Source organism: Bordetella sp. (genome assembly GCF_057362025.1).
Window position 1 is genome coordinate 55,882 of record NZ_JBMQQZ010000103.1, and the last position, 54,065, is coordinate 109,946.

Genomic DNA, 54,065 nt, shown 5'->3' on the forward strand with positions numbered 1-54,065 from the left:
CGCCATCGTCGATCGCAATGGGTATCAGCTGGATGGCAGGGTGGATGCCGTCATCGGCATCGAATCGCTGAAGGACAAATGGTCGGCCTTCGGATGGCAGGTGCACGAAGTCGATGGACACGACCTCGGCGCGCTGACCGCGCTGCTGCGCCGGCTGAAGGCCGACACGGCGCGGTCCGGCCCCGCCTGCGTGATCGCCCATACCGTGAAGGGCAAGGGCGTCGGCTTCATGGAAACCGAACCGGGATGGCACCTGGGTTATCTGGCGCCCGCCGATGCCAGGGCCGCCGTGGACGAAATCCTGGCGCGGGAGATCTGAACATGACCGATGCACTCCCGCAGTCGCCGCGAGCCGGGCATCCGTTGTCGCCCGAGTCCTGGCAGTATCGCGCCCTGAACGCCGTGACGCCCGGCCTGGCCTGGCTGGCCGATGCCCTGATCGAGCTGACCCGCGACGGCCATCCCGTCGTTGCCGGGTCGGCGGACCTGCAGCACTCCAATGGCTTGGCGCGCTATGCCGAGGCCTATCCGGATCGCTATATTCAGTTCGGCATTTCGGAGCAGAACATGGTGTCCGTCGCGGCGGGGCTGGCCGCCACGGGCCATATGCCTTTCGTCGCGACCTTCGCATCCTTCCTGGGACTGCTGTGCTGCGAACAGATCCGCATGGACGTGGCCTACACGCGCCTGCCGGTGCGGCTGATCGGCCATCACACGGGCATCAGCCTGGGGTTCTATGGAACCTCGCATCACGCCACGGAGGATATCTCCACCATGCGGGCCATCGCCGGGCTGACGGTGGTATCGCCGGCCGACGGCCCCCAGCTGGCGGCCGCCATCAAGGCGTCGGTCGACTGGCCCGAACCCATCTATTTTCGCATCGGCCGCGGTCGCGACCCGCAGGTCTACGACGCGCATGCGCCTTTCGTCTTCGGCAAGGCCATCGTGCACGACGTCGGCAGCGACGCGACGCTGGTGGCTTGCGGTATCACCGTCAGGGCGGCAATCGACGCCGCGGCGTCCTTGCGGCGGGAAGGGTATTCCGTGGGCGTGATCGATATGCCGACGATCAAGCCGCTGGATCGCGAGGCCGTCCTGGCCGCGTGCGCGCAGGCTCCGTTGATGATGACTGTCGAAGAACACAACGTGCTCGGGGGATTGGGCTCGGCCGTGGCGGAGGTATTGGCAGAAGCCGGCGGCGGTACGCGGCTGGTGCGCCATGGGATCTATGATGAGTACAGCCTGATCGCGCCGCCGGCGACGCTTTATGCGCATTACAAGCTGGACGCCGACGGTATCCGTGAGACGGTCCTGAGCCACATACAAAAGAACGGAGACAAACGATGACGCCCATCAGCGGCAAGACTCGGGTATACGGCATCCTGGCCGATCCCATCCATCACGTGCAGGCGCCCCAGCGCTTGAACGAGTATTTCGCCTCTATCGGCTTCGATGGCGTGATGATCCCGATCCACGTGCGTCCGGATAATCTTCCCGCGGTGGTGGCCGGCCTGCGCGGCATGGAAAACCTGGGTGGCCTGGTGGTGACGGTACCGCACAAGACGGCCATTCTCGCGTTGTGCGACGAGGCCTCGGAGGTGACGCGCAAGATTGGCGCGGCCAATGTGGTGCGCCGCGATGCCGGCGGTCGCCTGGTCGCCACCATGCTCGATGGAGAAGGGTTCGTGGGCGGCCTGCGTGCCGAGGGCAAGGCGGTGGAAGGCAGGACGGCCTACCTGGCCGGTGCCGGCGGCGCCGCCAACGCCATCGCGTTCGCGCTGGTCGGGGCCGGGGTGACGCGGCTGACCGTCGCCAATCGCACGCGCGCGAAGGCAGAGGACCTGCGCCAGCGCATCCTGGCGCTCCATCCCGCGGCGGACGTGCGCGTCGGGTCGGAGGACCCCGGCGACCACGACCTGGTGGTCAATGCCACGTCGCTGGGCATGCGCCAGGGCGACGCGCTGCCCCTGGATGTATCGAGGCTGACGCCGCGGCAACTGGTATGCGAGGTGATCATGCAGCCGCGCGAAACCGCGCTGCTGCTGGCCGCGCGCGAACGCGGCTGCGCGATCCAGTATGGCGCGCCCATGCTGGCGGCGCAGGTCGCGCTGATGGCGGACTTCATGGGCGCGCGGGCGGCCTAGCGACGCGCGATGGAAACCTACGATTTCATTATCGCGGGCGGCGGTACGGCCGGCTGCATTCTTGCCAACCGGCTGACGGCCGATGGCCGCTATCGGGTACTGATGCTGGAGGCCGGCCGCGATGGCGGGAATATGTGGGTGTCCATACCGGCGGGCTTCAGCAAGCTGTTGGTCGACCCCGTCTACAACTGGCGTTTCCAGACCGAGCCGGAAGAAAACGTCTGCAACCGCGTCATCTCCGTGCCGCGCGGCCGCGGTGTGGGCGGCTCCACATTGATCAACGGCGGCATCTATGTGCGCGGGCAGCCCGGCGACTACGACGGCTGGGAGCGCGCCGGCGCGGCGGGATGGTCATATCGCGATGTCGAGCCGTATTTCCGCAAGCTCGAAGACTTCCCCCGGGGCGGAGCGTCGCGGGGGAAGGGCGGCCCGATGCATGTGTCGCAGGTGCGCGAACGCTTTCCCGTGGCCGATGCCTTCCTGGCCGCCGCGCGGCAGGACGGCCAGCGCATCAATCCCGACTACAACGCCGACGACCAGGAAGGCTTCGGCTACTACCAGGTCCTGCAGCACCGCGGGCGCCGCTGGACGGTGGTGGACGGCTATCTGCAGCCGGCGAGCCGGCGCCCGAACCTGCATATCGTCGCGGGCGCCCATGTGACGCGGCTTTTGTTCGAAGGCGGACGCTGCGTCGGCGTGCGGTATCGCAAGGGCGTTGGCGAAGTCGTGGCGCGGGCGGGCATCGAGACGCTGCTCTGCATGGGCGCGGTGCAATCGCCGCAGATGCTGGAGCTCTCGGGTATCGGCGATCCGCAACGCCTGCGGGCGCTGGGGATACCCATGGTGCACGCGCTGCCCCAGGTGGGGGAGAACTACCGCGAGCACTATGCGACGCGCATGAATTGGCGCGTCAAGGGAACCGTCACTTTGAACGAAATGTCACGTGGCTGGCGGCTGGTGCAGCAACTGGGAAAATACTACGCTGCGCGGCGCGGCATTCTGACCCTGGGCACGGGGCTGGTGCACGGGTTCATCAAGACCCTGCCCGACATGCCGTCGCCGGATGCGCAGTTCTTCTTCGTGCACGCCAGCTATGCCAATGCGGCGGAACGCATCCTGGACCGCCATCCGGGCATGACTTTGGGGGTGGCGCAACTGCGCCCCTGCTCGGTCGGAAGTATCCATATCAGGGCGGCCAGTCCCTACGAGCCGCCCGCCATACGGCCGAACTTCCTGAGCTCGGACGTGGACCGGACCTGCCTGATCGAGGCCATGCGGATTGGCCGGCGCATCGTTGGACAGGCCGCGCTGCGCGAGTATGTGGCCGAGGAAACCAGCCCGGGCGCGGCGGTGGAGAGCGATGACGAGTGGCTGGAGTTCGCGCGCCGGAATGGCCAGACCATCTATCACCCGGTCGGTACCTGCCGCATGGGTTCGGACAAGGACGCCGTGACCGATCCGCGCCTGCGCGTCCGCGGGTTGGCGGGTTTGCGCGTGGTGGATGCTTCGGTGATGCCGGCCATGGTATCGGGTAATACCCAGGCGGCGGTGATGATGGTGGCGGAGAAGGGTGCCGATATGATCCTGGAGGACGCCCGCCGCGCGCAGTGAGCGGTCCCGCGACGCGCGCGAGTGACGGGCGCCGCGCGCTGGATTGCCGCGGTCGCGCCTTATGCCGAGGCGCTCATCGCCCACGCTTGCAGGTAGCGTTCGTAGTTGGCGACGTCGTCGTCCGGGTCTTGCGCGCCATTGCCGTCGGTCGGGCATGCCTGGCGGCCGGAGGCGGCGGCGCCTTTGGCCGGCTCGTCATTTGCCAGGCTCACGACCAAGCCGCCGAGGAATTCCGCGAAGGCATTCAGCACACGGTGCCATACGCCGATGGTTGGGCAGAGGCCGGTGCCGGTGTTTTCGGCGGCGCTGTGCGTTGGGGATTGCGCGGGAGCTTGCGTGGAGGATTGCGGAATCTGGCGTCGCGAGCGCGGCGCGGCGATAGTGTCCTGCAGGGGGCCGGCGGCGGGTAGCCTGCGGTCGGCGGCGGTATGGCCCTGATGGCAGGGCGCCAGCAGTATGGTGCCGGCTTTTATTTTCATCCCGTCCACCGCGTCTTGTGCCGCGCGGCTTTGCAGAGGATCTGCCGGTGGCGGGTTGCCGTGTTGGCTGAGAATCTCCACCAGCCGTTCATAACCGCGCGTGTTCCGCAGATTGTCGCCCGTGACATGGCCCGAGGCATCGATTTTCGATTCGTCCGTGGGCGTCAGGGGGTAATAGCAGGTAGGGGTGCCAGATATGTTCACGTGTTTCTCCTTGCGATGAGGATCGCGTCGGCTGAGTGCGGCGCCCTATGTGAAAGTTCCTGGCATGCGCCCCCGGTTACGATAGGAGCGCGGCGTGCCATCGCCCGGCCCTCCGATGCCGAACGGCCGTGCCGCCGCAAGGCGTGCTGTCCAGGAGTCTCGCTTGCTTATCGTCGAAGACCTGCATAAGTCGTTTGGCACCGCGCAGGGCAGCCTGCCCGTGTTGCGCGGCGTGAATCTGCGCCTGCGTGCCGGCGAAAGCCTCGCATTGATGGGTGAATCGGGGAGCGGCAAGAGCACGTTGTTGCATGTGATCGCCGGCCTGGAGCGCCCCGACGGCGGACGCGTCGTGGTGGACGGGATGGCCTTGCACGCGCACGGCGAAGCCGGCCTGTCGCGCTGGCGCAGGACCGGCATCGGCCTGGTCTTCCAGCAGTACAACCTTCTGGGCAGCCTGGACGTCGCGGCCAACCTGGGCTTCCAGGCAAGGCTGGCGGGGCGCCACGATGCCGCCTGGCTGGCGCACCTGACCGATCGGCTCGGCCTGTCGGCGCTGCTGTCGCGCTACCCCGAACAATTGTCCGGCGGCCAGCAGCAGCGCGTGGCCATCGGCCGCGCCCTGGCCCATCGTCCCGCCTTCGTGCTGGCCGACGAGCCCACGGGCAGCCTGGACGAAGCCAGCAGCGATGCCGTGCTGGATCTTTTGCTGGAACTGGTGCGCGACGCGGGCAGCGCGCTTCTGATGGTGACGCACAGCGCGCGCCTGGCGGCACGTTTGTCGCGCCGGCTGACGCTGCATCTGGGCCGGGTATGCGCGGACGATGGCGATAGGGTCGAATCGGACGGCGATGGTGTCGATGCGTACGGCGATGGTGTGGATATGGGCGGCGGTCGCACCGGCAGGACACGATGACCGGCGATAAACGATGAACGTCTTCTTGTCCTGTCTGGGCGCCTTGGCCGGCCACTGGCGGCGCCACCCGCTTCAATGCGCCAGCATCCTCTGCGGCCTGTGGCTAGCCACGGCCTTGTGGAGCGGCGTCCAGGCCCTTAATGCCCAGGCCCGGGAAGACTACGCCCGTGCCAGCGCCGTGCTGGCCGCGCCTGCCCAGGCGCAATGGCTGCCCCGCCGGGGCGGGCTGCTGGACCAGGATGTATACGTGCGGCTGCGCCTGGCCGGTCACGCGGTTTCGCCGGTGCTGCAGGGGCGGCTGCGCTTTCCCGGCGATCCGCCGTTGACGCTGCGGGTCCTGGGCATCGAACCCTTGAGCCTGCCGGCCGGAGCCGCGATAGCCGGCCGCGCGGTGTCGTCCTTCGACCTTGCCGCGTTCATCGGCGCGCCCGGGCAGGCCTGGGTGGGACCGGATACCTTGCAACGCTTGCGCATGCGCGATGGCGATATACCGGTCACGATCGATGGCGAGCGCTTGCCGCCGCTGCGACTGCAGGCGAGCCTGGCGCCCGGCGTCATCGTGATGGATATCGGCCATGCCCAAGCGTTGCTGCACGAGAACGGCAGGATTTCGCGCCTGCTCGTGGCGGACGATGCGGCGCGCGACCCGCCCGCGCCGTGGTCGGATGTGCTGGTCGCGGCGCGTCCGGAGGACCGCCAGGACCTGGATCGACTGACCGCCAGTTTTCACCTGAACCTGACGGCCCTCGGCATGCTGGCCTTCATCGTCGGCCTGTTCATCGTGCACGCCTCCATCGGGCTGGCGCTGGAGCAGCGGCGCGGCTTGCTGCGCACCTTGCGGGCCCTGGGAGTCGGTCTGCCGGCGCTGGTGTCCGCGCTGGCGCTGGAGCTCGGTCTGTTCGCGCTGGCCGGCGGCCTGGCCGGCGTGGCCAGCGGCTATGTGCTGGCGGGACTGTTGCTGGGCGATATGGCCGCCAGTCTGCGCGGGCTGTATGGCGCGGAAGTGGCCGGGCATTTGAGCCTGCCGGCGTGGTGGTGGCTGGCGGGTATCGGCATGACCTTGCTGGGTGTCCTTGCCGCGGGCACCGACAGCCTGGTGCGCGCCGCGCGCCTGCCCTTGCTGGCGGTGGCGCGCCCGCAAGCCTGGCGCGGGGCGCAGGCCATCTCGCAGCGGCGCCAGGCCATCGCCGCCGGTGTGCTGGCCCTGGTCGCGGCGGGATGCGCGGCCTGGGGCGATAACCTGGCAAGCGCTTTCGCGATGCAGGCAGCCATCCTGCTGGCCGCGGCCTTGTTGCTGCCGTCGTTGCTGGATGGGGTGCTGGCCTGGGGCGCGCGCTACGTGCGCGGTCCGCTGGGGACCTGGTTCATTGCCGACAGCCGGCAGCAATTGCCGGCCCTGAGCCTGGCGCTGATGGCATTGCTGCTCGCGCTGGGCGCCAGCGTCGGCGTGGGCAGCATGACGGATGGCTTTCGCAGGACCTTCGTGACGTGGCTGGACCAGCGCCTGTCGGCGGATATCTACCTGAATCCCCGCGATAGCGCGCAGGGACTGGATACCGTGGACTGGCTGCCGTCGCAGCCGGGCGTGCGCGCGGTGCTGCCGCAGTGGCGCGCGATGACGGCGGTGCGTGGCTGGCCGGTCGAATTGCAGGGTGTCATCGATCATCCGGAAACGCGGCGGCAATGGCCTTTGCTGCAGCGGATGCCGGACGCATGGCAACTGATGGCGGCCGGACGCGGCGTGATGGTCAGCGAGCAGTTGGCGCGCCGGCTGCATCTGCGTTTGGCGGATACGCTTGCGCTGTTCGACACCGCGCCCGATGCGCCGCCGGCCTTTACCGTAACGGCTATCTACGCGGACTACGGCAATCCGCGCGGCCATGTGCTGATGGATGCCGGTGTGCTGCGCCGATACGATCCGCAGGCAACGCTGCGCAGCCTGAACGTGTATGCGGATACCGGCCGGCTCGCTGCGCTGCGTGCGGCGCTGGAAGCGCGCTATGGGGGCGCTGACATGCAGGTGGTGGACCAGGCGTCCATCAAACTGTGGTCGACGCAGGTATTCGAGCGGACCTTCGCCGCGACCGGTGCGTTGAATGCCTTGACGCTGGCCGTCGCGGGCATCGCCTTGTTCATCAGCCTGCTGACCTTAAGCCAGGGGCGGCTGGCACAGCTGGCGCCGTTGTGGGCCCTGGGCGTGCCGCGCGCGCGGCTGGCATGGCTGGCGCTCGGCCAGGTGCTGACCTTGTCGCTGATGACGGTGCTGTTTGCCATTCCGCTGGGCGTGCTGCTGGCCTGGACGCTGGTGGCGGTGGTGAATGTGCAGGCATTCGGCTGGCGGCTGCCGTTGTATGTGTTTCCCGGCCAGCTGCTGGTGCTTGCGGGTTTGGGACTGGCGACCAGCGCGCTCGCCGCTGCGTGGCCGGTGTGGCAGCTGCGCCGGCGGCAGCCGGCGGAATTGCTCAGGCGGTTTGCCGATGAAACGTAGATCGCTCCTTGCCGATGAAACGTAGATCCCTCGTGCTCGCTCCCCTGGCGCTCTTGCTGCTGGCCTCGTGCGACGACCGCAAGGCGCGCAAGCCGCGCGCGGGCTATGCCGGGCTGGGGCAGGATGCTTCTTCGTATGCACAAGTGGAGCGGGGGCGTCCACTGCGTTTTCCGGCGGACCATGGTCCGCATGACGGCTATCGCATCGAATGGTGGTACGTGACGGCCGATCTGACGGACGAAGACGGACATGACTGGGGCGTGCAATGGACGCTGTTCCGCTCGGCGTTGCGGCCGGGCCCCGACCGGCCGGGTTGGGAAAGCGCCAATGTCTGGATGGCCCACGCGGCGTTGACCGATGCGCGGCAGCACCAGTTCGCCGAGAAACTGGCGCGTGGCGGCATCGGCCAGGCAGGCGTGCAAGCGCAACCCTTTCACGCCTGGATAGACGATTGGTCGTTGGAAGGCGCGGACATCGGCCATGTGACGATGCGGGCCAACGGCAAGGATTTCTCGTATGACCTGGCGCTGGACAGCCAGGGCCCGCTGGTGCTGCATGGGGACGCCGGATACAGCGAGAAGTCAGGGCAGGGCCAGGCATCCTATTACTACAGTCAGCCGTTCTATCTGGTCAGCGGTGAAATCGAACGGGCCGGCAAGCGCCATCGTGTGCGGGGCCTGGCCTGGCTGGACCGCGAGTGGAGCAGCCAGCCCTTGTCGGCCGATCAACAGGGATGGGACTGGTTTTCCCTGCACCTGGCGTCGGGCGCGAAGCTGATGCTGTTCCAGGTGCGGCAGACGGATAAGCCGCCGTATCGGGCGGGAACCTGGATTGCCGCCGACGGCCGCGCCGTCGCGCTGCGGCCGGGGCAGATCCAGCTGGATCCGCTGGACTGGACCCGGCAGGACGATGGCCGACAGGTGCCGACGCGCTGGCGCGTAAGGGTGGCAGGGGTGCCGGGGGCCGATGTGGACGTGACGGTGGACGCCCTGCAGCCACGAGCGTGGATGGGGACGTCGTTTCCGTATTGGGAGGGACCGGTGCGTCTCGCCCCCGCGGGGAGCGGCTACCTGGAGATGACCGGATATTGATGCGGGAGCGGCCCGCGCACGTGCTCAGCGCCGCTATTCCGGCTTGATCCCCGCCTCCTGCACGACGCGCTTCCACCGCGCCGCTTCTTCCGCGACCAGCTTCGCGTAGCCCGCGCTATCGCGGTAAGCGATCTCCGCGCCCTGGCCCTTCAGTCGCTTCGCCAGGGCCGGGTCCCGCAATGCCTTGCGGGCTGCCGCTTCCAGCGTCCGGATCGCCTGAGGCGGCGTGCCGGCCGGCGTATGCAGGCCCACCCAGCCGAACACCGTCGCCTTGGGATAGCCGAGCTCGCTGACCGTGGGCACATCGGGCAGCAGCGCGATGCGCTGCGGGCTGGTGACGGCCAGTGCGCGCAGCTTGCCGGCCTGGACCTGGGGCAGCGCCGACGGCAGCGATGGGGTCGCTACCTGCGCCTCGCCGCTGACCGTGGCCAGCAGGGCCGGCCCCGCGCCTTTGTACGGGATATGCGTCCACTTCAGGCCTGTTTCCAGCCGCAGCGCTTCGCCTGCCAGATGCAGCGGAGAGCCGATGCCGCCGGAACTGAAGTTGATCTTGCCCGGTTCTTTCTCGGTCAGCGCGATCAGCTGTTTCAGCGTATGCGCCTTCAGTGCCGGATTCACGACCAGCAGGTGCGGAACCGTGACGAACAGCGTGACGGCCTTCAGGTCCTTGGCCGGGTCGAACGGCAGGCTGGCGTACAGGCTGGGGGCGGTGGCCACGCTGGCATCGCTGACCAGCAGCGTGTAGCCGTCCGGCGTGGCACGCGCCACATAAGCCATGGCGGTCTGCCCGCCCGCGCCGGCCTTGTTTTCCACCACGATGGATTGGCCCAGGATCGGCCCCATGGCCTGCGCGAGGTTTCGCGCGATCACGTCGGTCGTGCCGCCTGGCGGATACGGCACGACCCACGTAATGGCGCGATCGGGATAACCGGCGGCGTGGGCCGCCTGCATGCCGGCCAGCAGGGCCAGCGCGGCGAACCAGCGTGCGGGGAGGGAAGTGGCAGCGTGCATCATGCATGTCTCCTTATTGTTGTGTACCGGGAATGATGCCGTATCAACGGCCGGGTTCCGATACTTCGTAAAGCAGGGCATAAACCCCGTAGGCTTCTTCCGACCATCCGCCTCGCGCCAGCGCGTGGGTGGCGAACAGATCGTCGCGCAAGGCGCGCAGGTCTTCGGGGCGCGTGGCCTCGATCAGCACCAGGTGATCCACCTTGGCGTCGCTGACGCCGGTCACTCGCACGGCATCCATGCGCTCGCGCACTTCGGGCGCGGCTTGCAGGCTGTGCGCGCCGACCACGGCATGCCGCGTCATGGCGCCGCGCAGGCGCTCCTCCAGCCAGGCATGCGCGGCAGCCGGGTCCTTGCCGTCGTCCGGCCGCAGACGCAGGCTGGCTGCCACCGCTCCCAGACCACGCCCGTGCGTGGCGCGGACTTGGAAAGTGTTGCGCGCAACATTGGAAAAGCCGGCGCGTATGCGCCTGGATTGCTCGCTGATCCTGCCCACCAGCCGCAGATATCCCTCGCTGGCCAAGGCGTCGGGCGTATCTGCCTCGAACAGCGTCAGGTAGCGCGGCGTTCCCTCCAGTGCCTGGTAGCGGCGGGCGCGCCGATAGCCGCCGATGTCGATACGCTCGGGCATGTGTTCCTCGATGTACCAGGCATCGGTTTCCCGGTCCAGGGCCGGATCGACGTCTATCCAGAGCGCCAGTGCGCCGGTTCCCATCATTGCTGCCATTGCGATTCCTTTTAACGTGACTCGGTCGATTGCGCAGGGACGTCGACGCGATGTCGCCTGTCCGCGGGTCGACTCAATCCACCTTGATGCCGGCTTTCCTGATCAGCGCGGACCAGCGTGCGTAATCGTCGCGGACGATGCCGGCAAAAGCCTGGGGCGACGTGTAGTCGGGCTCGGCGCCGACGGCGGCCAGTTTTTGCTGGATGCCGGGGTCTTCCACGGCCTGCTTCAAGGCCTGGGCCAGCTTGTCGATCACGGCGGGGGGCGTGCCGGCCGGCGCGAGCACGCCATTCCAGGTGGTGACGAATACGCCGGGCAGGCCCGATTCCTTCATCGTCGGGACATCGGGCAGGGCCGCCGAACGCTTGTCGCCGGTAACGGCCAGGGCGTGCAGTTTGCCCGCCTTGATCAGCGTGACCGCCGAGGGCAGTGTGGCGAACATCGCATCGACATGGCCGCCCGTGAGGTCGACCAGCGCCGGACCGCCCCCCTTGTACGGAATATGCGTGACCTGGACACCGGCCTCGTTCTGGTAGAGCTCCGCCGTCAGGTGATTGGTGCTGCCCTGGCCCGACGAGGCGAAGGTCAGTCCCTTGGGTTTCGCCTTGGCCAGCGCCGTCAGGTCCGCCAGCGTGGCGGCCTTGACGCTGGGGCCGACGACGAGCACGTTGGGAAATTGCGCCACGATGGATACCGGCGCGAAATCCTTGGCGGGGTCGTAGGGCAGGGTGCCGTACAACGTAGGGCTCATGGCGATCTCGTTCGTCGTACCGAACAGCAAGGTATAGCCGTCCGGCGCCGAATGGGCGACGTAGGATGCGCCTATCGTGCCGGTGGCGCCGCCGCGGTTTTCCACGATGACGGGCTGGCCCAGCGACGTCGATAGTTTCTCGGCGATGGGTCGGGCGATGATGTCGGCCACGCCGCCTGGCGGGAAGGGCACGATAAGGTGTATGGGCTTGTCCGGGAAGGTCTGCGCCGCCGCCGCCAGCGGGAAGATCAGCGCTGCGGCCAGCCATGCGGCCCGTTTGAGGGTAAGTCTTGTCATGTCTGTCTCCTGGTCGGCGATGCCGCCGTGTTTGTATCGTTATCGTTGTCGGAATCAATCGCGCGCCAGTAGCGGCGTGAAGTCGCGTATGTCGTGGTAGTCGTCCAGCCGCAGCACCGCATCGCGCAGCGCGTATGCGCGCTTGTGCCCCAGCACCGGCTCGGCATAGGCCAGAAACTTGCGGGTAAGTTCTTCGTCGCTCAAGGCCAGCCGGGGATGTCCGGGCGGATAAGGGCACACGCGCTGCAGCGCTGTGCCGTCGCGCAGGTGCAGCTCGATGCCGCCGCCGGCTGCCTGCGGCCAGCGCGTATCCAGTTCCGGATCGGCTTGCAGGACGACTTTGCCCAACAGCTCGCGCAGCGCGGGATCCGTCAGCACCTGCGCCTGGAACTGCGCCTCGCCGCAGGCGCCGTCACGCAGCGCGATCGCGGTGCAGAAATAGAAACTGTGCTGGGCGCTTTCGATGCCGGTTGGATAGCGGCGATCCGGATGGGCCGAGGGCGTGCGCAGCGCGAAGCCGGGCAGGCGCACAACGATGCGCTCGATGGCATCGGGCGCGGGCAATCCCTGGCGATGGAGGTCGATGGCGGCACGCACCGGTGCCGAGGCGGTGGCTACCACCGGATAGGGTTTGATGCTGGTTTCGAGCAGCCGATAGCGCCCATCGAAGGGGGCGGTCAAGGCTGCCGCATCGAATCCCCCGGCGGTCTGGCCCGCGACGGTTTCCACCCAGCCGTTGGGGCCTTCCAGCAGCGCCAGCGGCCCCGTCATGCCATGGCCCGCCAGCAGCGCGGCTTCGACGCCGGCCTTGGCGACCCAGGCTTCCGCCGTGGCCTTGATCATGGAAATGGCGCCGCTCTGCAATTGCGCCAGCGTGTTCTGGTGGCTGCCTGCGATCGCCATGGCGTGCGCCGTCCGGTCCGGGTCCAGGCCGGCCAGCCGCGCGGCCAGGGCCGCGCTGGAAAACTGCGCATTGGTGCCGTGATGCCAGCCGCGCCGCCATAACGAGGGCTCGCCGGCATGATCGGCCAGCCGCAGGTGCACCTCATAGGCGCCCACCAGCGCCGCGATCAGCGTTTTGCCGTCACGGCCCTGGCGTTCGGCCATGGCCAGCGCAGGCGCGAGGTTGCCGCTGGGATGCGCGGGGTCGCGCCCGAAGTAGTAGTCGTTGCTGTCCAGGTAGCGCAGCAGGCCGCCGTTGACCAGCGTGGCGAGCGCGGCCGAGGTCTTCAGTCCGCTGCCGATCAACGTGGCCTGGGGCGCGCCGCCGATGTCATCGGCGAAACGGCGCAGCGCTGCCGCGACATCGCTTTCCATGGCCCCGAAGGCGCAGCCCAGCGTGTCCAGGATCAGGCGCTTGGCGTAGTGGACGACCTCTGGCGGCAGGGCCTCGTAGTGCACGTCGTGGACGAATGCCGCCAGGCCTTGCAGCACAGTGCGAGCCGGACGGTCGGGGGGCTCGTTGGCGGCGGGCGTCTGCGGCCGCGGGGAAATGGCGGCCCCGGTCGGGGCGGACGGCGTGGCCATGGCGTTCAGAACGCGAAGCGGCTGGAACCGCCATCTACGGGGATTACGGTGCCGGTGACATAGCTGGCCAGCGGCGAGGCCAGGAAGAGGGCGACGGCCGCGATTTCCTCCGGCTCGCCGAAGCGGCCGACGGGAATTTCCGCCTGGGCGTATTCGCGCTCGCTTTCGGCGGTGGGGTAGCGCTTGGCGATCTGCTCGCTGTGGATACGGCCGGGCTGCAGGCAGTTCATCGTGATGCCGAAGGGCGCGACTTCCCGGGACAGCCCCTTGGACCACACATGCACGGCGGCCTTGGCGGTGAAGGCGGCGTTCAGCATGCGGGGTTCCGACGTGCCCGTGAAGGTGACGATACGGCCCCAGCCATGCTGCTTCATGCCCGGCACGACGGCGTGCGTGAGTTCGCGGATACGGAAGAAGTTCAGCAGCATGCCTTCGTGCCATTGGTCCCGGGTGGCTTCGAAGGGCACCGGGCGGCTGGCGCCGGCCGCGTTCATCAGAATGTCGACGCGGCCGAGCAGGCGCTGCGCTTCGGCGGCCACGCGCTCGGGCGCATCTTCGTCGTAGAAGTCGGCCTGCAGCGGCATGATCTTGCCGCCCTTGCCCTGGCTGGCCACCTGCTGGGCGATGTCAGCGGCGCTTTTTTCCACGAGTTCGACGCGGCGCGCCACGGCCACCACGTTCGCGCCGGCCAGCGCGAGCAGGCGCGCGGTGGTGCGGCCTATGCCTTGGCTGGCGCCCGTGACCAGGGCGGTGCGTCCTTCGAAGTTCAATTCCATTGTGTCTCTCTACTGGGAAGTTGGCCGGCCCGAGGGCCGGCGATGCCGGGTGTTGCGTGGGCCGCCGCCCGCTGTTATTCTGGTTGTGTCTCACTGAATGAGACATTCGTCCGATTAATGATAATTCTGCGGCTGGCATGGCACGCTTGTCAACGTCGGGTTTTCGCCAGCGCGGCTTTTACAATCCGCCCGGACCGATACAGGCAGACTTGGAACGCGATGAAACAGACCAGGAACGAGGGCACCGCCGTGCGGCCGGCACAAGGCGGCCGGGACGGAGAACAGAAAAGCGCCGTGCGCCGGCCGCGGGCAAAGGCCGCGGATGCGCCGGGAGCGGAGCGCGACGGGGAGCCGGCCGGCGAGGGCAAGGAAACCAGTACGGTCAAGCGCATCCTGCTGTTGCTGCAATGCCTGGTCGACCATCCGGGCGAATCCGCGCAGGCGCTGGCGCAGCGCCTGAACCTGCCACGCAGTACCGTCCATCGCCTGTTGGCCACGCTGCGCGACAACGACTACGCCGGGCATGAACCCGGCGGCACATTCGGTCCCGGCCTGGAGATCTACCGCATGGCGGCCAAGCTGGGCGGCCACATGCCTTACCGGCGCCTGGCCGAGCCCTATCTGCAGGCCCTGTCCGATCGCTTCCACGAGACTTCGCTGCTGACGCTGCTGGAGCGCCGGCAACTGAAGATGTTCCACGCGGCAAGCGGATCGCCGGACGATCCCATGCGCTACAACATCGGGCTGAATGTGCTGGAGCCGCTGGTCTGGGGCGCCACCGCGCGGGTGATACTGGCCCATCTCAGCCCGGCGGAAATCGACGCCGCGATCGCGGCGGGCGGCCCGTCGCCGGTGCAGGGACTGACGCCCGATGAAGCGGAAATCAAGGCGGCGCTGGCTCGCATCCGGCAGGACGGGCACGCGGTCACGAATTCGCACCGCACGCCGAACACGGTTGGGGTGGGTGCCCCGTTCTTCGATGCCGAAGGCCGGGTGGTGGGCAGCCTGGGCTTCCTGATCCCGACCTTTCGCTGGGAGCAGGCGGACGCGCAGCACATTGTCGGCGCCTTGCGACATGCCGCGGATGCCCTGTCGGCGCAACTGGGATACCGGGCGGCACGGGCGCGCTGACCGCGGCGCGCCAGGACCGTATGCCGCCGGCCCGCCCACTCGGCCCGCCCACTCGGCCCGCCCACCCGGCACGCGGGCCGCGGATGCCGGCCGGGGATTATCCTGGATACAGTGCAGCTGTTGTCGCGCCACGGCGGTTTTTCCATCTGCGCCCACCCGACATAATCGCCGCCATCCATCCCGATGCAGAGGTAATCATGAAAGCCATCGTCTACGACCAGGCCGGCCTGGAGCCGGAAGACCCCCGCGCGCTTTACGACACCGACATCGCGGTGCCCAAGCCGGGTCCGCGCGACCTGCTCGTACGTATCCATGCCATCGCCGTGAATCCGGTCGACACCAAGGTCCGGCGCGGGGTCGCTCCGGACGGGCCGCGCGTCCTGGGCTGGGACGCGGCGGGCGTGGTGACGGAAGTCGGCGAAGACGTGTCGCTGTTCAAGCCCGGCGACGAGGTCTTCTACGCGGGTTCCTTGCTGCGGCCCGGATGCAACGCCGAATACGGCCTCGTCGACGAACGCATCGCCGGCCACAAGCCCGCCACGCTGGATTTCGCCAACGCGGCCGCGCTGCCGCTGACTTCGCTGACCGCCTGGGAATTGCTATTCGACCGGCTGGGGGTACCGGAAGGCGGCGGGGATGGCCAGACCCTGCTGATCATGGGCGGTGCCGGCGGCGTCGGATCCATCCTGACGCAGCTTGCCAGCAAACTGACGCGGATGACCGTCATCGCCACCGCGTCGCGTCCCGAAACCCAGGATTGGGTGCGGCGCCTGGGCGCGCACCACGTTATCGATCATCATCGCGGTCTTAGCGATGAGCTGAAGCGGGTGGGCGTGCCGTCGGTCTCGCATGTCGCAAGCCTGACGCACACCGATTCCCACTATCCGCAGCTGATAGAGGCCCTGGCCCCGCAGGGACGGCTGGCGGTGATCGACGACCCGGCGACGCTGGACGTCATGCCGTTGAAGTGGAAGTGCATATCGCTGCATTGGGAGCTGATGTTCACCCGGTCGTACTACCAGACGCCCGATATGATTCGCCAGCATGAGTACCTGGAGCGCGTGGCGCGCCTGGTGGACCAGGGCGTGCTGCAATCGACCCTGGGCGAACGCTACGGCCGCATCGACGCCGCCAATCTGCGGCGTGCCCATGCGTTGCAGGAAAGCGGCAAGGCGCGCGGCAAGATCGTGCTGGAGGGCTTTGCGGCCTGACGGCCGAACAGGCCTAGAATGTCACTCATGGGCGGCCCGGCCGCCGCTGCCGAACCGGAGCAGCCTATGAGTTTTTCCAGCGACATCGAATACGTGCCCGTGGACGGCGAGGTGCGCCAATTGTTCATCCTGCTGCACGGCGTGGGCGGTACGCCCGCCGATATGCGGGACCTCGCCGCGGGCGTGCGGCACGCCTTTCCGCAATCGGCCATCGTGGTGCCCGCGGGCTTCGAACCTTTCGACGGGGCGGGCGACGGCCGCCAATGGTTTTCCGCGCGCGGCATCGGCGAGGACAACCTTTCCGCGCGGGTGGCCGGCGCCCTGCCTGCCCTGGTGGCGTATGTGCGCGCCGCGCAGCTGCGCTTTCATCTTCTGCAAAGCGACACGGCATTGGCCGGGTTTTCGCAGGGCGCCATCATGGCGCTGGAAGCCACCGCCGCGCACGACGGATTGGCGGGGCGCGTGCTGGCCTTTTCCGGCCGCTATGCGTCCATGCCCAACAGCCCGCCGCAATACACCACCATCCATTTGCTGCATGGGGCCGACGATAGCGTCATCCCGGCCGACCATGCGCGCCAGGCGCAGGCGCGCCTGGATGCCTTGCATGGCGATTCCACGATAGACATCGCCACGCGCGTGGGCCATGAGCTGCATCCCGCCTTGATCGAGCGCGCCGTCGTGCGTCTGCAGACCTGCGTCCCGCTGCGCAGCTGGGAGGCCGCGCTGGGCCTGAACCAGTCCGCGCCGCCGGGGACGATGCTGCACTAAGCGGCTTCGATGGGCGATTTCCGCGCGCGCCTTCGGTGCGGGATTTGGATGCGGGACTTTGATGCCGGGGGGGGCGCGTCGGGCCGATCAGCGCGACGCGGCCTGGCCGCTGGCGTCCGATGTCTGCCAGCCGCCGCCCAGCGCCAGGAATAGCGTGATCTGGTCGTTGGCGAGGTCGGCCCGCGACGCAGCCAGGGCGCTTTCGTTGCTGGCCAACGTGCGTTCGGCATCGAGGACGGTCAGGTAGTCCGTCTTGCCGTACTGGTACAGCGTGCGCGCCTGCCGTGCGGCCTCGGCGCTTTGGTCGCGCGCGGCGCGCAGGGAAGCATCGCGGTCCAGCTGCCGCGCGTAGATCTCCAGCGCGCTTTCGGTTTCGCGCAGCGCGTTCAGCACGGTGGCGTCGAAGCGCGCGTAGTCCGCCCGCGTATTGGCCTGCGCTTCGGCGATGCGGGCCTGTACCGCGCCGGTGTTGGGGATGGTCCAGGAAATCAGCGGGCCCATGCTCCAGCTGAAGGTGCTGGCATCGCCGAAGAATTTGGCCGGTCCCGCGGATCCCGCGGACAGGCCCAGCGTGATCTTCGGGTAGAGATCGCCCGTGGCCACGCCGATGCGGGCGTTGGCGGCGGCCAGGCTGCGTTCGGCCTGGCGGATATCGGCGCGGCGGCGCAGCAGCGCGGCCCCGTCGCCGACCGGGATGGGCTGGCGCAGCGCGGGAACGGTGGCGCAGTTCGTCAGTTCGGGGGGGAACTGGGCAGGCGTATCGCCCGTCAACGTGGCCAGCTGGAACAGCGCGGTGCGCCGTTGTGCCTCCAGGGGCGGCAGGTTGGCGCGCAGCTGTTCCAGTTGGCTGCGGGCGCGCGTGACGTCCAGCGTCGTGCCCCGTCCCAGGCGTTGCAGCCGTTCGGTGGCCTGCAGCGATTGATCCTGTACATCGACGGAATGCCGGGCCGACTCCAGCTGCATCCCCGCGGCGCAGGCCGTCGTGTAGGCACGGGTGGTCTGCGCCGCGACGGCGGCGCGCGTGGCGTCGTAGGCGGCCTGTGCCGCCTCGCGGTCGTCGCCCGCGGCCTCGATCGCGCGCCGTATCTGCCCGACCAGGTCGACCTGATACGAAATGCCGGCGCTGCCGCTGTAGGACCAGGCGTTCGGCGGGCGGTAGTCCGGCGCCAGTTCCTGGATGCCGGACACGTGGCCGTAGGTGGGCGACGCGCTGACGGTCGCGCCGGGCCGGGTTTGCGCCCGCGCTTCGCGCAGGATCGCGTCGGCGCGCTCCAGATTGGCCGCCGCCACGCGCAGATCCGTGTTGGCGTCCAGCGCCTTGGCGACCTGCGCGTTCAGGGCCGGGTCGTCGTAAAGCTGCCACCAGTCTCCGGGCACCGCCCGGGCCAGGAATGCCGCGTTGCCTTGGGCGCCCATAAAGGGCGCGGAGGAAGCGGGCCGGTTGACGACCGCGGAATCCGGCATGCGGTAATCGGGACCGACCGTGGTGCAGGCTGCCAGCGCGGCCGTGGCCGCCGCGGCAAGTGCATGGCGTATGACCATCATGATGCCAACCTCAGTCCGATAACCGCGCGGTCCTGGCCGGCGCATCGGCGTCGGCCACCGACACCGTGGCGGTCTGTCCGGCCACCAGCCTTACGCCATCGGGCACTTCGTCGATGTGCACCCGCACGGGAATGCGCTGCGCCAGCCGCACCCAGTTGAAGTTGGGATTGACGTTCGGCAGCATGTTGGCCGCGCTGGTGCGGTCTCGGTCCGCGATGCCCAGCGCGATGCTTTCCACATGGCCGCGCAGTACACGCGGCTCGCCCATCAGCGCAACGGTGACGCGGTCGCCTTCGTGGATGCGCGGCAGTTTCGTTTCCTCGAAGTAGCCTTCGACATAGAAGCTGCCACCGTCCACCAGGGCCATGACAGGACGGCCGGCCGCGGCGTAGGCGCCGACCCGCAGATCCAGATTGGTGACACGGCCGTCCGTGGCCGCCACGATGCGGCTGCGCTGCAGATTCAGGCTGGCGACCTCCAGGGATACCTTGGCCTGCGCGAGCTCGGCTTGCGCCTGTTCCACGCGGGTCTGGCTTTGTTCGCGCGCTTCGGCGGATACGAGCCGACCCAGTTCCCGGTTGCGCCGCGCGTCGCGGCCGGCCTGCTGCAACGCCACCGTCTGCGCGCCGACGGCCGCCTTGGCCTGGTCATAGGCCAGCTGGAAACGGGCCCGGTCGATTTCGAACAGGACATCGCCGGCTTTGACGTTCTGGTTGTCCCGCACGGGGACGGCGGTGACCAGGCCGGACACATCGGGGGCCACTTGGACGACATAGGCTTTGACCCGGCCGTCGCGCGTCCAGGGCTCCAGCTCGTAGTGCGTCCATAGATGCCGGCCGGCGACGATGGCGGCGACGACCAGCAGGGCCGTGATGGCGAACCGGATCCAGGCGAGCGGGCCGGGCAAGGCAGGAAGCTTCATGAAACTCTCGAAAAAACGTACGGTGAAATCCAGACCACGCCGTACAGCAACAGAACGTACAAGGCCAGATCGAACAGGGCCGGATGCCATACCAGGCGATAGACGCCGGTCAGCGCCAGCAGGCGGCGCACGAACCACGACAGGCCCAGGGTCAGGACGGCCAGGACCAGCAGCCAGGGCATGTAGATGCCGTAGAGACTGACTTCGCCGATCATGACGCGGCTCCCGGCTGCAGGCGGCGCGCGGCAGCCGTTGCGGCGAGCGCCGGGACGAAGTCGGGCGCCTGCGGAATCAGTCCGCGCCGCAGGCCGACCAGTGCGACAATGGCGCGCTCGCGGGCCGAACCGGCCGGCGTGGCATTCACGCGCCACAGGGCCTGGTCCAGGCGCGGGAGGAATGCATCGGGGATCGACTCGCGCCCATGGATGCGGCCGCGGAACCAATCGGCCAGGCATGACAGCACCGGCCGGATCGTGGCGTCGGCGATGGGCAGGTCGCGGCGGGCGCGCTGCAGCTCGGCGATCTCGTTGCCGACCCGCAGATCGAGCAAGGTGTCCTCCGCCACGGAGGAGTCGTTCTGGCCGCGCGCCGCCAGGCGGGTGTAGAGCAGGCCGATGCGATCCAGCATGCGCACCGTATAGCTGTTGCCGGCGGGCGGGCGATCCGCCGTCGCCATGTGCGCCAGTTCGCGCCAGTTGGCCGCCTGGATGCGGCGGGCGCTGTATTCGGTGCTGACCCGGCGCAGCAGCGCGGCCACCAGCGCCGCGCTGCCCACGCCGATGACCTGCGCGATCATCGTATCCAGGAAGGAAACCACATCGGCGGTGTTGGTGTCATGCAGGGCAAGCGTGCCGGAGATGCCGAAAAACACCGCCATGGCCTTGCCCGTGCTGGCCGGTCGCGCGATATAGACACCGCACACGAAACATACCGGAAACATCGCCAGCGCGACCATCTCGAAAGCGTGCACGGCGGGCAGGACGCACAGCAGGTAGATGGCGGAGATCGGGATCGAAACCACGGTGTAGACCAGGAACTGCCTGATGCCCGGCACCGGGTCGTCCTGCGACGCGAAAAAGCAGCTGAAGATGGCCGCCATCAGCGCCGCCGTGGCGCCGTTGGTCCACGCCGTGCCGATCCAGAACGCACACACGGCGCCGATCGCTACCGCCGCCGAGACGGACGACAGCAAGGCGATGCCATGATCGTGATGGAGAGCGCGGTTGGAGGTCGAGGCCTGGCGCCGCATGCGCACCGGCGCGCCGGCCAGACCGTCCTGGATATCGCGGCGCAGGGCGAAGCCGCGTTCGCAGTGGCCGATCAGTTCGCGCAGGCGTGCCGCCAGGCTGACCAGCAACAGATCGTGCCAGTCGCTGTCCGCGTGGATTTCCGGCGCCACGTGGGCCGCGCGCTCGCGCAGCGCGGCGGCGGCTGCCTGGTCGCCGCGCGGGCCCGCCTGCACCCAGGCCGATATATCGTCCAGCAGCGCGGGCAAATCCGCCGGCAGCGGGCGCCCGGAGGCCCGCAGCGCGCGCAGGCGGTCTTCCAGCGAGGATATGGTGGGTGTCAGGGCCGCCATGCGATCCTGCATGGCCATCACGGAGCGCGCGGTCCAGCGTATGTTGCCGGTGTCGTAAGGCACATGCGTGGCGAGTAGGCGCAGCTGGGTAATATCGTTGGCAAGCGCCCGGCGATCACGCGCGCTTTGGGACACCGTGTCGCCTTGCAGCGCGTCCTGTATCCATATGCGGGCGTCGTGCAATGCCTGGTCGAGCTTGCCGACGACCGCGCCGCCGATGCCGCGCGGCAGGATCAGGCTGTGGGCGAGCATGGCGCACAGGATGCCGGCGGCGATTTCTTCCACCCGGGCCAGCCCGGTATCGAAGACGGTCTCGGGCGCGGTCACGCTGGGCAATCCGATCATGGCCGCGGTATAGCCGGCCAGCATGAACAGGTAGGAGCGCGGCGTGCGGTCGAGCACGGCGAGATACAGGCACACGCCTACCCATAGCGACAGGGCCAGTACCATGAGCACCGGATAGCCGGCCAGCCTGGGCACCAGGTACACGACTGCCGCGCAGCCGAAGAACGTGCCGCCCAGCCGGAACAGGGCCTTGGAACGCACGGCCCCCGCCCACGGCTGCGAAACGATATACGCGGTGGTGACCGCCCAGAAAGGACGGGGCAGGTCGATCCGCATGGACAGGTAAAGCGCCACCATCGCGCCGATATAGGCCTTGATGGAGAACAGCGATTCCTCCGCCGTCGGTAGTTTCATTGCTTGCGCCCCTGCCGGGCGCCCGTCACCGGAATCGGCTCGATGTGGGCCAGCGATGCCTTGACCTGTTCAAAGACCCGGATGCATGCCTCGGCATCGGCTGTATCCACCCCGCGAAACACCTGCCGCCGCAGGTGCACCAGCATTTGTTCCACCCGTTCGCGCAGCGCATGTCCGGCGGGTGTCAGATGCAGCGTCTTGGCGCGGCGGTCCAGGGCGTCCTCGCGGCGTTCTATCAGACCGGCGGCTTCCAGCTGGTCCACTACGCGGACCAGCGAAGGTCCTTCCACGCCCATGGCTTCGGCCAGGACGCCCTGGCGCACTCCGTCGCCCAGGCGTCCGACCCAGATGACGGGCCAGGCAGTGGCCTGCGACAGGCCGTAGTCAGCCAGGGCCTTGTCCGCCGCGGCGCGATAGGCGCGATGTATCACCAACATGTGGCCGGTCAGGACCGCCAGTCGGGTGTCGGAGGGTTTTTTCATGGAAAAGATTTTAAGCTAACTAATAGGATCCTATCTATTTCAGGGAGATGGAAAACTGTTTTTCATCAGGAGGATTGCCAGGCGCGCGTTGGCGTGAAAGCGGCTGGGCATGGGCGGTCCCGCATGAGCACGGCACGGGAACGCCAGCCGCACAAAGGCGCGCCGGTCCCCATGCGGCCCTGTCCGGGCTGCCTGCGGCATGCTGCCGGGCGGCGGCGAGATCCGGTCGCGTGGCCGCCGGGCGGCGGATCAGTCAGGTATCAGGAGCGCTACCGGAAAATCCGCCAGGGCTTCGCCCAGCGGCAGGATGCTGTCGGCGCCCACGCGGCGCTCGCGGCCGCTGAGTGCATCGCGCAGCATGGCACCGGCATAGCGGTGCGGCAGGACGACAGCCGTCGTATCCCAGAAATCGCTGTCGATTCGCGGCAGGGCGGTGGGCGCCGCCGAGGGATCGTCGCCCGCTTCCGTGCGCAGGGCCTGGGCGCACAGCCTCGGCGCCAGGACGAAGACGCACCTGTCCTCCAGGCACCGCACGAACGCCAGGACATGGGCGCCACGCGGCCCCAGGATGGGCAGGGGGACGTAGCCGCCGCTCGCGAAGATGTCGGCGTGATCACGCCGTGCGCGCAGGGCGCCGCGCACGATCGCCTGTTTGATGCGGCCGTCGCGCCAGTTGGCCAGCAGCGCGTCGGGGTCGGCGGCATCGGATGCGTCCAGCGCCGCCATGCGCGCGTCGTAGTCGACGGGGGTGCGGTTGTCGGGATCGACCAGGCTGAAATCCCAGAACTCCGTTCCTTGATAGAGGTCGGGCACGCCCGGCACGGTCATGCGCAAGAGTGTCTGCGACAGGCTGTTGACGATACCCGCCGGCGCAATGCGCGCCGCGAAGGCCGCCAGGTCCACGGCTGGTGCATCCGCGTCCTGGGCGGGTTCCAGCAGCTTGCGCAGTACGTCCTCGCAGGCGGTTTCATAGGTCGCGTCCGGCACTACCCAGCTGGTGCGCAGCTTGGCTTCGCGCAGGGATTTCTGCTGCCAGGCCGACACCCGGTCGCCGAAGGCGCGCAGGCCGGCCGCATCGTCCGGCCGCAGCGTCAGGGGCCAGGCGCCGACCAGGGTCTGCAGCAGCATGTACACGTCCGCCGGATGCGGCGACACGGTGCCGGCGCCGCTGTACGTGGCCGGCACGTGCCGGTTCATCCAGTCCATGACGGTATCGGACCACAGCGCCGATACCTCGCTCAAGGCGGCCAGGCGGGCGCGCGTGTCCTCGCCGCGCTTATGGTCGTGGGTGGCGGTGGCCACCATGGCGTCCGGGAAATGCCGTCCCCGCGCCGCGCAGCGGCGGTGGAAGACGTCCGGCGCCATGCTGAACAGCGCGGGATCGGCGCCGACTTCGTTGCGCGACAGCAGCCGTCCGTAGCGGTAGAACGCCGTGTCCTCCAGCGACTTGGCTGTCAACGGCGGCGTAAGCTGCTGGAAACGGCGTATGGCCTCGCGCCGTGCGAGGCATTCGTCCGGCGGGAAGTTTTCCGGGGGGGCGCCGCCCAGCCAGCCCGACATCAATTGCAGCAGCGGGCCGTCGTCGCCGTCGCGGTCCAGCCGTATGCGGGCATGCGCCTGCGTGGCAGCGTGCTCGAACCGCACGCGGTCCATGTGATGCCAGCCGCGCTCGTCCGCGTAGATGCGGTACACCGGGAACACCGCCAACAGATCCCACAGGACGCGCAGAATGGCGGATTCGCCCCAATCGCGCGTGCGCAGGTCCAGGCGCGCCACACGGTGCAGCGCGCGCGCGGCGGCCAGCCGTTCCGCCGGGAAGTGGCGCAACAGCATCAGGTCGCGCGCCTCGTTCGCCACGGCGGAAAACGGCCGGGGATCGCCGGACAGGCGTTCCCACAGGTCGGTCAGCGTCTGTTCGCCGGCGGGATCGTGCAGCACCGCGCCCGCCTGGCTCATGAAGTCATAGCCGGTCGTGCCGTCGACCTGCCAGCGATCGTCCAGAGTCTCGTCGTCGGCCAGGATCTTTTCGATGACCAGGTAGGGGTCGTGCGCGCGCAGGGACTCCGGCCGTCGAACCACGCGTTCGGCCAGCGCCGCCCGCAGGCGGCCGCAATAGCCGATCGGGTCGCTCAGTCCATCCACGTGGTCCACGCGCACGCCGTCGATCAGCCCTTCCTCGTAGAAACGCAGCGTCATCGCATGCACGGCATCGAATACGTCGGGCCTATCCACGCGTACACCGATCAGGTCGCTGATCTCGAAGAAGCGCCGCCAGTTGATTTCTTCGGGCGCGGCGCGCCACCACGCCAACCGGTAATGCTGGCGTTCGAGCAAGGCGTGCAGGCGTTCGCGACCCGCTTCCGTGGCGGGATCGAAGTCGGCCAGGCCGCCGGCATCGCCGGGCCCGTGCGTTCGCAGGCTGTCGTCGTTCAAGGGATAGGGGGTACCGTGGACATCCAGCTCGAAACGGCCGGTGGCGGCATCGTGACGCAGCGTGATATCGCCCGCCGCCAGCGCCTCGCCGTAGGGCTTGCCCAGGAACGGCGCCAACACTTTGCCCTGCAGTTCCTTGTCGACACCGTCCCACGCGATATCGAACCATTCCGCATGCGGACTGGCACGGCCATGTTCGAGAACACTGTGCCACCACGGATTGTCGGTACTGGTCGCCATGTGGTTGGGCACGATATCGACGATCAGGCCGAGTCCGGCCGTGCGCGCGGCGGCGGCCAGCTCGCGCAGCGCCGCTTCGCCGCCCAGTTCCGGATTGACCTGTGCATGGTCGACCACGTCATAGCCGTGCTGGGACCCGGCGCGGGCGCGGGTGATGGGCGACAGGTACAGGTGGCTTACCCCCAGCCGGGCGAAGTAGGGCAACCGGTCGCGGGCATCGGACAGCGTGAAATCCTTGTGCAACTGCAGGCGGACGGTGGCGCGCGGGGGGCTCATGGGGTACTCCGTGTGTGGGCGACCGCGTCGACGCGCCAGCGGGTGGCTTCGGTGTCGAAGAGCCTGGCGGCATCGGCGCCCAAGCGGCGGCGCCAGTTCGGATGCTGGTCCGTCGTGCCCGGCAGGTTCGGCTGTTCGTTCAAGCCGAGCAAATCCTCGGCAGGCACCAGCATCAGGGGAGAGGGCGTCTGCGAGACGAACCGCAGGACGTCTTCGATGGGGGCTTCCGGCGGCGGCCCGTGAGGGGCGTCGTGCGCGACGCATCCGGCCTGGCGTAGCGCGTGCCAGAGGGCGCCGCGATCGCGCGCGCGCTGCTCGTGCATGCCGTTCTCGTGCTCGTCGTCGCCCAGCAGGCCCAGGCGGGCGCGCCAGCCGATATCGGTACCGGTCCACCACCCGGCCACGGTGGGCAGATCGTGCGTGGTGGTCAGGGCGACGGAGGAAGCGGGCCAGGACGGTGGCGGCATGAAAGGCGTGGGATCGCTCCAGCCTTCGCGCTGGAACCAGAGCACGCTCATTCCCATCATGCCGGCGCGCTCGATGCGGTCGTTGAATCCCTCCGGAACGGTGCCCAGGTTTTCGCCGACGACGATGGCTCGGTGGCGCCACGCCTCCAGCGCGACCAGTCGGAGCATGTCTTCGAGCGGGTAGCGCAGATAGGCGCCGTCCTTCGGCGATGCGTCGCGCGGCACCAGCCACATGCGCGCCAGGCCCAGTACATGGTCGATGCGCACGCCGCCCGTATGCGCCAGCGAAGCGCGCAGCATTTCGCGGAAGGCCGCGTAGTGGTTCAGGCGCAAGGACCGCGGCGAAAACGCGGTCAGGCCCCAGCTTTGCCCCAGCGGGTTGTAGAGGTCCGGCGGCGCGCCGGGCGACAGGTCGGCCAGGATGTCGGCTTGCCGGCTCCATGCATGGCTGCCGCCGGGGTCGGTACCCACCGCCAGGTCGCTGATCAGGCCGATGGCCATGCCGGCATCGCGGGCGGCATGCTGCGCGTGCGCGAGCCCGCGCGCCGCCAGCCATTGCAGGAAGATGTGATACGCGACTTCCTTGTCGTGCGCATGCGCCCATCCCCTGACGCCGGCCCCCGTGGGATCGCGCAGGTCGGCGGGCCAGTGGCGCCAGTCCGTCGCATCGCCCAGCGGCGGAAGGTGCCGCGCATGCAGCGCCTCGAAGCGCGCGTGGCTTTCCAGCGGCTCGCCGCCCGCCCTGCGGAAGGTATCGAAATCGGCATGCAGGGCAGGGCTGCCGTCGGCGCGGAATTCCTCGTATAGGCGCCGCAGCAGTTTCATGCGCAGGCGCGCCACGGCGGGCCAGTCGATCAGGGGCAGGTCGTCCAGGCGCAGGATTTCGTCGCCAAGGTTCAGGGCGTCCAGCGCGGCGCCGACGGCCGGCTCTCCCAGCAGATGGCAGGGATCGGCGTACAGGCTGTTCAGGAACAGCCGGCTGGATGGGGCATAGGGACTGTAGCGGCCGGGATCGGCGGCGAACATGGCATGCACCGGACTGATGGCCAGTGCCTGCGCGCCGCGTGCCGCGGCCGCGCCGGCCAACTGCGCCAGGGCGGTGAAATCGCCCAGTCCGGACGCGCGGGCCGGCCTGGCATCGTGCGCCCGGCGCAGGCTGTAGAGCTGCACCGCCACGCCCCAGGCGCGGGACGCCGCGGTTTCCATGATGTCGCCGACGCCGGGACAGCGATGCGGCGCGACCGCCAGCGTCCATTCGCGGCCGTCGCCGCGCAGGCGGTAATAGCCGGGGGTATCGAGGGGAGGCAGGTGAGCGGTGTCGTCCTCCACGCCATGGGCGGTCAGGTCGCGTACCTGGCCCGATTCGTCGGCCAGTTCGAAGCGCACGTCGCGCACGCCGCGCAAGACGATGGGCGCGCCGGCGTCGATGATGACGAAGTCCTCGTGTCCTTCGCGTTCATGGGCCAGCCGGCCGAAGCTATCGCGTATCTGTCCGGCGCTGCCCGCCGGGAGGTCCAGCGCCTGGAGCAGGGCGCGCATGGCGTCGTCGCCCACCCGCTGCGGCCGGCCGCGGGCGTCGGTCCAGTGGACGGCGATGCCCGCGCGTTCGGCCAGCATCGTCAGCGCGTGTTGTTCGTCCTGGGGAATCGCCAGCCCGCTCATGCCAGCTCCTTCAACAAAGCCACCGTCACGCCGTGCTGCAGCAGGCCATCGTACAGCGCGCGGCCGGCACCTGTCTCGCTTTCGAAAAGCAGCACTTCCTCGCCGAGGTCTTCCTGCAGCCAGTCGGGGCGTACGTCCACCGAGCCCAGGTTCACGTACACCGACAGCACGGCGCCGTCGCCCAGCAGCCATTGCGCCACGACCGCGCGCAGGCCCAGGACGTGGGCGCCGAGGGAGTGGGCGTCTTCCAGCCGCGGCACGATCACGCGCTGCCGCAGTTGCAGCAGGATCCGGTAGTAGTCCATCCATTCGGGGTTCGCCGGCGCCAGGTAAGGGTTGGACCGGTTATAGGTCTCCGGGTCGTTGGGGTCCGGAATGCGGTCGCGTGTGTCGGCATGGGCGAAGGCGCGGAATTGCTCGAATTCCTTGCGCCTGCCGTCGCGTACCGCCTGCGCCAGCTGGGGATCGGCGTGGCTGGTGAAGTACAGGAAGGGCGCCGTGGCGCCGCGTTCTTCCCCCATGTAGATCAAGGGTATCTGCGGCGCGAGCAGCAAGAGCGCGACAGCCGCGCGCAAAGGCCGGGTGTCGCCGCGCAACAGCGAGATCAGTCGTTCTCCCATGGCGCGGTTGCCGGCCTGGTCGTGGTTCTGCAGGAACAGCACGAAGGACGTCGGCGGCAAATGGGCGCTCGGTTCGCCGCGCGGCGCGCCGCCGCGATGCTGCGAGGCTTCGCCCTGGTAGATGAAGCCGTCGGTCAAGGCACGGGTCAGCCGCTGCGCCGGATGCATGGCGTAGTCGACGTAATAGCCTTCGCTTTCGCCCGTCAGCAGCTGATGCAGCACGTGGTGGCCGTCGTCGTTCCACTGTGCCTGATAGCCGTGTTCCAGCGGATGTACCTGGTTGTCGTCGTTCTCCAGTACCAGGTGGACCAGCCGGTCGGCGGGCAGGTGCGCCCGCACGAAGCCGGCCATTTCCTCCAGCCAGCCCGTATCGCGGATGGCGTGCACCGCGTCCAGGCGCAGGCCGTCGAAACGGTATTCGTCCAGCCAGTACAGCGCGTTTTCGGCGAAGAACTGCCGCACCGCGCGGCGGCGGAAGTCGATGGCCACGCCCCAGGGCGTATGCAGATCGGTGCGGAAAAAATCGGCGGCATAGGCCGACAGGTAATTGCCATCCGGACCGAAGTGGTTGTAGACCACGTCCAGGAACACCATCAATCCCAGCCCGTGCGCCGTATCGATCATGCGCTTCAGTTCGTCGGGGGTACCGTAGGCGCAGTCCGGCGCATAAGGCAGCACCCCGTCGTAGCCCCAGTTGCGCGGCCCGGGAAAGTCGGCGATGGGCATCAGCTCGATCGCGGTGATGCCCAGCCCGGCGAGCTCGGGCAGGCGCTGCTCGATACCGGCGTAGCCCCCGGCCAGCCCGGGGTGGACTTCATAGATGACCGTTTCGTGCCAGGGGCGCCCGCGCCAGCCGGTGTTGCACCAGGGGTAGGAATCGGGGGCGATGACGACGCTGTCGTCGTGGACATCGCCGGCCTGCAGGCGCGAGGCGGGGTCGGGCACGCTGAGGTCCGGGGCCACGCGATAGCGGTAGCGCGTGTCGGGCGGGCAGGGGGTCTGGATCTCGTAGAAGCCGTCGCCGACGTCGGACATCGGCAGGGGGGCGCGCCCGGCGATTTCCAGGCGGATGCCGTCCTTGGCATTGGGCGCCCAGATGCGGAATCGGGTCAGTCCGCTGGGCAGATGCCAGGCGCCGAAAGCGGGCAGGGACGCGGCACGGCCGCCGCCGTCCCGGGGTTTGTCCGTCTCTGCGGATGTGTCAATGCTAGTCATGCGTGCTCCTGCTGCGCGGATACCCGCTCAATAGCGCAATCCCGTGCGCGTGCATCGTCACGTGATGGCCATGAATGTTGTGTTCCGGCACCTCTGGCCGCGTCGAATCGGCCAGCATGCGCCACGTCATATCGTTCGGCAGCGCGAAGGACACGTCGCTGCCGCTGCCATTGATCAATGTCAGCGTGACGTCCAGCCCGTCGCGCGTGCCGATCGCCCTCCGCAAGCCCAGGGCCCGCCCCTCGGGATCGTGCCAGGCTTCTTCCGTCATGGGATGGCCGTTTACGTCGAACCAGGTGGCGCCGGCCATCCCCGGCGCGGTCTCCTGATGCGCATGCATGTAGCGCGTGCTGCGCAGGCTGGCGTGCTCGCGCCGGCAGGCGGCGATGCGGGCCACGAAGGCGGTCAGGTCGCGCCCGTCCTGACTCGCGGCCTGCTCCCAGTCCAGCCAGGACAGGGCGTTGTCCTGGCAATAGGCATTGTTGTTGCCGTCCTGGCTGTTGCCGAATTCATCGCCCGCCAGCAGCATGGGGGTGCCGTAGGACAGCAGCACCGTGGCCAGCAGGGCGCGCTGGATGCGGCGTCGCACGTGCTGGATCTGCGGGTCGTCGGTCGGCCCTTCGGCGCCCCAGTTGCGGCTGCAATTCTCGTTATGGCCGTCGCGGCCGTCTTCCAGGTTGGCGTCGTTGTGCTTTTCGTTATAGCTGACCACGTCGCGTACCGTGAAGCCATCGTGCGCCGCGACGAAGTTGATCGAGGCCCATGGCCGCCGGTGGCGCCTGTCGAAGACGTCGCTGGAACCGGCCATGCGCTCGGCCAGGCCGCCGCGCTGGCCGGGATCGCCGCGCCAGAAGCGCCGCACCGTATCGCGGAACTTGTCGTTCCATTCGGCGAAGCCGGGTGGATGCTGGCCCAGCTGGTAGCCGTCCGGTCCGATGTCCCAGGGTTCGGAAATCAGTTTCAGGCGCGACAGCACCGGGTCCTGCAGGATGGCATCGAAGAAGCCCGATCCGGGGTCGAAGCCCGTGCCTTCCCGGCCCAGCGTCACGCCAAGATCGAAACGGAAGCCGTCCACGCGATACGACGTGGCCCAGTGGCGCAGCGAATCCAGCACCATCTGCAGCACGCGCGGATGCGACAGATTGACCGTATTGCCGCAACCGGTATCGTTGATGTAGTAGCGCTCGTCGCCGGGGATCAGCCGGTAATAGCTGGCGTTGTCCAGGCCGCGCCAGGACAGGGTGGGCCCCAGTTCGTTGCCTTCGCAGGTATGGTTGTAGACCACGTCCAGGATGACTTCGATACCCGCGGCCTGCAGGCGGCGGATCGCCATGCGCAGCTCGTTCGGATCGCCCTGCGGAAGGTAGGCCGGCTCGGGCGCGAAGTACGACAGCGTGCTATAGCCCCAGTAGTTGCTCAGCCCTTTTTCCACCAGGAACTTATCCTGCAGGAAGGCATGGACCGGCAGCAGCTCGATGGCCGTCGCGCCGATCTTGCACAAATGATCGATGAAGCGCGGATCCGACAGCGCGCTGACCGTGCCGCGTAGGTGCGGCCAGGTATCGTCGCGGCGCATCGAGACACCGCGCACGTGGGCCTCGTAGATAACCGTGTTTTCCCACGGCGTATGCGGCCGCCTGCTTTCGCTCCAGTTGAAGGTCTCGTCGGTCACGACCCCTTTGGGCATGGCGGGAGCGCTGTCGCGGCGATCCGGCATCAGGTCGCCCCGAGCGTGTCCGACGCGATACCCGAACAAGGCGTCGGTCCAGCGCAGCGGGCCGACCAACTGCCGCGCGTAGGGGTCCAGCAGCAGCTTGTGCGGATTGAAGCGATGGCCGTGGCGGGGATCGTAGGGGCCGTAGGCGCGGTAGCCGTACACCAGCCCGGGGGCGGCGTCCGGCAGGTAGCCGTGCCAGATCTCATCGGTGCACTCGGGCAGCGGCATGCGGCGGATCTCCTTGCGGCCGCGTGCATCGAAGATGCACAGGTCGATCCGGCTCGCGTTGGCGGAGAAGACCGCGAAATTGACACCCAGCCCATCGCTGGACGCACCCAAAGGATAAGGCAGTCCCGGCAAGAGCCGGTCGGGAAGCGGACCAGGCATGGGCGGTCTATCCTTGCAGCTCGAATATCACCGTGGCCAGGGGCGGCAGCGTCAGCGATAGCGACTGCGCCTGACCATGCCCGCCGACCTCGTCGGTGTGCCGGCCGCCGCCGTTGCCGACGCCGGATCCACCGTAATCCGCCGCATCGGTATTCAGCCGCTCGCGCCACCAGCCCGCGCGCGGCACGCCGATGCGATAGTCATGGCGCGGCACGGGCGTCAGGTTGCTGACGGCCAGCACCAGCCGGTCGCCATCCTTGCGCAGATAGGCGAAGACGCTGTTGGCGCTGTCGTCGCCCACCACCCAGTCGAAGCCGCTGGGATCGGCGTCGTGCCGGTGCAGCGCGGGAAGGTCCCGGTAAAGATGGTTCAGGTCGCGCACCAGATGCTGGACGCCGCGGTGCAGCGTGTCGTCCAGCGCGGGCCAATCGAGGCTGGAATCGTGGTCCCATTCCCGCGCCTGCGCGATTTCTCCGCCCATGAACAGCAGCTTGCGGCCGGGATGGGTCCACATGAAGCCGTAATAGGCGCGCAGGTTGGCGAAGCGCTGCCAGCGGTCGCCCGGCATCTTGTTCAGCAGCGACCCCTTGCCGTGCACGACCTCATCGTGCGACAGCGGCAGGATGAAGCGCTCCGAATACGCGTAGACCATGCCGAAGGTCATGTCGTGATGGTGATAACGGCGATGGATCGGGTCATGGTGCAGGTAGCGCAACGTGTCGTGCATCCACCCCATGTTCCACTTGTACGTGAAGCCCAGGCCGCCGTCTTCCGGGCGCGCGGTGACGCCGGGCCAGGCCGTCGATTCCTCCGCCACGGTGATGGCGCCGGGACACAGTCGCATGACGGTGGCGTTCATGTCGCGCAGGAATTCGACCGCCTCCAGGTTTTCGCGTCCGCCGTAGCGATTCGGTATCCACTGGCCCGCCTCGCGGCTGTAGTCGCGGTACAGCATGGAGGCTACCGCGTCCACGCGCAGGGCGTCCACATGGTAGCGGCGCACCCATTCCAGCGCGCTGGCGACCATGAAGTTGCGGACCTCCGTGCGGCCCAGGTTGTAGATCAGGGTGTTCCAGTCGGGGTGGAAGCCCTCGCGGGGATCGCTGTATTCGTAGAGCGCCGTGCCGTCGAATTGCGCCAGGCCGTGGGTATCGGTGGGGAAGTGGGCCGGGACCCAGTCCAGGATCACGCCCAGGCCGGCCGCGTGGCAGCGGTCGACGAAGCGGGCGAAGTCGGCCGGCGTGCCATAGCGCGCGGTGGGCGCGAAGACGCCCAGCGGCTGGTAGCCCCAGGATCCGCCGAAGGGATGCTCCATGATGGGCATCAGTTCGAGGTGCGTGAACCCCATATCGGTCGCGTAGGGCACCAGCCTGTCGCCCAATTGCTCCCAGACGCTGGCATCCTGGGCGCCGTCGCGTGGCAGCCAGGATCCGGCATGCACCTCGTAGACCGAGATCGGCGCGTCCGGCGCATGGCGCGCGGCGCGGCTCGCCATCCATTCCTCGTCGGTCCATGAGAAGTCTCCGGGCGGCGGAACCACGGACGCCGTCGCGGGCGGCATCTCCGTCTGCCGCGCCAGGGGGTCGGCCTTCAGCGGAAGGACGTCGCCGCCCACGCCGACGACTTCGTACTTGTAGCGCTCACCCGCGCGCAGGCGGGGGATGAACAGCTCCCAGACGCCCGCGCTATGGCGCAGGCGCATGGGATGGCGCCGGCCGTCCCAGGAATTGAAATCGCCCACCACCGATACGCGGCGCGCGTTGGGCGCCCACACCGCGAAGCGCACGCCTTGCACGCCCTGTTCGGTGAGGACGTGCGAGCCCAGGCAGTCGGCCAGCGATTCGTGGCGGGCCTCGCGGATCAGGTGCAGGTCCAGGTCGTCCAGCAAGGTGCCGAAGGCGTAGGGGTCTTCCGTTTCCTGCACGGAGCCTCCCCAATCGATGCGCAACCGGTAGGCGTCCGGCTGGCCGGCGGGTAGCCCGGCGGCCCGGGCCATGAAAAAACCATCGCGGATAGGCTGCATTTCGATGGCGGTGTCCGTGCCGGCGGGCAGCAGCGAGACCTCGCGCGCATTCGGCGCAAACACACGGACCACCGTGCTGTCGCCATCCGGATGGGCGCCCAGTATGCCGAAGGGGTCGACATGCCGCCCCGTGAGCAGCATGTCGATATCCCCGTGCAAGGCATCGGGAGGCGTGGCGAAGGTGAAGGCGGGCGTCATAAAGCCGGTATTCCTATTCAGCATTGGCGGGCCCGGAGGCGGTTTCGGCGGACAGCAGGCGATCGGCCAGCGTGGCAAGCCCGTTCAGCGGGATGCTGACCCAGTCCGGCCGATGGGCCGCCTCGTAGGCAATTTCGTAAGCGGCTTTCTCGATAAGGGCGAGGTCGATCAGCGGGTTTTCCTGGTTTTCATCCATCCACTGCGGCCTGGCATTGCGGGCGACCTCGCGATACGCCGACAGGAAGGCTTCGTTGGCCACCTCACGGAAGCGGACGATCAGGTCGCGGCGGCGGTGGCGCAGCACGGTCTCGGCCGGCTGTACTTCCACGTTGGCGGCTTCCACATCGCCGAAGCCGTTGGCGACCGTCGCGGCGGCGTAGTCGAAGGAACGCAGCAGCCCGGCGACATCGCGCGAGGCGCTGCTTTTGGCGCGGCGTTCTTCCAGCGTGCGCGCCGGTTCGCCCTCGAAGTCGATGATGTAGGCATCGCTTTGCGCCACCAGCACCTGCCCCAGATGGAAATCGCCGTGGATGCGGATGTGCAGGCTGCCGGTCTCGTACTGCGCCAAAGTCTTGATGGCGTCCACCAGTCGGTCGCGCTGGGAGATCAGGCGCTGTGCCTTCTCGGCGCAAGCAGCCTCCAGCCGGCCCATGTTGTCCGTCAATAGCTTCAGCCCGCGATCCAGCATCGCGGTGACGTCCGCGGCCCGGCGGCGCGCGTCGGCGGCGCTAGCCCTCTGGGGCTCGAAGGCCGGATCGTCGCTGGGCTGGGCCAGGGTCGCGTGCAGCTCTCCCAGTCGCCGGCCGATGGCGCAGGCAAAGGCGGTATAGCCCTTCAGGTCTTCGTCGTAGTCCTCGACGCTTTCGGCCGTCAGGGCGGCCGCTTCGAGCGTGCGCTTCAGGTATTCCAGCGTCCAGCTCCAGGCATCGCCCTGGTTGTTGATGACGGCGTGCATCAGCGCCAGGGTGTGCGGCGTCCCGTCCTCGTCCACCCGGACGATTTCGCCCAGCAGCTGCGCGCTGTTGGTGTAGCCCGCCTGCGTCAGGCGGCGTGTCATCTCCGCTTCCGGATGCACACCCGGCACGATATGGCGGATCAGCTTGAGCATGGCCACGCCACCGATGGTCATGGAGCTGTTCGATTGCTCCCCGGTGAACCAGGTGACCTCGGCGTCGCGCGGCAGATCGAGTTCGTCCAGCCCCGGCTCTCCCTTGAAGTGCAGCACGCAGGGCGGATGGGCACGCACCACGGGCAGTTCCAGCCGCTGCCGCATGCCGCGCACCAGCGCGTGGATGAAAGAGGGCAGCGTATAGGCGTCGGTCAGCATGCCCATTTCCGCCGCGCGGCGCACGCGCGCCAACGCGTATTGCTGGGCCATGGGCGGCAGCGTCTCGCTCCAGATCAATGCCACCGGCAACAGGAAGCGGGCGGGCTTGCCGTCGAAGTCCATCTCCAGTTCGGCGATGAAGCATTCGTATTCCGCGTCCTTCAGTTGTACGGCGTAGGCGGCCTGCGCGAAATTGACCTTGTGGTCCTTGGGGAACCAGCGCTGGCGGGTCAGGTACAGCGGCAGCACGTCGTGCCGCAGCGAACGTACCGCGCCTTCGGTCAGGTCGTAGCCGGTGCGCCCGCGCAGGACCAGGGTGTAGTACTCCGGCATTTGCTCGGGATGCGTGGCGTGCCAGGACGGCGGCGAGGCCACGGCGCTCAGTTCGAACCAGTAAAAGCCATAGGGTGGCAGGGTCAGCAGGTAAGGCAGTTCGCCGATGGCGGGGAAGGGCGTGCCGCCCAGCAGCTCTACCGGTACGCGGCCGTTCAGGCTGGACAAGTCCAGTTCCACCGGCTGCGGCGCACGCGACAGGTTGGCGACGCACAGGATGGTGGTGTCCTCGTACTCACGCAGATAGGCCAGTATCTTGCGATTGCCGGGAAATAGGAAACGCAGCGTGCCGCGGCCGAAGGCGCGGGTCTGGCGTCGCGTGGCCAGCATGCGGCGCGTCCAGTTCAACAGCGAGTGCGGGTCGCGTTGCTGGGCCTCGACGTTGACGGCTTCGTAGCCGTACAAGGGGCCCATCAAGGCCGGCAGCGGCAGGCGTTCGGGGTCCGCCCGCGAAAAGCCGCCGTTGCGGTCCGGCGACCATTGCATGGGTGTGCGCACGCCGTCGCGGTCGCCCAGATGCACGTTATCGCCCATGCCCAATTCGTCGCCGTAGTAGATCACCGGCGTGCCGGGCATGGAGAACAGCAGGCTGTTCATCAGCTCGATACGGCGGCGGTCGCGCTCCATCAGGGGCGCCAGCCGGCGGCGGATGCCCAGATTCAGCCGCGCGCGCCGGTCGGCCGCGTAGACGTCCCACAGATAATCGCGCTCGCTGCTGGTGACCATCTCCAGCGTCAATTCGTCGTGATTGCGCAGGAAGATGGCCCACTGGCAGTTTTCCGGTATGTCCGGCGTCTGCCGCATGATGTCGGTGATCGGGAAACGGTCTTCACGCGCGATGGACATGTACATGCGCGGCATCAGCGGGAAGTGGAACGACATGTGGCATTCGTCGCCGTTGCCGAAGTATTCCTGCGCGTCCTCCGGCCATTGGTTGGCCTCGGCCAGCAGCATGCGGCCGGGGTATTCCGCGTCCAGCTCGGCGCGGATCTTTTTCAGGACGGCGTGTGTTTCCGGCAGGTTCTCGTTGTTGGTTCCTTCGCGCTCCACCAGGTACGGCACCGCGTCCAGGCGCAGCCCGTCCACGCCCATCTCCAGCCAATAGCGCATTACCGCCAGGACTTCCTTCAGTACGTGCGGATTGTCGTAGTTCAGGTCGGGCTGGTGCGAATAGAAACGATGCCAGAAATACGCGCCCGCCACCGGGTCCCAGGTCCAGTTGGACTTTTCCGTGTCCAGGAAGATGATGCGGGTGCCGGCGTAGGCCTGGTCGTTGTCCGACCATACGTAATAGTTGCGCGCCGCCGAGCCCGGCTTGGCGCGCCGCGCGCGCTGGAACCAAGGGTGCTGGTCCGATGTGTGGTTGACCACGAGTTCCGTGATGACGCGCAGCCCCCGTGCGTGCGCGGCCCGGATGAACTTGCGCACGTCGGGCAGGGCGCCATAGTCGGGATGCACGCCGCGATAGTCGGCGATGTCGTAGCCATCGTCGCGCCGCGGAGAAGGATAGAAAGGCAGCAACCAGATGGTGTTGACCCCCAGCTGCGAGATGTAATCCAGCTTCTCGATCAGCCCGGCGAAGTCGCCGATGCCATCGTTATTGGCATCGAAGAACGACTTGAGGTGCAACTGATAGATCACCGCGTCCTTGTACCAGAGCGGATCGTCGCGGTCGGGGGTGTTGACGGTGCTGTTTTCTGCCATGGTCTGCTTCGCTTATGTGTCTCTGTTGTTTTCGCGGGCGGTCAAGCCAGGCCCGCGACCCGCCAGATCCGGTAGGGCTGCCCCGGATGCAGATGGATGGTTCGCTGCTTGCCTTGCCACGCCTGGCGGCTACCGTCGATCAGATCGTCGGCATAAAGCGTGCCGTGATCCGGCAGGCCGAACTCCCATAGGGGCACCTCCGCTTGCGCGGTCTGCGCATCGAAAGGGTCCAGGCTGATCGCGACCAGCAGGACGTTGTCGCGCTCCGCCGTGGCCTTGGAGAAGAACAGCACCCTGTCGTTGTACGCCGTATGGAAGCGCAATCCAAGATGGCTGTGCAGCGCCGGATTGGCGCGCCGTATCTCGTTCAACTGCGTGATCTCGCGCACGATATTGCCGGGCCGCTGGTGGTCCCAGATACGGATCTGGTATTTTTCCGAATCCAGGTACTCTTCCTTTCCGGGCACCGGCGTTGCCTCGCAAAGCTCGAAGCCGTTATAGACGCCCCACAATCCGGACAGGGTCGCGGCCAGGGCCGCGCGGATCAGGAAGCCCCCGCGCCCGGACGTCTGCAGGAAGCGCGGATTGATGTCCGGCGTGTTCACGAAAAAATGCGGCCTGAAGAAATCGGCCGGCGGCGGCGCGTTCAGTTCCGTCAGGTACTCCGTCAGCTCCTGTTTGGTCTCGCGCCACGTGAAGTAGGTATAGGACTGCGTGAAGCCCACCTTGGCCAGCCTGTACATCATCTTCGGCCGGGTGAAGGCCTCGGACAGGAAGAGGGTTTCAGGGTGGCGGCTTTGCACGTCCGCGATCATCCATTGCCAGAAGGTCAGCGGCTTGGTGTGCGGATTATCGACGCGGAATACGCGCACGCCCTGCGCCACCCAGAACAGCACGACATCGCGCAGCGCCCGCCACAGCGGGGCCTGGCGCGAGGCGCCGGGCTGCTGTCCGTAGAAATCCACGTTGACGATGTCCTCGTACTTTTTAGGCGGATTCTCGGCGTACTTCAACGAGCCGTCCGGGCGCCAGTCGAACCATTCCGGATGCTCCTTCAGCCAGGGGTGATCGGGCGAGCATTGAATGGCGAAATCGAGCGCGATCTCCAGTTCATGCCGGTGCGCCGCGTCCACCAGGCGCTTGAAGTCGTCCAGCGTGCCCAGTTGCGGATGCAGCGCATCGTGGCCGCCTTCCGGAGCGCCGATGGCGTAGGGGCTGCCGGGGTCGCCGGGCTCCGGATGCAGGGAATTGTTGCGCCCCTTGCGGTTGCGGCGGCCGATCGGATGGATGGGGGGAAAGTACAGCGTATCGAAGCCCATCGCCCGTATCCGCGGCAATTCCCGGATGACATCATTGAAGGTGCCGTGGCGTTGCGGATCGTCGGTCTGCGAGCGCGGGAAAATCTCGTACCAGCTGGAGAAGCGGGCGGCCAGGCGGTCCACGGTGACGCCGTACTCGACGGGCGTGGTGTATTCGAAGGGCCTGGCGTCCGCCTGCCGCATGGCCTGCGTGGTTTCATCGGCCAGCAGCACGGCGACCTGCTCCGGTGTAGGGGACGCGAATACCTCCGGCGGCGCCGCGTCCGTCTTGCGGCGGCTGCGACGCGGCTTGGTCTGTTCGGGTTCGTGGCCCAGAACGCGCAGCGCATGTTGCAGCACCGCCGCCGCGGGGGCGTCGGCAGGCAGCCGTTCCAGCGCCGCGGCAATGGCCTGCCTGCCTTCGGCGGTCTCCAGGGCCAGGTCCACGCCCGCCTGGTGCTTCTTGGCGTAGCCCTCGGTAAACGAATGCCAGGTATCGGCCCAGGCCTGGATCGCGAAGTAATGGCGCCCGTTGCGGCGCGGCACGAAACGTCCCTGCCAGCGGTCGTTGTTCAGCAATGCCATCGGTTCGCGCTGCCATTCCCGTTCGTCGGCGGCCTTCCACAGCAGGGCCACCGCGATGTGTTCGTGGCCGTCCATGAAGACATCGGCCTCGACCTGCACGGGTTCGTCCACCACCCGCTTGACCGGAAAGGCACCGTCATCCACCGAGGGCGACACCCGCTCGATGACCACGCGCGGCGCGCGCATGGCCGCGGTGACGGAGGTGCGGCCCTCGTCGGAAGCCGGCACGCGCACCGGCGGAAGGCGGCTTGCGCCCAGTTGCACGATGGCGCCCGGCCCCAGCCGGTCGGGCAGTTCGCGCGCCGGCTGGTCGGCTTCCCAGCTATCCAGCCGGGCGTAGTTGTCCGGCAGGCGGCCGCTCAGCGTCTCCCAATCGATCGCCGCATCGCGGTGGTCGTCCGGGTTCAACACCACCAGGCGCGCCGGGGTACGTCCGTTGCCGGTCAGCGCGTACGGCCGGCCGTCGCCCCGGAACAGCGCCGTTACCGGCGACAGCGGGCCCAGCAGGCTGTGCAGCGTCCCGACCGCCTCCGCGGTGCGCGCCAGCCACTGATTCGCCCGCGCGACGTCGCCGTGCAAGGGCGGATGGATCGGCTCCATTTCCTGCGCCTCGCCGTTGCGTTTCCTGGCGGGCCGGCGCGGCGCCGCGTCGTCAGGGGGCGGAGCGTTGCCATACCAGTCCTGCGGCTTGCCCTCGCCCCCGTGGTATTCGATCGGTTCCACGGCGCCGTCCTCGAAGCCCATCGGCACGAATATTCCGCCGTCGCCGACGCCCGCCGCCGTCCAGATGGCCCGCGTGGCGTTCAGGTATCGGCCCGCGTCGTTGTCCCGCCAGGCGGCGACACGCTTGGCGTAGGGCGCTTCAGCCGCCGCGATCACCGGCGCGACCTTGCGCAGGCGTGCATACTCTTCCACCAGCCATGGCGCGCGATAGTCCCACCATGGCAGCGACGAGAAGACCGCGTCGAAGCCCACGCCTTCCAGCGCGGCCAGCTGCGCGGGGCCCAGGCCCGGCGTCCATGCCAGGAAGCGGCAGTCCGGCCGCACCGCGCGCAGCCCGTCCATCAGCTCGCGCCACTCCGCGGCGTCCAAATGATGCGGCGACATGCAACGGAAACCCGCCACGCCGTTTTGCAGCCACAGGCCCAGCCGTTCGATCCAGTCCGCGACCAGGCCGTCCGGCGCCCGCCCGCCGTCGCGGCGCAAGGGCAGGGCATGGCGCTCTTCCAGCGGCTTGCGCGGGTCCAGTACCGCGTCCATGCCTTCCGGCGCGGCATACCAATCCGGATGGGCCTGGGCCATCGCGCCATGCGCGGCCACGCGGTCCAGCACGACATCGACCATCAGGGCCAGCCGGTACTTGCCGCACAGGCTGGACAGGGTCGCCAGGGCCTCGTCCAGGGCCAGGTCCCCCAGCGCCGGGTTAAGCCGTCCGGGGTCGTCGGGGACGTAGGGATTGCCGGCGGGATCGGGCAGCCAGAGCGGGGCGACCATCAAGGTGTCGAAGCCCAGCGCCTTGGCGCGTGCGCAGATCGCCGGCCAGCGCCCGTCGGCATGGTTGGACAGAGGGCCGGCGAGCACGGGATGGACGTAATAGATGCGCATTGATTAGGCTCGTTGGATGTTTTGTTGAACGGTAGGGGCACAAAACGCCCAGGATGCCTCCGCCTCGCAAGTGGAGGGCCCGGCCTGGCCGGCCGGTACCGCGACGGGGGCTATCCCGGGCGGCCGCGCCGGGACGCGCCTTCCCACGACAGAAGCCGGCGGGATCGAGCCGCCGGCCGCTTGCATTTCGCGGGGCGCGCGCGTCAGGCCGCGCCCGCGGTCAGCACACCGGAGGCCGGCTCCTTGCCGGTTCGCGATCCGACCAGCGGCCGCGCGGCGGCGGTCATCTGATCGAGCAGGGATGGCCGCGCGGCCTGGGCGGGGGCAGCCGCCTGCTGCGGGACCTCGCCGGGCATCAGCGAGCGATACAGGCTGTCGTAGCCGGGTACGGCACGCTCCCAGCTGAAGTCCGCCGTCATGGCGCGATGGCGCATGGCCTGCCAGATTTGGGGACGGCGATACAGGCTCATGGCCCGGCAGATAGCGCCCACCATTGCGTCCACCGTTTCGCCGTCGAACAATACCCCCGTGGCGTTGCGCATGGCGTCGCGCCCGGCGCGCACGCCCGGGTCGGTAATCGTGTCGGCCATCCCGCCCACGCGCGAACCGATCGGGATGGTGCCGTAGCGCATGGCATACAAAGGCGTGAGCCCGAAGGGTTCGAAACGGCTGCCGTGCAGCAGCAGGTCGCCCCCCGCGTGCAGCATATGGGCGGTGGCCTCGTCGAAGCCGATGCGGGCCGCGCAGCGGCCCGGATAGCAGCGTTGCAGTTGGCGCAAGGCCGCCTCGATCCCCTTGTCGCCCTGGCCCAGCACGGCCACTTGCAAATCCGGGTAGTCGTCCAGCACCCGCGGCAACGCCTGCACGGCCAGATCGGCCATCTTCTGGCTGGTCAGCCGGCTGCCCATGACCAGCACCGGCGCGCGCGGGTTTTCGGTCAGGCCGAAATGCTGCTGCAGGCGTTGTTTGCAGCGCGGCTTGTTCGCCATATCGCCGGCGCTGAAGGTATGGCCGTCCAGGTGCGGATCCGCCGCCGGGTTCCATTCCTCCGGATCAATGCCGTTGGGCACGGCCAGCAGGTCGTGCAAGCGTGTCGCCAGCACGCCTTCCAGGCCGCAGCCGAAGCGTTCGGTAAGGATTTCGCGCGCGTACGTCTGGCTGACGGTGGTGATGCGGTCCGCATAACGGATGCCGGCTTTCATGAAACTGATCTTGCCCCAGTACTCGACGCCCTCGACGTTCAGATGCTGCGGCTGCAGGCCGATGGCACTGGCCATTTCCATGGGGTAGACGCCCTGGAACGCCATATTGTGCACGGTCAACACCGTCCGCACATCGATGTTCTTCTCGCGCACCAGCAATGGCACCAAGGCGGTGTGCCAGTCGTGCGCATGCACGATATCGGGGCGCGGGATGCGCGTGGCGCCAGCGGCGACACGGGTCGCCGCGTGGGCAAGCGCGGCGAAGCGGATGGCGTTGTCCTGGTATTCGCGGCCATCCGTGTCGACGTACAGCGCGTCGCGGTCGTACAGCTTGTCGTTCTGCAGCAGCAGGACGGGAACGCCGCCCAGCGCAGGGCACAGGCCGTGCAGCAGGCGCGCCTCGCCGCCCGGCAGGCGCCGCAGGCGGGCGATTTCCCGCACCTGGGTCAGCTTTTCGACGGTGCCGCGATAGGCGGGCAGCATCAGCGTAATGGCGGTGCCGCTTTCGTGAAGGGCGCGCGCCATGCCGCTGACGGCGTCACCCAGGCCCCCGGTCTTTGCCAGGGGAAACGCTTCCGACGTAACAGCCAGGATTTTTAGCGACACGATACCTACTCCAATGAAAGCGCGTCCGAAAAAGGTGGACGCGCCGGGGGCAAGGAAAGCCGGGAGGCCGGACGGCGGCGGCGGGGTAACGTCTGCTACGGTCTCTCGCGTAGGAAATGACACGCAAAGTAATTTCTATACGCGATGCTCTGCTGCTATCCGCAACCGGCCGTCGTCCGGTTGTTTCTATCTTGGCAAGCGGCGTGCCTGATGGCCAGGCAACCATCGTCAACAGCCATTTTGCGCAGGGATCGCCTGCCGTGATGTGTGGATTGGTAACCTGCGGGGCGGACGCCGGCTTGCCGCTTGCTCGGCCCGCCTTTGGCCTGCATCGACCTAGCCTGCCATGCGGCCTGGGTGCGGCGATTCCGGGGCGCGTGTCATGCGCATCCATCCCTATGCCACTTTCCACCCCTGTCGACGACTTCGATTTGCGTTTGATCAAATAACCCGTCTTCCACTGCCTGCCTTGCCGTCCATGGATCTCATCGTTGCCCGACCCGAAGGTTTGTACTGCCCGCCCGGCGACTTCTATATCGACCCCTGGCGGCCGGTGGATCGGGCGGTCATCACCCATGCGCATTCCGACCATGCGCGCGCCGGCCATCGTCATTACCTGGCCGCCGCCCCCGGCGCGGGCGTCCTGCGCGCCCGGGTGGGCGAGGTCGACCTGGACGCCGTCGCCTATGGGGAAGCACGCGTGCACAACGGCGTGCGCCTCAGCCTGCATCCGGCGGGACATGTACTGGGCTCGGCCCAGGTAAGGCTGGAGTATGGCGGGCAGGTATGGGTGGCTTCGGGCGACTACAAACTGCAGGCGGATGGAACCTGCGATCCATTTGAGCCCGTACCGTGTGACGTCTTTATTACCGAATCCACCTTTGGCCTACCTATTTATAGATGGGACGACGTGGAGTCGGTACGCGCGGACATCAATGGATGGTGGGCCGCCAATGCGGCCCAGGGGCGGCCGTCCGTCGTGTATTGCTATGCCTTCGGCAAGGCGCAGCGCATCCTGCATGGCCTGGATGCCTCCATCGGGCCCATCGTGACGCACGGGGCGGTCGAAACGCTCAACCGCGTCTATCGCGCATCGGGGGTGGTCCTGCCGCCGACCGTCACCGCCACTGCGGTGGGCGATGCCGATGCGCTGCGGCGCGCCCTGGTGCTGGCGCCGCCTTCGGCGCGCGGCACGCCCTGGATGCGCCGTTTCGGCGACCATGCCGACGCCTTCGCCAGCGGTTGGATGCGCCTGCGCGGCGCGCGGCGCAGGCGCGGCGTCGATCGCGGATTCGTGATGTCGGACCATGCGGATTGGCCGGGACTGGGGCGCGCCATCTCCGCGACCGGCGCGCAACGGGTGATCGTCACCCATGGCAGCACAGCCGTGCTGGTACGCTGGCTGAACGAGCAGGGCCTGCGCGCGGAGTCCTTCACCACCGAGTATGGCGCGGAAGAAGACGAAGGCGGGGCCCAGGCAGCCGAGGGCACGCCGTGAAAGCCTTCGCCGACCTCTACACCCGCCTGGACGCGACCACCTCCAGCAACGCCAAACTGGCCGCCATGCGGGATTATTTCCGGGACGCGCCGCCGGCCGATGGTGCGTGGGCAGCCTATTTCCTGGCGGGCGGCAAGCCGCGCCAGCTGGTACCGACCAAGATCCTGCGCCAGTTCATCACCGAAGCGGCCGGCGTCCCGGAATGGCTGTTCGAGGAAAGCTACCAGGCCGTCGGCGACCTGGCGGAAACGCTATCGCTGTTGCTGCCGGATCCTGGCGTATCGGACACGGCCGGCCTGGCGGAATGGGTGGAAGAAAGGCTGCTGCCGCTGCGCGGCCTGCCGCCCGCGGAAATCCTGTATCGCTTGACCGATCTCTTCGGCAAACTGGACCGGCACGGGCGCTTCGTCTGCGCCAAGCTGATGACGGGCGCGATGCGGGTCGGCGTCTCCAAACTGCTGCTGACCCGCGCGCTGGCGGAAGTCGCGGGCGTGGAAACCCGCCAGATGGCGCAGCGCTTGATCGGCTATACCGACATCGGCGCGCGTCCCCACGCGGATCTCTTCGCCCGGCTGCTGGAGCCGGTAACCCATGAAGGCCAGGCCCGCGTGGATGGCCAGCCTTACCCTTTCTTCCTGGCCCATCCCCTGAACGCCGACCCCGCGTCCTTCGACGAACTGCTCGGGCCGCCGTCCCGCTGGCAGGTCGAATGGAAGTGGGACGGCATCCGCGCCCAGGTGGTGCGGCGCGCCGAGCAGACCTGGATCTGGTCGCGCGGCGAGGAACTGGTCACAGAGCGCTTCCCGGAACTGATGCGCCTGGGCAATCGGTTGCCGGAGGGCACCGTCCTGGACGGCGAAATCGTCGTCTGGCGCGAAGACAGGGTACAGCCCTTCGCCCATCTGCAGCAGCGGCTGGGGCGCAAGACGGTCGGCGCCAAGCTGCTGGCCGACGCGCCCGTCGTCCTGCTGGCCTACGACCTGCTGGAGCTGGATGGCGAGGACTGGCGCGGCCGTGCGCAGGCGGAACGGCGCGCCGCGCTGGAGCGCCTGGCGGGCGGGGTCCAGGACCCGGCCCTGGTCCTGTCGCCGCTGTTGCAAGGCCAGGATTGGAAGGACCTGGCGCGCCAACGGGAAGCCTCGCGGGCGCTGGGCGTGGAGGGCATGATGCTGAAGGCCGTCGATGCGGCCTACGGTGTCGGGCGCACCAAGGAGAGCGGTGTCTGGTGGAAATGGAAAGTCGATCCGTTTTCCGTCGACGCGGTATTGATCTACGCCCAACGCGGCCATGGACGCCGCGCCAGCCTCTACACCGACTACACCTTCGCGGTCTGGGACGCGCCGCCGGGCACGCCCGATCGCCGGCTGGTGCCGTTCGCCAAGGCCTATTCCGGGCTGACCGACCAGGAGATCCGGCAGGTCGACGCCATCGTGCGCAAAACCACCGTCGAAAAGTTCGGCCCCGTACGCAGCCTGGAGCCCACGCAGGTATTCGAGCTGGGATTCGAAGGGATCGCGCGCAGCACCCGCCACAAAAGCGGCATCGCCGTGCGGTTCCCCCGGATGCTGCGCTGGCGCCAGGACAAGGCGCCGGAAGATGCCGATACGCTGGAGACGCTGGCCGCACTGCTGCCGGATGAAGCCGGGCGGAGCGGTACAAGCGGCCGGGGGTAGGCGGGATCAAGCAGCCGAGGGTAGGCGGGATCGCGAGGATCCGATCGGGTGGCGCATCCGGTGCCTGTCCAGGGACCGCGGCAGTTCGCATCAGCCAGGAATACCCGCGGAATGTCTGCGCCGGCCGCGCCCGTTCGCCGGTTCTCCCTATCTGATTTGCACATCGCAAATGCGATGAAGCTTCCAGCCATTCGCGCTGATATGTAGGTCTATTCCGATGTTGTGCGTTCCGACGGAACACGATTGAACGCGGGATCTCGTACCCAACACGTCCCGGCACATCGGGGTATTACGATCCCGTGAATGATGTGCAGGTAGTGAAAAGCACGGCCACCGGTAAAGCTGTTACCGTCATACCAGGAGCCCCAGGGAAATGAAGACAGCGGCAGAGCGTTTGAACACAAATGTAAAGCGAATATTGCTACATGAATGGGACCCCATAGGGGTGAGTGACATTCCCAAAGCGGCGGATGAGTATGACGCCTATGCTTTACATGTTTCAGCAATGCTCGGCCGAGGATGCTCCCACGACGAGCTTTATCAGTACCTCATTTGGGTGGAGGGGGAGTACATGGGCTTGCAGCCGAATGAACCGCCCCGGGTGTCGCGGAGACTCTAACTCTTGGAGAATACGAGCCATTGATCTGCCCGGTTTCTTCAGACCACTGAATACTTGGAAAACGGCTTCGATTAAGCTGCGATCAGGCGGGGATTCAGCGGGCGGTGACGGAGCGGCCGGGGACCGAGCGGACGAGGGCTGCGGGCGGGATAACGTCGGCAACCGCGGAACCGGCAAGGCGATTGGCCTACCAAAGCGCTTCTTCGCCATTGCTGGCGAGACGAATCCAATACAGGTTCCAGGGATGCAGCTCACCTCCGCCTCAAGCCATGCACGATTCGCGCGCCCCGTTTCGGATGGCCCGCCAAACGACACTGACGGCGCGCATCGCGACGCCGTCCACGGACCACAGCGCGATGCCGCCGACGTGGCGCACCGTGATACCGGCCTTGCCCCGCAAACCGAATTCGCCGCCGGACTGGCCGCCGTCCCATCGACTGGCGGGCCCTTGCGTTCGGCCGAAAGCCTATTCGACGATACGGTGGACGAGGACAGCAGCCCTATGGATTGGGGCGTGCCGACGCCCCCGCCGGTGCGTATCGCCTGGATACGGGAAGAGGAGCGGCCCAGGACCACTATCACGGATGTGGACAAGCTCGTGCGATTCGAAGGCCCGTATGCCGAGGTACTGTGTATACGCATGGTGATGGGCATTTGGCAAACGACCGGCCCCTACGAGACGGCTCGACCGCATTACGAGCTATGGCAGGTGGACCCCAACGATCCCGATCGGGAAGAACATTTCTACGACGCGCTTTTCCAGCAGCTCCGCGCGGCCGGCACGTACATCGATCTGATCGACGACACCATGCTGGACTGGCGGGAAACCGGCAGGTTCGAACGCCAGGTCGGACATCGCATGATTCTGCACGGCGACCTCGGCCGGACGTGGTCGGAGGAGGACATGCGAAATGGCTTTCTGGCATGGAATATCCAAGGCCGCCCGCTGGAGCGCTGGAGCGGCTGGCATTTGGTGCACGAAGCCGATGCCGAGTCGCGGCGCCTCGCGACCAAGACGCGCTTACCCCTTCCGGTAAGCCTGGCCATCGTTATCGGGCAGTGGGATTCCTGGCATGCCGAAGACCGCTTTCGCCACCGCGTCGCAAGACAACAGCACCGCCGGGACGAGAACGACGAAGCGCGCGTCCTTCATAAGAAGCTCATATTGAAACAGCTACTGGACACCCAACTGGCGGTCGGGATGCGGTACACGCCGCGTGCGAGATAGCTCGATATGAAATATTTTGAAATACAATCTTTTTTTCAATAACAATGAGAGCAAGCGCGTGTACTACAGAACTACGTTGACTGCATTTACGATCGCCGTCCTGCTGGCAGGCTGCACGACCGGTAAAACAACGCGGGCCCCGGATGCGCCGGAGGTGAGCAGCCACCAGGGTCCCGTATGCTTCCTATCCTCGGCACTACCCGCTGACGTGAAGGCCAAAAAAATCGGCGATCTCGAAAGCAAGAAGGAGTCGTACGGTGGCATGGCGAAAGTGATTCAGGCGGCTGCGGACGAAGCGCGACGTTCGGGCGCTGACGTTGTGTCGAATTTCCAGACGGGCCATCGCGTGGGGTTCGGTGCATGGTCCATTCCGGTCGCCTCTGGTGAGAGCTACAAGCTGGACGACGGCGTCACCATCGACTGCGGAAAACTCGGCGGCACGTTGCGATAGGCGGCGCGCCGCCGCCGTCGAGGCCTATGCAGCCACGGCAATTCCTCGCGTTTTTGGCTTGCACTTAGGTGTGAATCCGGCTGCCCGTCATCAATTGTTCCACCGCCCCCCGCATCCACTTGTGCGAAGGCACATCATCCCACCGTGCATGCCACACCATGTTGTAGTGTGACTTCGCCAGCTTGAATCCCAACTCAAGCACATGCAGCGGGTGGAACTGGGCGATATACATCGCCAGTTTGCGCGGCATGGTGACGGCCAGGTCGGTCTGCAGCAGGATCAACGGCACATGGCTCATGCTGGACACGTATAAATCGAATTGCCGTTGAAACCCAGCCTTGTGCAGCCACGTGTCCACTTCGTTGTCCTTGCCGAACATATCGGTGGTGGTGACGAACCGCAGCTTGCAGAAGTTCGCCGGCGTCAGTTTCGTGCGTGCAGCCGGATGCCCGCGCCGCAGCAGGCACACGCGATCGTCATCGAATAAAGCCAGGGTGCGAAACCGCCCGCCGACGTCTTCGAAGCGGCCCAGCGCGATATCGATGGAGTGGTCCTCCAGCTGCTTTTCCGGCAGCGCCACCCCCTGCATATTGACGAAGCTGAAACGCACCATGGGCGCGTGGCTGTCGCAATAGCTGCGCAGCCCCGGCGCGAGCATCCATTCGATCGTATGGCGTGCCGCGATGCGGAACGTTCGTGCGGATTTCAGGGGGTCGAAGGCGTCGCCGTCTTCCAGGATGCCGCCGATCGTCGCCAGGGCTTCGCGGACGATGGGGCGGATATCCAGGGCGCGGGGGGTAGGGACCAACTGCCGGCGCACCAGGACGAATAGCGGATCCGCGAGCAGCCGCCGCAGCTCCGCCAGCTTGCGGCTGATGCCCGGTTGCGTGGTGTGCAGCCGCGCGGCGGTTTCGGTGGCGCTGCGCGTTTCCATCAATAACTCGAAGACGGTCAACAGGTTCAGGTTGACCTTGCGCAGCGTATCCAGTTCCACGGCGGTCCGATATCCATATCAAAAATGGCATTATAGATTTCGTATAAATAATTTGATGTTATGGGTGCGCGCGCTTAGGATCATCCTCCTCCCCGCGTTCAGGGGATGTGATGGAGAGAATTGATGAGCAGGCAGCCGATAACGCCATTCCCGCTGTACGAGATCGCCGGTGCGCCTCTGGAGCGCGGCAGGTCCTACGGGGAGCAGGCCAGGACGCGCATTGCCCGTTCGATCGAGCACTACAGCGAGCAGGCAGCCCGCCTGAAGCTGGAACGGGCCGAGATCGACAAGATCATCCACAGCTATATTCCCGCGGTGCGCAAGTTCGACGAGAACTACCTGACGGAGATGCAAGGCATCGCCGAAGGGGCGGGCGTGCGGTTCGAAGAGATTTTCCTGCTGAATGCCCGCACCGAAGTGATGAAGCTGGCTGCCAAGCCGGAGCTGCGTGCGCGGCTGCTGGGAGAGACCAATGACGGTTGCACTTCGGTCAAGGTGACGCGCGACGCGACCGCGGACGGGGAGCTGATCCACGCGCAGAACTGGGACTGGAAGGAAGAATGCTCGGAAACGGGCGTGGTGCTGCGCATCCTGCGCGAAGACGGGCCGGACATCCTGACCTTTACCGAAGCCGGCATGCTGGCCCGCTCCGGCTTCAATTCGGCGGGAATTTCGATCACCGGTAACAACCTGGAGTCGGACCGCGATTACCGGCAGATCGGCGTGCCGCTGCCCATGATCCGCCGCAAGGCGCTGGAAAGCCCGTATCTGGCCTGGGCGCTGCATGCGGTCTACGCCACGCCCAAGACCGGGTCGAACAACATGGCGGTGTGCCATCGCGAAGGTATCGCGATCAATTTCGAGTGCGCGCCGGACGAGACCTTCCAGGTATTGCCGCAGAACGGCCTGCTGGTGCACTCCAATCACTGGCTCAGCCCGGTGGCCTTGTCCAAGCTGAAGGACACCGGCATCGCGTTTTCGCCGTGCACGCTGTATCGCGAGCAGCGCGTGCGCGATCTGCTGGCGCCGGATGTCGGGCGTATTACGGTGGAATCGGTGAAGCAGGCGCTGTTGGATGATTTCCAATCGCCGTGGTCGGTGTGCCGGCCGCCGCGGGGCGATTTCGGGCGGGATACGCGCAGCGCGACGGTTTCCACGGTGGTAATGCAGCCGGCGCGGGGCGTTATGGAGGTGGCGAACCTGCCGGCGCTGGATCCGACATTTACAAGGTATGAGCTTGCACAGAGCAAGGATCGGCACGCGGCATGAACCGAGAACCGCCATACGGTACGAAACGAGTTTTTCAGAACATCACAGGGGAACGAGCCATGAACCAAGCATTTGAAATCGCCCAGCCGCGCCGCGGCATTGTCACGGGCAAGGTCGCCCGCATCGCGGCGGCCCTGGCGGTCGCGGCGGCAGGCGTCGCCATCGCCGTACCGGGGACCGCGTCCGCACAGGAAGGCGATAAGTATCCTTCGCACCCGATCCGCCTGATCGTCCCCTTCGCCGCGGGCGGCGGCACGGACATCCAGGCGCGTATCGTCGCGCAGGAAGTCGGCAAGGTACTGGGCCAGACGGTCGTGGTAGAGAACCGGCCCGGCGCGGGCGGCGGGATCGGCGCGGCCTTCGTGGGACAGGCCAAGCCGGACGGCTATACCTTGCTGGTGGGATCGACCGGCACGCACGGCGCGAACCAGTTCCTGTATTCCAAGCTGCCCTACGACCCTGTCAAGGACTTTACGCCGATCACGGTTCTGGCGACTTTCGACAATGTCGTGGTCGTGCCGGAGTCTTCCAAAATCCACACCTTGAAAGAGCTGGTGGATACGGCCAAGGCCAATCCGGGCAAGCTCAATTACGGCGTGACCACCGTGGGCAGCTCGGCTCACCTGGCCGTGGAGAAGTTCAATCGCGACGCCGGCATCAAGGCCAGCGGTGTGCCGTACAACGGCGCGGGCCAGGCCACGACGGACCTGCTGGCCGGCCGCCTGGACTATATGCTGGACCTGGTGGGCACGCAGATCGGCAACATCAAGGCGGGCAAGGTGCGGCCCATTGCCACGACGGCGCTCAAGCGCAATGCGGTGCTGCCCCAGGTGCCGACCATCGCGGAGTCGGGCTATCCTGGTTTCAGCGCGGTGGGCTGGGTAGGGCTGTTCGGGCCGGCGGGCATGCCGCAGTCGACGGTGGATACGCTGTACAAGGCTATCGAGAAGGTCTACGCATCGCCGGATTTCCAGGCCACCATGCGCGCCCGTTCTTTCGATATCGCCCACATGCCGCCCGCGGAGTTCTCCAGGTTCCTGGATGGCGAACGCCAGAAGTGGGGCACGGTGGTGCGCGAATCGCACATCAAGCTGGATTGATTGCCATGGACCGGGCCGGCGATCGCCACGGCAATGGCCGGTCCGGATCACCGCTGCAATCGACAACCGATCATCGAGGATCAAGGATGAGGCAAACGACATTTCCGGAAGCGATGCGCTGCGTCGTGCTGATCGGCATCGACTTCGACGGCCCCAGCCACGAAGTTGGGCGCGGCATCGCCCCGCTGGGCAAGCACTCCTGGGGCAATTACTCCGCCCGCTGCGGCGTGCCGCGGCATATGGAGATGCTGGACCGCCATAACATCAAGGGCACGTTCTTCGTCCCGGGCTATGACGCCGAGCGTCATCCCACGACGATCGAGGATATCGATCGCAACGGCTTCGAGGTCGCCGCGCACGGCTACCTGCACGAGGCCTGGGAGCTGAAGACCGAGGAAGAAGAAGCCCTGTTGCGCAAGACGGACGGCATCCTGCGCGACATCATCAAGAAACCCGTTCTTGGCTGGCGTTCGCCTTCGGGACGCAAGAGCGACAAAACGATGAAGGTGCTGAAGTCGCTGGGCTACATCTACGACTCCAGCGACAAGGACTACGACCGGCCCTACCGCCTGCGTTTCGGCAAGGGCCAGGATGACGTCATCGTGGAGTTGCCCAACAACACCTACAGCCTGGACGACTTCCCGTTCTACAAATTCAGCTACACGCCGCCGTCGGAAGTGCTGGCGCAATGGAAGTCGGAATTCGACGCCATCTACCGCAATGACCGGTTCTTCGTCATGTCGCTGCATCCGCGCGCGGGCTGGGGCTCCGGTACGCCGTCGCGCACCAGGGCCCTGTCCGACCTGATCGCCTACATGAAGACGCACGATGGCGTGCAGTTCATGGAGTCGCGGACGTTCGCGCAATGGTGCCTGGACAACAGCAACAATCTCGAAGAGGTGTCGTTCGCATGAGCACGTATACCTGGCCCCATGGCGCCCGCGCGGTCGTCCTGCTGACCGTGAATTTCGACGCGGAATCCTTCGATCTGAAGGAAGTCCCCACCGAACGCATGTTCGGCCGCTATTCCTATGGCCGTTATGCCGTGCGTGCCGGCTTTCCGCGCATGGTCGAGCTGTTCGCCAAACACGGCGTGCCGGCGACTTTCTTCGTTCCCGGCATGGACGCGCGCCGGCATCCGGCGCTGATCCGCGAACTGGTGGCCCATGGGCACGAGATCGCGGCGCGCGGCGTGGACCTGGAGAACTTCGCCACCCTGGGCGATAAGGAAACGCAGGTACTGAAGGCGTCGCGCGATATCCTGGCGGACATCGCCGGTGTGGCGCCGCAGGGCTTCCGCGCGCCGGGCGGAGAGCTGTCGTCCAGGACGCTGGATCACCTGGCCGACCTGGGGTTCATCTACGACGCCAGCTTCCAGGATGCCGATTATCCGTATGTGTTCGGCCTGGCGGGCGACAAGAAAGTGGCCGAGCTGCCTTCGACATTCGCGCTGGAGGACGCTCCGGTCTATTCCGCCCGCCACACGCACGCGCGCCTGCAGACGATCTGGCGCGACGAGATCGCGGCGATGCACGCGGAAGGCACGCTGATTCCCATCACCCTGAACCTGCGCGGCGATTTCGGTTCGACGCGGGCGGCCCGCATCGCGGTGCTGCATACCCTGTTGACGGAATTGAAGCAGCTGGGCGACGTGCGCTTCATGACCTGCCAGCAGTTGGCCGAGCATACGCTGTCGCTGAACCTGACGCCCGAGCCGGACCCGCACCGCGCGCACGCCGAGACCCTGGCGAACACGGTCTACCGCGGGGACCTGGCGATCCGCCCACTATAAGGCCGATGTTCTCCGCGCCGGGCACGCCCCTTGCTTGAGGGTAGCCCGAAGCCCGCCATACGTAGCGGGCAACCGAGAAAGGAGAGCGCCATGCGCGGCATTCTGCTATGGCTGTTGGGGATCCCCATCCCGGTCATCATCCTGCTGTGGTTGTTCCACGTCATCTAGGGGACTACCGCAACGTTATCCACGGATAACGCCGATACCAAGAAGAAGCGTATCCCGTTGGCTCGGGCGAGCGAACCGGGTGACAGCTTTGACTCCTACGCGAAGGTATGGCCGCCCGATCCAGGGCGGCCATTTTTTCACGCGGTTGTGATCTGGATCATCGTCGTTGCCTGGCGGAGGGCGCTCCGGCGCGTCTACGCGATTTCCGGGTAATGGCCGGCTTCGCCGTCATCCAGCAGGACGTCATAGCCGCGCGGGTCCACGGGCAGGAAGCGGGCAACGTGCGCGTCATGCAGCAGCCGTGCGCCCGACGTATCCTGGTGCATCGCGAGCAGGGCGCCCGACAGCCCCGCGGACACGTCGGCATCGACGTGGGGACCGCTGACCAGCAGCGGATTCGGCGTCCATGGCGTGCAGGCGACCGTGCATAGTCCCTGCAGGACGGAGGGATCGTGGGCGCGCAGCAGATCCAGGTACCAGCCGTCCACCGCGGTGATATCGATGTCGTTCTCCCGCAATGCCTGCAACAGGCCGCGCGGGTTGCCGTAGGGGCCCTTGCTTTCCCGGAAGAGCGATCCGCCGCGTTCGCGCGCCAGCAATGCCAGCATCCGGCGGGGGGCATTCCATCCCGATTGCGAGTCGCGCACCATCCAGCCGTAGCGGCTGCCCAAAGCGTCCTCCAGGCGCGTCCATCCCGCATCGCCGCGCACCAGGAACTCGCTGCGATAGCGGGCCTGGCCGCCGTAGGCGGGCCAGTCGGGCGCCACCGCGGCAACGGGGGTGTAGGCTTGCCCGGCCCGTCGCGCCTGCGCGTAAGGCCAGCCGCACATAAAGGCGCCGCATAGCCCGGGCCGCGTCCACAGCTCGCCGATCGGCGTGGGCCAGCCATGCTCGACGAACGCGATCTGCAGGCCGGCGCGCCGGTGCGCCTCGCGCAGCAGCGCGTGCCAGGCGGCGCGTGCCGCCGGCGCGACGTCATACATCCGGGTAGAGGCGATCAGCGGCGCGGCCGGCATGGC

General features: G+C 67.3%; 39 protein-coding genes (1 of these 39 running past the window's edge). 18 read left to right on the forward strand and 21 right to left on the reverse strand.

Going from position 1 to position 54,065, the window contains the following annotated elements; translation table 11 throughout:
• The 4 genes in view from ACO1P8_RS23710 to ACO1P8_RS23725 are tightly spaced (at most 9 nt apart) and all read left to right on the forward strand, a layout consistent with a single transcriptional unit that may run on beyond the window.
• On the forward strand, positions 1-319 hold the end of the coding sequence (locus tag ACO1P8_RS23710) for a transketolase (protein WP_486298333.1). 497 nt of this gene lie to the left of the window's left edge; 319 of the gene's 816 nt are visible here — the last part of the coding sequence; the start codon falls outside the window, past its left edge; it ends in the stop codon at positions 317-319.
• 2 nt (positions 320-321) lie between these two features.
• Positions 322-1,347 carry a transketolase family protein gene (locus ACO1P8_RS23715; RefSeq protein WP_486298296.1) on the forward strand — a complete coding sequence of 342 codons (1,026 nt, stop codon included), beginning with the start codon at positions 322-324 and terminating at the stop codon, positions 1,345-1,347.
• Complete coding sequence (locus ACO1P8_RS23720) at positions 1,344-2,144, forward strand: shikimate dehydrogenase family protein (RefSeq protein WP_486298297.1); 801 nt, start codon at positions 1,344-1,346, stop codon at positions 2,142-2,144. Before ACO1P8_RS23715 ends, ACO1P8_RS23720 begins: the two co-directional genes overlap by 4 nt.
• 9 nt (positions 2,145-2,153) lie before the next feature.
• Positions 2,154-3,755 carry a GMC family oxidoreductase gene (locus ACO1P8_RS23725; protein ID WP_486298298.1) on the forward strand — a complete coding sequence of 534 codons (1,602 nt, stop codon included), beginning with the start codon at positions 2,154-2,156 and terminating at the stop codon, positions 3,753-3,755.
• A 59-nt stretch (positions 3,756-3,814) separates the two neighbouring features.
• Here the strand turns inward: ACO1P8_RS23725 and ACO1P8_RS23730 are convergent, their stop codons facing one another.
• Positions 3,815-4,438, reverse strand: coding sequence for a hypothetical protein (locus ACO1P8_RS23730; RefSeq protein WP_486298299.1), 624 nt, complete (start codon positions 4,436-4,438; stop codon positions 3,815-3,817).
• A gap of 163 nt (positions 4,439-4,601) precedes the next feature.
• Here ACO1P8_RS23730 and ACO1P8_RS23735 point away from each other — a divergent pair, with 163 nt between their 5' ends.
• From ACO1P8_RS23735 to ACO1P8_RS23745, 3 genes are read left to right on the forward strand one after another with little or no spacing between them, the layout of a single operon-like run.
• Positions 4,602-5,351, forward strand: coding sequence for an ABC transporter ATP-binding protein (locus ACO1P8_RS23735; protein ID WP_486298300.1), 750 nt, complete (start codon positions 4,602-4,604; stop codon positions 5,349-5,351).
• A gap of 13 nt (positions 5,352-5,364) precedes the next feature.
• Entirely contained in the window at positions 5,365-7,839 is a 2,475-nt protein-coding gene (locus tag ACO1P8_RS23740; protein ID WP_486298301.1) for an ABC transporter permease, read from the forward strand.
• Between the two features lie 14 nt (positions 7,840-7,853).
• Positions 7,854-8,930, forward strand: a complete 1,077-nt coding sequence (locus ACO1P8_RS23745; RefSeq protein ID WP_486298302.1) for a lipocalin-like domain-containing protein — start codon at positions 7,854-7,856, stop codon at positions 8,928-8,930.
• 33 nt (positions 8,931-8,963) lie between these two features.
• Here the strand turns inward: ACO1P8_RS23745 and ACO1P8_RS23750 are convergent, their stop codons facing one another.
• From ACO1P8_RS23750 to ACO1P8_RS23770, 5 genes are all read right to left on the reverse strand, one after another.
• Entirely contained in the window at positions 8,964-9,944 is a 981-nt protein-coding gene (locus tag ACO1P8_RS23750; RefSeq protein ID WP_486298303.1) for a Bug family tripartite tricarboxylate transporter substrate binding protein, read from the reverse strand.
• Positions 9,945-9,984: 40 nt separating this feature from the next.
• Positions 9,985-10,668: a hypothetical protein gene (locus ACO1P8_RS23755; protein WP_486298304.1), complete on the reverse strand. Its 684-nt coding sequence runs from the start codon at positions 10,666-10,668 to the stop codon at positions 9,985-9,987.
• 73 nt (positions 10,669-10,741) lie between these two features.
• Positions 10,742-11,716 carry a Bug family tripartite tricarboxylate transporter substrate binding protein gene (locus ACO1P8_RS23760; RefSeq protein WP_486298305.1) on the reverse strand — a complete coding sequence of 325 codons (975 nt, stop codon included), beginning with the start codon at positions 11,714-11,716 and terminating at the stop codon, positions 10,742-10,744.
• 54 nt (positions 11,717-11,770) lie between these two features.
• Positions 11,771-13,243: an MmgE/PrpD family protein gene (locus ACO1P8_RS23765; protein ID WP_486298306.1), complete on the reverse strand. Its 1,473-nt coding sequence runs from the start codon at positions 13,241-13,243 to the stop codon at positions 11,771-11,773.
• A 5-nt stretch (positions 13,244-13,248) separates the two neighbouring features.
• Positions 13,249-14,019, reverse strand: a complete 771-nt coding sequence (locus tag ACO1P8_RS23770) for an SDR family NAD(P)-dependent oxidoreductase (RefSeq protein WP_486298307.1) — start codon at positions 14,017-14,019, stop codon at positions 13,249-13,251.
• 219 nt (positions 14,020-14,238) lie between these two features.
• On the opposite strand from ACO1P8_RS23770, the gene ACO1P8_RS23775 reads away from it, so the two are divergent.
• The 3 genes from ACO1P8_RS23775 to ypfH all read left to right on the forward strand — a co-directional run bounded on the left by ACO1P8_RS23775 (position 14,239) and on the right by ypfH (position 17,129).
• Positions 14,239-15,150, forward strand: coding sequence for an IclR family transcriptional regulator (locus ACO1P8_RS23775; RefSeq protein ID WP_486298308.1), 912 nt, complete (start codon positions 14,239-14,241; stop codon positions 15,148-15,150).
• Positions 15,151-15,347: 197 nt separating this feature from the next.
• Positions 15,348-16,361: a zinc-binding alcohol dehydrogenase family protein gene (locus tag ACO1P8_RS23780; protein WP_486298309.1), complete on the forward strand. Its 1,014-nt coding sequence runs from the start codon at positions 15,348-15,350 to the stop codon at positions 16,359-16,361.
• A 66-nt stretch (positions 16,362-16,427) separates the two neighbouring features.
• Positions 16,428-17,129, forward strand: coding sequence for an esterase (gene ypfH / locus ACO1P8_RS23785; protein ID WP_486298310.1), 702 nt, complete (start codon positions 16,428-16,430; stop codon positions 17,127-17,129).
• A gap of 87 nt (positions 17,130-17,216) precedes the next feature.
• Here ypfH and ACO1P8_RS23790 read toward each other — a convergent pair whose 3' ends face one another.
• From ACO1P8_RS23790 to glgA, 13 genes are all read right to left on the reverse strand, one after another.
• The gene (locus tag ACO1P8_RS23790; RefSeq protein WP_486298334.1) at positions 17,217-18,671 is read right to left on the reverse strand and encodes an efflux transporter outer membrane subunit; all 1,455 of its coding nucleotides are present in this window, start codon (positions 18,669-18,671) and stop codon (positions 17,217-17,219) included.
• Positions 18,672-18,684: 13 nt separating this feature from the next.
• Positions 18,685-19,596, reverse strand: coding sequence for an efflux RND transporter periplasmic adaptor subunit (locus ACO1P8_RS23795; protein ID WP_486298311.1), 912 nt, complete (start codon positions 19,594-19,596; stop codon positions 18,685-18,687).
• Complete coding sequence (locus tag ACO1P8_RS23800; protein ID WP_486298312.1) at positions 19,593-19,811, reverse strand: DUF1656 domain-containing protein; 219 nt, start codon at positions 19,809-19,811, stop codon at positions 19,593-19,595. Before ACO1P8_RS23800 ends, ACO1P8_RS23795 begins: the two co-directional genes overlap by 4 nt.
• Positions 19,808-21,874: an FUSC family protein gene (locus tag ACO1P8_RS23805; protein WP_486298313.1), complete on the reverse strand. Its 2,067-nt coding sequence runs from the start codon at positions 21,872-21,874 to the stop codon at positions 19,808-19,810. The genes ACO1P8_RS23800 and ACO1P8_RS23805 overlap by 4 nt, the downstream gene beginning before the upstream one ends.
• On the reverse strand, positions 21,871-22,356 hold the full coding sequence (locus ACO1P8_RS23810) for a MarR family winged helix-turn-helix transcriptional regulator (protein ID WP_486298314.1): 486 nt from the start codon (positions 22,354-22,356) through the stop codon (positions 21,871-21,873). Before ACO1P8_RS23810 ends, ACO1P8_RS23805 begins: the two co-directional genes overlap by 4 nt.
• A 249-nt stretch (positions 22,357-22,605) precedes the next feature.
• On the reverse strand, positions 22,606-25,305 hold the full coding sequence (gene treY / locus ACO1P8_RS23815) for a malto-oligosyltrehalose synthase (RefSeq protein WP_486298315.1): 2,700 nt from the start codon (positions 25,303-25,305) through the stop codon (positions 22,606-22,608).
• Positions 25,302-27,434, reverse strand: a complete 2,133-nt coding sequence (gene malQ / locus ACO1P8_RS23820; protein ID WP_486298316.1) for a 4-alpha-glucanotransferase — start codon at positions 27,432-27,434, stop codon at positions 25,302-25,304. Before malQ ends, treY begins: the two co-directional genes overlap by 4 nt.
• Positions 27,431-29,269 (reverse strand): malto-oligosyltrehalose trehalohydrolase, encoded by a 1,839-nt coding sequence (gene treZ / locus ACO1P8_RS23825; RefSeq protein WP_486298317.1) that lies wholly within the window; start codon positions 29,267-29,269, stop codon positions 27,431-27,433. The genes malQ and treZ overlap by 4 nt, the downstream gene beginning before the upstream one ends.
• Positions 29,262-31,373, reverse strand: a complete 2,112-nt coding sequence (gene glgX / locus ACO1P8_RS23830) for a glycogen debranching protein GlgX (RefSeq protein WP_486298318.1) — start codon at positions 31,371-31,373, stop codon at positions 29,262-29,264. Before glgX ends, treZ begins: the two co-directional genes overlap by 8 nt.
• Positions 31,374-31,380: 7 nt before the next feature.
• Positions 31,381-33,594: a 1,4-alpha-glucan branching protein GlgB gene (gene glgB / locus ACO1P8_RS23835; RefSeq protein WP_486298319.1), complete on the reverse strand. Its 2,214-nt coding sequence runs from the start codon at positions 33,592-33,594 to the stop codon at positions 31,381-31,383.
• Positions 33,595-33,607: 13 nt separating this feature from the next.
• Positions 33,608-36,958, reverse strand: a complete 3,351-nt coding sequence (gene treS / locus ACO1P8_RS23840) for a maltose alpha-D-glucosyltransferase (RefSeq protein WP_486298320.1) — start codon at positions 36,956-36,958, stop codon at positions 33,608-33,610.
• 41 nt (positions 36,959-36,999) lie between these two features.
• Positions 37,000-40,446 carry a maltotransferase domain-containing protein gene (locus tag ACO1P8_RS23845; protein WP_486298321.1) on the reverse strand — a complete coding sequence of 1,149 codons (3,447 nt, stop codon included), beginning with the start codon at positions 40,444-40,446 and terminating at the stop codon, positions 37,000-37,002.
• Between the two features lie 203 nt (positions 40,447-40,649).
• Positions 40,650-42,257, reverse strand: a complete 1,608-nt coding sequence (gene glgA / locus ACO1P8_RS23850; RefSeq protein WP_486298335.1) for a glycogen synthase GlgA — start codon at positions 42,255-42,257, stop codon at positions 40,650-40,652.
• A gap of 466 nt (positions 42,258-42,723) precedes the next feature.
• On the opposite strand from glgA, the gene ACO1P8_RS23855 reads away from it, so the two are divergent.
• From ACO1P8_RS23855 to ACO1P8_RS23870, 4 genes are all read left to right on the forward strand, one after another.
• Positions 42,724-43,752: a ligase-associated DNA damage response exonuclease gene (locus ACO1P8_RS23855; protein WP_486298322.1), complete on the forward strand. Its 1,029-nt coding sequence runs from the start codon at positions 42,724-42,726 to the stop codon at positions 43,750-43,752.
• Entirely contained in the window at positions 43,749-45,425 is a 1,677-nt protein-coding gene (locus ACO1P8_RS23860; protein ID WP_486298323.1) for an ATP-dependent DNA ligase, read from the forward strand. The genes ACO1P8_RS23855 and ACO1P8_RS23860 overlap by 4 nt, the downstream gene beginning before the upstream one ends.
• Before the next feature lie 587 nt (positions 45,426-46,012).
• Positions 46,013-47,272: a hypothetical protein gene (locus ACO1P8_RS23865; protein ID WP_486298324.1), complete on the forward strand. Its 1,260-nt coding sequence runs from the start codon at positions 46,013-46,015 to the stop codon at positions 47,270-47,272.
• A 16-nt stretch (positions 47,273-47,288) separates the two neighbouring features.
• On the forward strand, positions 47,289-47,723 hold the full coding sequence (locus tag ACO1P8_RS23870; protein ID WP_486298325.1) for a hypothetical protein: 435 nt from the start codon (positions 47,289-47,291) through the stop codon (positions 47,721-47,723).
• 64 nt (positions 47,724-47,787) lie between these two features.
• Here ACO1P8_RS23870 and ACO1P8_RS23875 read toward each other — a convergent pair whose 3' ends face one another.
• Positions 47,788-48,717 carry a LysR family transcriptional regulator gene (locus tag ACO1P8_RS23875; protein ID WP_486298326.1) on the reverse strand — a complete coding sequence of 310 codons (930 nt, stop codon included), beginning with the start codon at positions 48,715-48,717 and terminating at the stop codon, positions 47,788-47,790.
• A 123-nt stretch (positions 48,718-48,840) separates the two neighbouring features.
• On the opposite strand from ACO1P8_RS23875, the gene ACO1P8_RS23880 reads away from it, so the two are divergent.
• The 4 genes from ACO1P8_RS23880 to ACO1P8_RS23895 all read left to right on the forward strand — a co-directional run bounded on the left by ACO1P8_RS23880 (position 48,841) and on the right by ACO1P8_RS23895 (position 52,878).
• Positions 48,841-49,986, forward strand: a complete 1,146-nt coding sequence (locus ACO1P8_RS23880) for a C45 family autoproteolytic acyltransferase/hydrolase (protein ID WP_486298327.1) — start codon at positions 48,841-48,843, stop codon at positions 49,984-49,986.
• Between the two features lie 59 nt (positions 49,987-50,045).
• Positions 50,046-51,086 (forward strand): Bug family tripartite tricarboxylate transporter substrate binding protein, encoded by a 1,041-nt coding sequence (locus ACO1P8_RS23885; protein WP_486298328.1) that lies wholly within the window; start codon positions 50,046-50,048, stop codon positions 51,084-51,086.
• A gap of 86 nt (positions 51,087-51,172) precedes the next feature.
• The gene (locus ACO1P8_RS23890) at positions 51,173-52,000 is read left to right on the forward strand and encodes a polysaccharide deacetylase family protein (RefSeq protein WP_486298329.1); all 828 of its coding nucleotides are present in this window, start codon (positions 51,173-51,175) and stop codon (positions 51,998-52,000) included.
• Entirely contained in the window at positions 51,997-52,878 is an 882-nt protein-coding gene (locus ACO1P8_RS23895) for a polysaccharide deacetylase family protein (protein WP_486298330.1), read from the forward strand. The genes ACO1P8_RS23890 and ACO1P8_RS23895 overlap by 4 nt, the downstream gene beginning before the upstream one ends.
• 362 nt (positions 52,879-53,240) lie before the next feature.
• Here the strand turns inward: ACO1P8_RS23895 and ACO1P8_RS23900 are convergent.
• Positions 53,241-54,065 (reverse strand): phosphate/phosphite/phosphonate ABC transporter substrate-binding protein (locus ACO1P8_RS23900; protein ID WP_486298331.1); only part of this gene is annotated, 825 nt, incomplete at its 5' end.

Coding starts and splice junctions, on each gene's coding strand:
- ACO1P8_RS23775 (WP_486298308.1), top strand. CDS start 14,239: ATGAAACAGACCAGGAACGAGGGCACCGCCGTGCGGCCGGCACAAGGC.
- ACO1P8_RS23725 (WP_486298298.1), top strand. CDS start 2,154: ATGGAAACCTACGATTTCATTATCGCGGGCGGCGGTACGGCCGGCTGC.
- malQ (WP_486298316.1), bottom strand. CDS start 27,434: ATGAGCGGGCTGGCGATTCCCCAGGACGAACAACACGCGCTGACGATG.
- treY (WP_486298315.1), bottom strand. CDS start 25,305: ATGAGCCCCCCGCGCGCCACCGTCCGCCTGCAGTTGCACAAGGATTTC.
- glgX (WP_486298318.1), bottom strand. CDS start 31,373: ATGCCTGGTCCGCTTCCCGACCGGCTCTTGCCGGGACTGCCTTATCCT.
- ACO1P8_RS23895 (WP_486298330.1), top strand. CDS start 51,997: ATGAGCACGTATACCTGGCCCCATGGCGCCCGCGCGGTCGTCCTGCTG.
- ACO1P8_RS23880 (WP_486298327.1), top strand. CDS start 48,841: ATGAGCAGGCAGCCGATAACGCCATTCCCGCTGTACGAGATCGCCGGT.
- ACO1P8_RS23845 (WP_486298321.1), bottom strand. CDS start 40,446: ATGCGCATCTATTACGTCCATCCCGTGCTCGCCGGCCCTCTGTCCAAC.
- ACO1P8_RS23780 (WP_486298309.1), top strand. CDS start 15,348: ATGAAAGCCATCGTCTACGACCAGGCCGGCCTGGAGCCGGAAGACCCC.
- ACO1P8_RS23805 (WP_486298313.1), bottom strand. CDS start 21,874: ATGAAACTACCGACGGCGGAGGAATCGCTGTTCTCCATCAAGGCCTAT.
- ACO1P8_RS23750 (WP_486298303.1), bottom strand. CDS start 9,944: ATGATGCACGCTGCCACTTCCCTCCCCGCACGCTGGTTCGCCGCGCTG.
- ACO1P8_RS23810 (WP_486298314.1), bottom strand. CDS start 22,356: ATGAAAAAACCCTCCGACACCCGACTGGCGGTCCTGACCGGCCACATG.
- glgB (WP_486298319.1), bottom strand. CDS start 33,594: ATGACGCCCGCCTTCACCTTCGCCACGCCTCCCGATGCCTTGCACGGG.
- ACO1P8_RS23795 (WP_486298311.1), bottom strand. CDS start 19,596: ATGAAGCTTCCTGCCTTGCCCGGCCCGCTCGCCTGGATCCGGTTCGCC.
- ACO1P8_RS23715 (WP_486298296.1), top strand. CDS start 322: ATGACCGATGCACTCCCGCAGTCGCCGCGAGCCGGGCATCCGTTGTCG.
- ACO1P8_RS23745 (WP_486298302.1), top strand. CDS start 7,854: ATGAAACGTAGATCCCTCGTGCTCGCTCCCCTGGCGCTCTTGCTGCTG.
- ACO1P8_RS23760 (WP_486298305.1), bottom strand. CDS start 11,716: ATGACAAGACTTACCCTCAAACGGGCCGCATGGCTGGCCGCAGCGCTG.
- treS (WP_486298320.1), bottom strand. CDS start 36,958: ATGGCAGAAAACAGCACCGTCAACACCCCCGACCGCGACGATCCGCTC.
- ACO1P8_RS23890 (WP_486298329.1), top strand. CDS start 51,173: ATGAGGCAAACGACATTTCCGGAAGCGATGCGCTGCGTCGTGCTGATC.
- ACO1P8_RS23765 (WP_486298306.1), bottom strand. CDS start 13,243: ATGGCCACGCCGTCCGCCCCGACCGGGGCCGCCATTTCCCCGCGGCCG.
- ACO1P8_RS23755 (WP_486298304.1), bottom strand. CDS start 10,668: ATGGCAGCAATGATGGGAACCGGCGCACTGGCGCTCTGGATAGACGTC.
- ACO1P8_RS23720 (WP_486298297.1), top strand. CDS start 1,344: ATGACGCCCATCAGCGGCAAGACTCGGGTATACGGCATCCTGGCCGAT.
- ACO1P8_RS23740 (WP_486298301.1), top strand. CDS start 5,365: ATGAACGTCTTCTTGTCCTGTCTGGGCGCCTTGGCCGGCCACTGGCGG.
- ACO1P8_RS23790 (WP_486298334.1), bottom strand. CDS start 18,671: ATGGTCATACGCCATGCACTTGCCGCGGCGGCCACGGCCGCGCTGGCA.
- ACO1P8_RS23800 (WP_486298312.1), bottom strand. CDS start 19,811: ATGATCGGCGAAGTCAGTCTCTACGGCATCTACATGCCCTGGCTGCTG.
- ACO1P8_RS23885 (WP_486298328.1), top strand. CDS start 50,046: ATGAACCAAGCATTTGAAATCGCCCAGCCGCGCCGCGGCATTGTCACG.
- ypfH (WP_486298310.1), top strand. CDS start 16,428: ATGAGTTTTTCCAGCGACATCGAATACGTGCCCGTGGACGGCGAGGTG.
- treZ (WP_486298317.1), bottom strand. CDS start 29,269: ATGACTAGCATTGACACATCCGCAGAGACGGACAAACCCCGGGACGGC.
- ACO1P8_RS23865 (WP_486298324.1), top strand. CDS start 46,013: ATGAACCGCCCCGGGTGTCGCGGAGACTCTAACTCTTGGAGAATACGA.
- ACO1P8_RS23770 (WP_486298307.1), bottom strand. CDS start 14,019: ATGGAATTGAACTTCGAAGGACGCACCGCCCTGGTCACGGGCGCCAGC.